Consider the following 45,263-nt stretch of genomic DNA (forward strand, 5'->3'; position numbering starts at 1 on the left):
TAACAAGGATTTATCATAAATGTTTTTTATTTTATTCAGTTGTAAAATTATTCAAGCATTTTTGCACTATTATAGTTTATTTTAGATTGTTACAGTATTTTGTATAAATGTAATAATAATTTTTACAAATAAAGAAAAATAAATATAATCAGCACTTAAATGGTATAATATTGTTAAAATGTATATTTAATGTATACATTATGAAGTTATACTTTTGGAGGCAGGGATTTGAAAAGATTTATTTTAAGAGTAGAAGGTATTGTACAAGGTATAGGATTTCGACCTTTTGTTTATAATATAGCCATTCACAATGATATAAAAGGATGGATTAATAATAATTCAGAAGGAGTTTTTATAGACATAGAGGGAGAAGATGAAAAGGTGCATATTTTTTTACAAGAACTAAAAAATGAAGCACCTTCTCTAGCCAAAATAGAAAAATTGATTATTAAGGAAGAAAAATTAAAATATTATACTAGGTTTGAAATAAAAAAAAGCCAAATTTATAAAGGAAAAATCACATTAGTTTCTCCAGATATAGCAACTTGTGAAGAATGTATTCAAGAAATAAAAAATCCAACAAATAAGAGATATAAATATCCATTTACAAACTGTACAAACTGTGGTCCAAGGTTTTCAATAATAAAGGATATTCCATATGATAGAGATAAAACCACCATGGAAGAATTTAAAATGTGTATGGAATGTGAAGAAGAATATAAAAATCCTTTGAATAGAAGGTTTCATGCACAACCAAATGCTTGTAAAGAGTGTGGACCTAAACTTTGGATAGAAGATACTAATGGAGTAAAAGTAAGTGTTTATGATGAAATAGAGTGGACTAGAAAAAAATTAAAGGAAGGAAAAATTTTTGCTATAAAAGGGTTAGGTGGGTTTCATTTGGTTTGTGATGCAGCAGATGAAAATGCAATTCGAATATTAAGAGATAGAAAAAAGAGGCCTCATAAACCTTTTGCTGTTATGATGAAAAACATAGAGGCAACTAAAAAATATTGTAAAGTGAGTTTTAAAGAAGAAGAGGTGCTCACAGGAAGTAAAAGGCCAATTGTTATATTAGAACAATTAGCAAATAATAATTTATCAGAATTAATAGCACCACATCAAAAAACTTTAGGGGTTATGTTGCCATATACTCCATTACATCACTTACTATTTGAAGATAATGTTGAAGCATTAATTATGACAAGTGCAAATGTTTATGGATTGCCATTAGAATATAAAAATAAGGATGCTATAAAGAATTTGGGAAGTATTGCAGATTATTTTTTACAGCATGATAGAGATATATATGTTCCAATAGATGATTCTGTTGTAAAAATAGTAAATGATGATATTTATATGATAAGAAGAGCACGAGGATATGTTCCAGAACCAATATTGATAGAGAATATGAAGAGTATTTTTGCTTGTGGATCTAATATGAAAAATACTTTTTGCATTTCAAAGGAAAATTTTTTATTCTTAAGTCAACATAATGGTGATTTAGAAAATGTAGAAACTATTGAGCATTATGAAAATAATATTGAACACTTTAAAAATATATTTTCCTTTAAGCCAGATTATATAGCTATTGATATGCATCCAAACTATACTTCAAATAAATTTGCACAAAAATATAATCTTCCTGTAATAGAAGTACAACATCATCATGCACATATTGTAAGCTCTTTAGCAGAAAGTGGTGTAAATAGAAAAGTAATTGGGATTGCTTTTGATGGAACTGGTTATGGAACTGATGGTAAGCTGTGGGGAGGAGAATTTTTACTATGTGATAATAAGGAATTTGAGAGGTTGGGTCATTTGGAATACATAAAAATGCCTGGAGGAGAAAAGGCTATTAAAGAACCTTGGAGAATGGGAGTTTCTTATATTTATGAAACGTTCAAATCTGGAAAATGGAATTCATGCAACAATTTAGAACAGTTACAAAAGGTTTTAGTCAACATATATGGCAAACAATCTATAAATCTATTACCTATCATAGATGCACAAATTAATTGCCCAGAAACTTCAAGCATGGGGAGGCTTTTTGATGGAGTATCTAGCATAATAGGATTAAATCATGTTATTACATATGAAGGACAGGCAGCTATCGAACTAGAATCTCTGATAAAAAATGAAGGCTATAAAAAAAGTTATAATTATAATATAAATATTGATAAAGGATATGTGGTAGAGCCTTATGAAATTATACTTGGAATAATGAAGGATAAAGTTCGAAATATTTCAGATGGAGTTATTGCTACAAAATTTCATAATACAATAATAAAATTTGCAAAGGAGATATGTAATTTAATTAGGAAGGATAGAGGAATTAATGAAGTAGCATTAAGTGGAGGAGTTTTTCAAAATAAATATCTACTTAACGGGTTAATAGAAGAATTAAAAAGCAGCCAATTTATTGTATATACAAATAAGTTAATTCCTTCAAATGATGGGGGAATAGCTTTAGGACAAATTATAATAGCAAATGAAATTCTGAATGATACTAAAAATAGATAAGATACAAATATTATATAGAATATCTATGAGTGTTGAATGAAGAATATATTGTTTTGATTGACAATATTATATAAAAATTAACAAAAATGGTATTGAAAAAATTAACAGTAAGATATAATATATTTATAAATACATTATCAAAGAGTGAAAAAAATATAAAAAAAACAATTATTTATCAGTATTAATAATATTTTGGTATTTATATTGATGACATTATTCTTTTTACAGAAATCTATTAACAAAGAAGCATAACTAGAATTGACATAATTTTTAAATAATAAAATTTTACTATTTTTGTATCACAATAAGAGTGGTGAGAGGGAGGGTTTTTATGAAAATAAGTAGAAGGGAATTTCTAAAATGGTCACTAGCAGCTGCAGTTGCGCTAAATCTAGATTTAGATATGGACAAAGTGAATACAGTGCTAGCAGCAGAAACAGATCCACCTGTAATTTGGCTAAATGGGGCAGGATGTTCAGGATGTACAATATCAACATTAAATGTTACAGAACCAACAACTATTGATAATGTACTTACTAATAAGATAAGCCTAAAATTTAGTACTACACTTATGACTGCTTCAGGAGAAAATGCTATGAAAACTTTAGAAGAAGTAGCTGATAAGTATAAAAGTAACTTCATTCTTGTCATAGAAGGAGCAGTGCCTACAGCAGAAGGTGGTGCTTATTGTATAATTGGAGAGCAAAATGGAGTACCTTTAACAATGGAACAAGCTGTATTAAAATATGCTTCTATGGCTAACTATGTAGTTTCTGTTGGAACTTGTGCTTCATTTGGTGGCGTTTCAGGGGCAGCAACAAGTACTTCATGTAAATCAGTTCAATCACTTACAGGAGGACAAACTGTTAATCCTGTGATAAATCTTCCAGGATGTCCTGTAAATCCAACTGTGTTAGTTCAAACATTACTAGATTTAATTTTAATTGGAATGCCAACATTAGATACCAACAATAGACCGACTAATTTCTATGGAAAAACAGTTCATGCAGCTTGCCCAAGAAGAGGACAAACTAAAGTACAACCAGGAATAGCTGGATGTTATGGTGGTGCATCAGGATGTAAGGGACCAAGATGTAATAATGTATGTCCATCTACTAAATGGAATAATGGGACAAGCTTTTGCGTATTATCAAACTATCCATGTATAGGTTGTGCAGCACCAACATTCCCATCCAATCCATTAACAACAGTTTAGAGAAATATAGGGGGAATAATTATGGGGAAAATAGTATTAGATCCAATTACTAGGTTAGAAGGTCACTTAAAAATTAATGTAACATTAGACTACAATACTGTAACTTCAGTACAAGTAGTAGGAGGCTTATATAGAGATTTTGAAAATATGCTTTTAAATAGAGTTCCAAAAGATGCAGCTTTTTTAACACAAAGAATATGTGGATTATGTCCTATATCACATGCCATAGCATCTGCAAAGGCGATAGAACAAGTAAGTAATTTTACACCAACATTGCAAGGGGTGTTTTTAAGAAATCTAATTGAAGGAGCAAATTATATATCAGATAATATTCTTCATTTCTATCATTTATCTTTAATGGACTATGTAAAGGGTTCACAAATAAGTCCTTGGGTTCCGGCTTATGAAATTGATTATAGATTTAGTGTAGCAGATAATGAATCATTAATGAATCATTATATCAGTGCGCTTTCAGCAAGAAGACAAGCTCATGAAATGGGGGCTATATTTGCTGGAAAGTTGCCACATGCTGCTAGTATTGTTCCAGGGGGAGTAACAGCTATACCAACAGCTGATGATATAAGCAAGTTTAGGGAACATTTAAATAATATTATTTCATTTATTGAAAGTACATATCAAAGTGATGTTAATAAATTAACTGAAATGTATAAAGACTATTATGATATAGGTAAAGGTTATGGAAACTTAATAACTTATGGAGTATTTGATACAGATACATCAGGAGGATTGTTATTCCCAGGTGGAATAGTTTCAAATGGTGATATATCTGGAATAAATCAAAAAAATATTGAAGAACATGTTAAATATTCATGGTATTCATCAGCATCTAGAGAAAATCCAGCAAATGAAACAACAACGCCAAGCTATGGTAAGGCAGATGCCTATACATGGCTTAAGGCACCAAGATATAACGGACAACCTTTTGAAGCAGGTTCTATAGCTAGAACTTGGGTTAGTGGTGATTATAGAGAAGGAGTTTCAGTAATGGATAGACATATGGCAAAGCAAATTGAAACATTAAAAGTAGCAAAAAATATGCTTATATGGCTGGATCAACTAGTAATTGGACAAACAGGGTATACAAATATAGGAACACCAACTGTGGGTAGTGGAGTAGGCTTAACAGAAGCACCAAGAGGAGCACTAGGACATTGGATATCAGTTGATAACTCTACTATATCAAAATATCAAATTGTTACACCAACTTGTTGGAATGCTTCACCTAAGGATGATAATGAAAATTATGGACCAATAGAAAAAGCCCTAATTGGAACATTTGTAACTGATGTGGATAAACCTATTGAACTTCTAAGAATTGTCCATTCATTTGATCCATGTACTGGGTGTTCGGTTCATGTGCTATCTCCAGAAGGTGTTGAAATGTCTAAGTTTATAGTACAACCTATAGGGGTGTAAATATGAAACATACTGTCATCATTGGAATTGGAAATATACTTTTGAGGGATGATGGTGTAGGGGTTCATACAATAAATTACTTAAGAAATGAAAATATATCATCTACTATTGAATTGGTAGATGGAGGAACTTCTACATTAAATATATTAAGTTATTTTTTAGATTATAGTAGAGTAATTGTAATTGACTGTTTAAGGGCTGGATATGAGCCAGGCACTATATATAAGATTAATCCTGATGAGATAATTAATTACAAAAGTGAAAACTTATCTTTACATGATGTTCAAATTTTAGATGTTATAAAAATGGCAAATATGATAGGTAAATTTCCTAAGGTCACCATTATAGGAATTGAACCTGAAGAAATAAGTCTAAATACAGAATTAACAGAAACAATTAAAAATAAGGTTCATGAGATTATAAAACATATTAAATATGAAATAGAAAAGAATTTGTTTTAAGTTAGGTGATAAAATGCATGAAGTTTCCATTATGGAAAGTGTTATAAAGATTGTTTTAGAAAACGCAGAAGAAAACAACATAAAGAAAGTATCTAAAGTTACACTTAAAATAGGAGAATTATCAGGAGTAATGTCAGATGCATTGAATTTTGCCTTTAGTTGTTTATCAAAAGATACAATAACAGAAGGAGCAGAATTTATTATTGAAAAAGTAGAAGCTATAGCTATTTGCGATGAGTGCAACATAGAGTTTAAGATAGATCATTTTAATAAGTTGTGTCCAAATTGCAAGAAATTTAGTTCACATATTATAAGTGGATATGAGCTTTATGTAAATACTATTGAAGGAGATTAGAAAATGAATGAGATAAAGTTAGTAAAAAATATTTTGCAAACAAATGATGAAATAACAGCACAAAACAGAAAAAAGTTAGATGAAAAAGGAATATATGTAGTTAACTTAATGAGTTCTCCAGGTTCAGGGAAGACATCTATTTTGGAAAAACTTATTTCTAAATTAGGGAAAGAGATAAAAATAGCTGTAATTGAGGGCGATATTTATACAACAAAAGATGCAGAGAGAATTAAAGCGCAAGGGGTACCGGTAGTACAAATCAATACAGGGGGAGCATGTCATTTAGATGGAGAAATGATAAGAAATTCAATTAATTCTTTGACCCTAGATAATATTGATGTGCTTGTAATTGAAAATGTAGGAAACCTAGTATGTCCAGCTGAATTTGAAATAGGTGAAGATATAAAAATATGTGTTCTTAGCACTCCTGAAGGAAATGATAAACCACTTAAATATCCATTGATGTTTGAAAAAAGTAGTGCAGTTATTTTGAATAAAACAGACCTGATTCCATATACAAATTTTAACAAAGAAGAATTTTATGAAGATATTAAATCAATAAATGCAAATGCTATTATATTTGAGACAAGCTGTGTTAAGGATGAAGGTATAGATGAAATTTATATTTGGTTAAAAAATAAGATTAATGAAAAGAAAGGTTTATAAAGGGGGACAATAATATGCCAAGAATAGGATTTCCAGAGTTAATAGTTATATTGGTTATTGCATTGGTGATTTTTGGGCCAGGAAAGCTTCCATCAGTGGGTAAATCTATAGGAGAAGCTATTAATGAATTCAAGAAAGCATCAAATGAAATTACAAAAGAGCCAAATAAGGAAGAGATTAAAGAAGAAAAATAATAAATGAGGTAATTACATAATGAAAAGTGAGCAAATTGTTCAATTTGTAAATTGGTTAGAGAAATTTAGAAAGGCAATAATAGCAATATTCTTTATTGTTATAATTTCAACACTAATTATGTATTCTCAAGTTGATATAATTATAAAATTTTTAGTAGAGCCACTAGGAAGTACTCAACTATATTTTTTGACTCCAACAGAAGGATTTATCACTAAAATGAAAGTTGCATTTTTAAGTGGGATAATAATAACTTTTCCAATAATAGCTTATTTGATTTTGTTAATAGTAATTTCAAAGATAAGTAAAAAAAATATAATAATAGTAGGGTTGGTTTTAATTCCTTTTTCAATGGTTTTGTTTGCTGGAGGTATTATATTTGGATATAAGTTACTAGTTCCATCTACTATTAAATTTCTATTAGAATGTGGTAATGACTTTATGAAAGCAACTATATCAGGAAGTAATTATATGTCTTTTATAGAAACATTGATCCTGTTAGTAGGGTTTCTTTTTGAATTACCATTAATACTAATAGGCTTATCAAGAATAAAAATTATTACTTCAAAAATGTTAAAAGGTAAAAGAAAGTTTGCAATAATGAGTTCACTTATAATTGTTGCCTGTATAGCACCATCATTAGATGCTATGACTTTTATTTTAGTAACATTACCTATAATAATTTTATATGAAATTAGCATTTGGTGCATTTTTTTATTAGAAAAGAATGATAAACGAAAAGAAAATATAAGAGAAATTTAGTGTTTGAGGTGATGAGATGGATAAGGATATTGTAGAAGAAATGTCTGTGGTAGATCACCTCAGAGAACTAAGGAAGAGAATAATGATAATAATTTTTTTTATAGCTGTAGTATCTATAATCATATATAGCAAAGTTCATTATTTAATAGATTTTTTTATGATTCCTATAAATAAATTTAATTTAGAATTAGTTTACTTTTCTTTAACTGATGGATTCATTGCAAGGATGGAATTATCTTTAGTAACAGGAACTATAATTGTGATTCCTGTGATATTATATCAAATAGCAAAGTTTATAAATCCGGGATTAACAAAAAAAGAGAAAAGATTTTTGTATAGAAACTTATTTTTTATATCTATTTTATTAATATTAGGAATGGCTTTTGGATATATATTGTTAATACCATATGTTTTAAAATTTTTAATATTATATGGAGAGGAATATATGAATCCATTACTTTCAGGAATTACATATTTCAATTTTGTAGGTTTATTTTGTTTTTTTATAGGACTAGTGTTTTTAATTCCATATGTGATTGTTTTATTAGGAAAGTTATCATTATTAACAGCTAAAAGACTTAAAAAGTTTAGAAAGTATGTAATAATATTTACTTTAACCTTAGAAGGGCTTTTTATTTCAAGTGCAGGAATTATTCCATGGTTGCTTTTAGCTTTACCTATAATAATTCTGTATGAAATTGGCATATGGATAGTCAAATTTATGGAGAAAAAAAGAAATAAGAATTAGACTAGGAAAGGAGAATCAGTATGTGCTTAGCAGTACCAGGGAAGATTTTATCTATAGATAATTTTAGAGGGGTAATTGAGATTGGAAATATGAAAAGAGATGTTTTCATGCAGCTCATCCCAGATGCAAAGGTTGGAGAATATGTATTGGTTCATGCAGGATGTGCAATAGAGACTATTGATGAGGAAGAAGCTTTAAAAACCTTGGAAATACTAAAGGAGCTATCAGAAAATGAAATTTGTTGATGAATTTAGAAATGGAGAATATGCAAAAAGTTTAGTTAAATCTATACAAAATGTTACTAATAAAAAAATAAATATTATGGAGGTATGTGGTACTCATACTATGTCAATATTTAGATATGGTGTTCGAGACATACTTCCAGAAAATATAAAATTAATATCAGGGCCAGGATGTCCTGTATGTGTTACGCCTCAAAATTACATAGATACTGCTTTAGAGTTAACACTAAATAATGATGTTATAATTGCAACTTTTGGAGATATGATAAGGGTTCCGGGGAGAAAAAGTTCTTTGATGAAAAGAAGAGCTGAAGGAGCAGATATTAGAATTGTATATTCTCCAATGGATACATTGATAATAGCAAAGGAGAATCCAGACAAAAAAGTAGTATTTCTCTCTGTAGGATTTGAGACAACAGCTCCTATGACTGCTATAACAGCAATTGAGGCTAAAAAACTTAATATAAAGAATTTATTGTTCTTAACAGCTCATAAAATTGTGCCACCAGTTATGAAATCCCTTGTAGAAGATGGAGAGGTTCAAATTGATGGTTTTTTACTTCCTGGGCATGTAAGTGCTATTATTGGAGAAAAGCCATATAAATTTTTAGCAAAAGATTATAATATCCCTGGAGTTGTAACAGGTTTTGAGCCTTTAGATATATTAAAAGGCATAGATAAATTAATTCATATGATAACTCTCAAAGATTACAAAATAGTAAATGAATATAAAAGAATTGTAAGAGAAGATGGAAATATTCATGCCATGGAATACTTAAATAAAGTTTTTGAGCTAACAGATAGTACATGGAGAGGGATTGGACTAGTTTCAAATAGTGGATATAGATTTAGAAAAGAGTATAAAGAGTTTGATGCTATGAAGCATTTTAATATAGAATATAAAGATTATGATGAAGTTTCAGGATGTAGATGTGGTGACATTCTGAAAGGTAAAATAACCCCTTTTGAATGTCCTTTGTTTAAAAAGATATGTACGCCAGAAAATCCTATTGGATCTTGTATGGTATCTTCAGAAGGAACTTGTGCAGCTTACTATAGATACAACAGTTAATATTAAGGTTAGGAGGACATGTTTTATGGAAGAAAAGGTACTATTAAGCCATGGTAGTGGAGGAAAGCAAACAAACAATCTAATTAACAATCTTTTTTTAAAGTATTTTGATAATGAAATTATTAATGAACTTAATGATTCTGCACAGTTAAATTTAAATAGTACAAAAATAGCTTTTACAACAGATTCTTTTGTTGTTAATCCTATAATATTTAGTGGAGGAGATATAGGGAAATTAGCAGTCTGTGGTACAGTAAATGATTTAGCTATGAGTGGAGCAAAGCCACTTTATTTAACTAGTGCATTTATTATAGAAGAGGGATTCACATTAGAAAGCCTTGAAAAGATTGTGAGATCTATGTCTATTGCAGCAAAGGAAGCTGGTGTTTCAATTATAGCTGGTGATACAAAGGTAGTAGAAAAAGGTGGAGTAGATGGTGTGTTTATAAATACTTCAGGGATAGGCACAATATATGAAAATGTAAATTGTAAGGCAAATAATGCAAAACCAGGAGATTTAGTAATTGTTAATGGTACATTAGGAGACCATGGAATGACTATTATGTGTGAAAGAAGTGGAATAAATATAACTGGAGATTTAAAAAGTGATTGTGCACCATTAAATTCTTTAGTAGATTGTATATTAAAAGTTTGTCCAAAAGTGCATGTATTCAGAGATGCTACTAGAGGGGGAGTGGCTGCAGTTTTAAATGAAATTGCAGATATGAGTGAGGTTAGTATTGAATTAGATGAAGACAAAATTCCATTAAGTGAAGAAGTTAAAGGTGCTTGTGAGTTATTAGGATTGGATCCATTATATATAGCAAATGAAGGAAAGTTATGTGCATTTGTCCCAGAGGAGTATGGTGATAAAGTATTAACAGAAATGAAGAAACATCCATTAGGAAAGAAGGCTTCTATTATAGGGAGAGTAGTAAAATCAGAAAATAAAAATGTATATTTAAGAACTATAATAGGAGGAAAAAGAATCGTAGATATGCCATCAGGAGAGCAATTGCCAAGGATATGTTAGTATTTGATAAAAAATACTGAAAATTATGACAAAATAATTGCATTTAACGATAAACTATTCTACAGTTTGAAATATTAATGTAAAATAACAATAAGCAAAGTAATTTTTTAAATCTAAATATTAATAATTTTTAAACTGGGGGAAATAAAATGTTAAAAAGAAAAGTTATTTTTTCTATTTCATTATCATTAGCAGTTGCAAGTTCTTTAATGATGGTTGGAAATAATGTATTTGCAAAAACTTTAAGTTCTACAGGAAGTACTTCTTTTGCAACAACAACTTTAAATGCTTCAAAAACTAGTTTGACACTGTCAGATATGCCATCTAATCTTAAAAGTTCTATAGAATGGGTTTGGAACAATAGAATGATTAAAGAAGGATCAACAACACGTAAAAATTTGATATTTGATCAAATTTATGCTGGTAAGGGGACCCTTAACTATGTCGTACGTTGGCAGTCAAATAAGAATTTAACTCTTGAACAACGTAAGAAATTTGAAACAATGCTTAATCGTCAAGTTAATAACTGGGTTAAAAAACTTAAAGGTTATGATGGTTGGGCATATGACAGTGTTACAGTAAAGGTAGTGGGTTGGGCATGTGCTAATGCTTCACAAATATTGGACAAGCAACCTAATGAAACGGTATATACAAATTGTATTAATGATGATTTGAATAAAACAAATCCAAGTATACCAGCAAAATTACCAAGTGCTCCTACTAATTTATCTAGAGCAGATCATTTTGAAGATAAAAATTATTCTTATCCAGGTGGATATGATAAGAGATTCGACATGTATCTATGGGGAACCACTAACTTTGAAGGAGGAGCAGGTGGAGACTGGGGACAACGTATATCAGATGATTACATATTAAGCATGCTAGACACAAATGAAGCTCATATAATTGAACACGAAATGGGTCATGGATTTGGAATGCCAGATTTCTATGAGGATAATGATCGTCCACCAGGAGGATTTCCTACACCTACAATTATGTGGGCCGGAAATTCAGCAACTATAACAGATTGGGATAGCTGGTTATTGCGTTATACATGGAGTCAATTAAAGAAAGATACTTCACGCTTTCCAGCAACATCAACAACACCAACTAATTCAAATATTGCACTAAAAGCATCTGCAACAACATCATATTGTTCATCTTGGGAAAATATTAGTGCATTAAATGATGGAGTTGATCCATCAAATTCAAATGATAGAAATCATGCGGTTTATGGAAATTGGCCACAAACTGGAACTCAATGGGTTCAATATGACTTTGACAAGAATTATAATATATCATCATGTGATTTATATTGGTTTAAAGATAATCAGGGAGTAGATGTTCCAAAGTCTTATAAAATTAAGTATTGGAATGGGTCAGCATGGATTGAAGTAAGTAAACCAGTTGGACTTGGAACTGCTATAAATAAATATAATACTACAACATTTACTACTGTGAATACAAAATCAATAAGAGTTGAGATGGTATCTAAGGGCACAGCATCAACAGGACTTCTTGAATGGAAAGTAAGTGGGGCCAATTAAGAGATAATTGTAAAGAGAGGGACTTAATCATTAAGATGAATAAGTTTCTCTCTTTTTATACTAATGGAAAAGGTAGAGTATTATATATTTAAATCTTTTTTATTATAAAAAGCATAAGTTATAGTTGAGCATGCAAAAATTATTATAAAGGACAAGAATAAAAAATTAGGTTCAAGTTCACCTCCATACATTAAATCTTTAGCTTGAAAATATTTAAAAGGGGTAAAATACTTCAAGTAATCAAGTTTATCATTTATATCAATAATTATAGATAATATGAACATAACAAGTAAAATTCCAGTAGAAATTGAAGTGGAGTTTCTTGGCTTTTTGATTATAGAAGATATAGCTGTTCCAAGAAATAAAAATATTAGTTGGATTAAAAATAAACCAATCATTAATCTAAAGATATCAGAGTTAACATTTTCACCATTACCAAAATATTGAATAACTCCTATTGAACATATGAATGTAAATAAGGTAAAGAAAACTACGTTCAAAAAGCCTGAAAAAATCTTAGCAGTAATTATATAATTTCTGGATACAGGTTTTGCATATATAAATTCGGCAGTTTTATCTCGTTCTTCTTTTGATATAATAGTTGAACCAATTATTGCTGCAAAAATTCCAGCCATCAATGCCAAGTAAAAAAATATAACACCATAATAGCCACTAGCTTTTGATAAATTTAATGAACCTACACCAATAATATTTTGCAAAGATTTTGGCATTTTTGATAAAATTTCATTTGTAGATTGGATAGAATCAGAAGCAGCACTAAATTTAGCAATACCAGAGGTAATCAAAATAAATGAACTAATGCACCATAAAATAAGTGATTTTGTATGAACTTTCATTTCTCTTAAAAATATATTCATAAATATTACCTCCTTATACAGAATGAATATCTTTAGTTGAATAAATATAATAACTAATTAAAATACATATGAATATAAAAACTATTTCTAAAATTATAGATGATGTTTGATAAGATGCATTTTTTATAATAGTTGATGGATCATAAAATTTGAATGGTGTTACATATTTTAATAAATCGTTATCAATAACTGATTGAATCATACCTATAATATAAAAACCAAAAACTGTGCTTAAAGATATTGAAATTACTGATTTTATTTTAGTTATTGTAGTTGAAATAATTATTCCTAAAGATAAAAATATAAGTTGCATAAAAAACATAGTAATAGAAATCATTAAAAATAGTTTAGTATCAAAAGATGTATTAGAAACAACGTTTGCTATTATGATAGCAGCTAAGATGAAAATTACATTTGTTATAATTATGCATGTCAATGTAGCAAGCAATTTTGCTGTTAATATTTCTTTTCTAGTAACAGGTTTTGTTAAGAGAAAGTCTGCTGTTTTATCACTAGTTTCTTTTGATACTACAGAAAGACCAAGGTTCATAGCTTGAATACATCCACATATTGATATATATATAAATGAATATGAATAAAAGCCTAAAATAGATGAAAAAGAATTTAATGTAATACCAAAAGCTTTTCTAATTTCTGCTGGATAACTTTTCAATAAATCATTTACTGATTCTATATCATTTGAAAAGCTAGGATACATGGATAAAAATAATACAACAATTGCAACTATAGAAAAGGACCATATAATTGTAGATTTTCTATATGATTTTAATTCATGAAAAAACATATTCATAAGCTACTCCTCCTTTTCATAGTAATGCATAAATATTTCTTCAAGGTCTGGCTCTTCTATCCATATGTTAGAAATATTAATCTGGCTTAATTTTTGTGTAATTAAGTTAATATTTCCTTTAAATAAGAAGTTTGCTGTATTATCTTTAATTTCAAGATTACTTATACCATTAATGTCAAAAAAGTCATCAGTAATAGTAGATCTTGAGTGAATCTTGATTTTTTTATAATTATTCTCTTTAAGAGTACTAATCTTTTCAACTTTTATAATTTCTCCTTCTTTAATTATGGCAACACGGTTACATAATCTCTGAATTTCATTAAGAATATGGGAAGAGAATAGTATTGTTGTACCTTTTTTGTTTTCTTCCTCTAATAAATTAAAAAATTTCTGTTGCATAAGTGGATCAAGACCACTTGTTGGTTCGTCTAAAATAATTAATTTGGGTTCATGAAGTAGACCTTGAACAATTCCAACCTTCTTTTTATTTCCAAAGGATAAATCATCAATTTTTCTATTAAGATCAAGGCTTAATATTTCTGATAGTTCTTTAATTCTTTTACGACAATCCTTTTTATAGAAACTTGCTGAATATTTTAATAAGTCTATAACTTTCATGTTGTTGTAGTAAAAGACTTCTGAAGGTAAGTAACCTATGTCTTTTGCAATTTCTGGAGCACATTTAATACAGTCCTTTCCAAATATTGTTGCATTTCCACTGGTTGGGTGAATAAGTGCAAGTAGTGTTCTGATAGTAGTGGATTTTCCAGCTCCATTTGGGCCAATGAATCCAAATATTTCACCTTCTTCAACATTAAAGCTTATATTTGAAATTCCCCTGTGATTTCCATAGTTTTTTGTAAGATTACTAATCTCAATAATATTCATAATATCCCTCCAATCATAGTAAAGGTTGCTACTTTAAGTTAATGCACACCTTACTAAACAAGTTATTTCTTTTAGGAATTTTTCATAATCATTAAACTCCATATCCCAGAAATTTTTATGATTTTTCTCAGCATATTCTCTCATATGTTCTTTGATTTTAGCAGATATACCTTCAATAAAAACTAGAATACTTTCAGTAGAAATATCCTTTCTAATAATGCCTTTTGCTTTATTAATTTCTATAAGGTTCATCATAAATTCTCTGCTTTGGTCAAGGATATAGGATAAAGCTTCATCTTTGATACTATGTTTATTGTCATAGTATAGGTTTAATAAGAAAATATATATGTCTCTCTCTTCTTTCAAAAAGATCCATGAATCTTTAAAACCTTCATAAAATAGGTCTATAATATTAGCTTCTTGAAAGTTTTGTATTTTGGAAAAACCATACTTCATGGAAATATTAAAAGATTCTTTTACACAATGAATATATAATTCTTTTTTATCTTCAAAGTATTGATACATGCTACCTTTAGAGACACCAGCCTCTTTAGCTATTTTGCCTATATTTCCTTTTTCAAAACCTTGTTTTCCAAATTCTTTTATAGATTTTTTTATTATTTTTTCTCTTTTTTCTTCAGACAAGTTGAAGAACGTTTCTTTTGGCAAGTATTTTACCTCCTTATTGTGACCAATAAGTCATGTGACTTATTGGTCATAGTATAGTACTTTTAAAAAATTAAAGCAATACCTATTTGAAAAAATTGTATTTAAATATAAACACGTTTAATCAATATATTTACCAATAGAATTGTAAGAGTATAACAACATGCTCAATAGCGGAAATGACAACATAGAAAGCCATATTATGAATTAATGAGAATGATAAAAGTATGGTTTATACTGTATTAGAGAAGATCATTAATAATCTAATAGAGGGGCAAGAGGATAATTATATGGAAGCAAGAAAGCAACAGCAAGAATTGCCTGAAAATGTTTCAGACAATATGATGAATATAAATGTTATACAAAAGATTTTACATTGTAATTATTAGGAAGATGGCTTGTGTCATTTATTGATACTATTACAGGCTTTAAATCATCATTAAAAGATAATTTACATATAGAAGTATTGCCAAGAATAATTTGATGGTACATAGTCATTTTCCAATTAAAAAGACCTATTAATCCAGCCTTAATTATACCTCCATGGGCAACTATCATTATTCTTTTTCCTTTATGAGCCTCCACTATTTTTAAAATAGCTTCTTTAGCACGTATAGATGCCATCTTTATACTTAAGTCTCCACCACAGATTGGGGCTGTTAATTCATCAGTTCTCCATACTTTAAAGTTTTCTGGGTAGAGTGCTACTATCTCTTTTAAGGTTAAACCTTCCCATTCACCAAAGTTAATTTCTCTAATAGCTGGTTCTATTACAGGTTTTGGTTCTGTATTTGAACAGATAATATTAGCAGTATCATTAGCTCGTTTTAAGGGACTAGAATAAATAAAATCAAAAGAATTTTCAACTCTTTCCTTCAAAAAATTAGCTTGAATTATACCTTCATCAGATAGATCAATATCGGTACACCCTTGAAATTTACCTAAAGCATTCCATTTTGTTTCGCCATGTCGAACTAGAAATAGTGTGGTTTTCATAGTGAATCTCCTATTCGTCTTTAAATTACTTAACAATAGTTATATATAAATTATATTAGAGAATTTGAAATTTAAAGTCAATAAAAGTTAATATTTAAAATTTAGCAGCAAATATTCAATATATATTGAATGAGGAATGGGATTGTTGTATAATATAGCTAATTAAAAGATAATTATTATTAATTAATTAGATTAAAAGTTTATAATAGAATAATGTTGAGGGGGATATTGAGATGAAAGGTACTGTAGTATCAACTTGGATGAAGACAAATAAGAAACTATTTGGAAATTCTTTAGTTGATGAAGCGATGAATTATGTTGGGTGGGGAAGCTCAAAAATATTTTCACCAATTGAAAATGTTGATGATGAAGAAGTAAAAAAGATAATAGATTATATAGCTAAGAAGGAGAACATTGAGGTTAGTACTCTGTGGAGAAAAATAGGACAAGATAATATAAAATCTTTTAGTAAGGATTATCCAGCCTTTTTTAAACATGAAAATGTTTATTCATTTTTAAAATCTATGTTTGATGTACATGTGGTAATGACAAAGAAGTTTGCTGGAGCAAAGCCACCTTTAGTTCTAATTGAACCAATCTCAAGCAGGGAAGCTTATTTTAGTTATAATTCTAAAAGAGGAATGTTTGACTATTTTCTTGGGATGCTTGAAGGGTCTTGTGAATATTTTAATGAGAAAGTAGCTGTAGAAGAGGTTTTTAGAAATGAGCATGAGTTAAAATTAAAGCTTATCTTTGATAAAGATATATATTATAAGAAAAGTTATAAATTCAATAAATTATTTTCTTTAGGGTTTATAAAAGATTTTGGATTAAAAGCAGGTTTGGGTACATTCTTAATTACTCTAATTGTAATGTTGCCTATGCTTGGAATGGAGAATGCTATTAAGTCTATTTTGGGAAGTATTGTATCTGGAATTGGAGCATTTGTTTCAGTTAATTTAATGATGGGACCTATTAATCAAATAAGAGGAGAACTTGAAAGAATCAATAAGCATGAATATAATATTGATGGAAAAATTGAGACAAATGATTTTTTTGAGGAAATTTATGAATTAATCAATAAACATAAAAAGGTTATACAAGCTGACTTTGTTGGATTTAAAGGTGTTACAGATGAAATGAACACTTTTGTAAACTCTATAAGTAAAATATCTGATTCTATGAATTATACTTCAGGAGAGATAGGTGGAGTTGTAGAACAAGTAGCTGAAGGAGCGTATACACAAGCTCAAAATACAGATACTGCAGTAAGTTCACTTAGTGAGAATATAACCTCATTAAAAGTTATAGTTGGAAATGAAAATGCCAATAAATCAGAACTTGAAGAAGCTATGAAAAAAATAAATAATAGTTATGAAAATGTTGATAATGCAAGTAGTAATATTTTAAAAACCTTAGAGAAGTTTAACGAAGTTAAGGTTAAGGGGACAAATCTTGAAGTAAAAGCAAATGACATTACTAATATTGTTTCTATAGTTTCTGGAATTGCAGAACAGACAAATTTATTAGCATTAAATGCATCTATTGAAGCAGCTAGGGCAGGAGAGCAAGGAAGAGGTTTTGCAGTAGTTGCTGAATCTATAAGAAAGTTAGCTGAGCAATCTAAAGATGCTGTACAAGAGATTAATTCAAATTTAGTACAGTTTGTTAATGAAATTGAATCTTTAGTAGGAGATATAGAAGGTCAATATGATGTGTTAGAAAAAGAGACTGATAGTTTAGGTGTTGTAAGAGATATAAGTTTTGAGGCAAATAAGTCCGTTCAAGGGGTGGCAGTATCTATGATTGATACAATAAATAAACTAAATGAACAAGCAGAAGCAATATCTCATGTTTATGATAGCATAGAATCTTTAGCAGCTATTGCAGAAGAGAATTCAGCATCTTCTCAAGAGGTAAGTGCTAATGTGTTAAATTATACTAATGAAATAAAACATCTTACAGATAATATACATGATTTTAAGGGTATCACTGAAACATTTAAAGTAGACTTGGATAAATATAAGATTTAGTATTGAAAAGTGAGTGTTATTTTTATAGCACTTGCTTTTTATTTAATGAAAGTTATTTGAATGTATTGAAAATTCATGATAATATTAGAAAGAATTGATTTGTTTAGGGAAGTAATTTATTCATATGTCCATATACAGGAAAAGTAAGAAAATTGTTGAAAGTAAATTTGATAATTGTTGTATATATAATTTATAAAACAGTTTATAATTATAATATGATGATAAAAAAAGATGAATGAATATAGCGTTTATTATAAAAGATATAAGTATGTATTTATTCACGTTTTTTTATAGTAATATAGAAAACTTTTGAGACAATATTAAGGTGCAGAAATACTAAGTTTATTTTCAATCTATTCAAAATTAACGATTGTTAGTATTTGATAGACAAAATAACTTTTTAGTTAGTAGGATAATACTGCTCTTCGGAATTTATATAATTTTAATAATAAAAAATTAAGTAGTAAAAATTTAGTGGTAACTAAGTTCTAATTTTTATGCATTTAGTTACAAGTTAGGAGATAATATGGCTAATAAAGTAAAAAACAAAAGTAAAGTAAAGGTTATACCTTTAGGTGGACTGGGAGAAATAGGGAAGAATATAACAGCATTTGAATATGAAGATGAAATAGTAATTGTAGATTGCGGGTTAGCATTTCCAGATGAAGAGCTTTATGGAATAGATCTTATAGTACCAGATGTAACATATTTATTGAAAAATAGAAATAAGGTTAAGGGTTTTCTAATTACACATGGACATGAAGATCATATTGGTGGATTGCCATATGTATTAAAACAAATTAATGCACCTATATATGGAACAAAATTAACTTTAGGGTTGATTGAAAGTAAGCTTCAAGAGCACGGAATTCTTAATGATTGTACATTAAATATGGTTAAAGCAGGAGATACATTTGAAGTAGGGGAGTTCAAAATTGAATATATAAGAACAAATCATAGTATAGCAGATAGTTGTGCTATTGCATTACATACACCAGTTGGAGTAATTGTTCATAGTGGAGATTTTAAAGTTGACTTTACACCAATAGATGGAGAGACTATAGATTTACAAAGATTTGCGCAGCTTGGAAAAAGAGGCGTAGTGCTTTTATTAGCAGAGAGTACAAATGCATATCATAAAGGATATACAATGTCAGAAAAAACTGTTGGTGAAAAATTAGAAAATCTTTTTGATAAGGCAAAAGGTAGGGTTATAGTTGCTACATTTGCATCTAATATCCATAGAATACAACAGATTGCTAATGCATCTATAAAAAATGGTAGAAAAATTGCTTTTAGTGGAAGAAGTATGGAAAAGATAAGTGAAGTTGCTATAGATTTAGGATATTTATTTATACCAGAAGGAACAATTATAGAATTGAATGAAGTGAAAAAATATCCAAATGAAAGAGTTACAATAATTACAACTGGAAGCCAAGGAGAGCCTATGGCGGCACTTACAAGGATAGCTTCAGGAAATCATAAGAGCATTCAAATAGAAAAAGGTGATACTGTAATTATTTCTGCAACTCCAATACCAGGAAATCAAAGAGCTGTTTCTAATGTGATTAATGAATTAACTGAGAGAGGCGCTTATGTAATATATAAATCTATAGAAGAGATACACGTTTCGGGGCATGCTTGTGAAGAAGAACTTAGATTAATTCATGCGTTATTAAAACCTAAATTTTTCATACCTATACATGGTGAGTATAAGCATTTGATGAGTCATGGGAAGATTGCAGAAAGTATGGGAATGGATAAATCAAAAATATTTCTTTTAGAAACTGGAAATGTTTTTGAGCTTTCTAGAAATAAGGCACAAGTAGTGGGAAGTGTTACATCAGGAAGAGTGCTTATTGATGGTGCAGGTGTAGGAGATGTTGGAAATGTTGTGTTAAGAGATAGAAAAAATTTAGCGCAAAACGGAATTATAACAGTTGTTATAGCTATAGATAGACAAAATAAAGTCATAATTTCTGGTCCAGACATTATTACAAGAGGATTTGTATATGTTAGAGAGTCTGAAAAATTAATTAAAGATATTAGAGTTATAGTTACCAAAAGTGTAGAAAGATGCCTTGATAACAATATAACTCAATGGTCAGAAATAAAGAATACTATTAGAAGAGAAATAGATAGTTTTGTATATGCAAAAATGAAAAGAAAGCCTATGGTTTTAACTGTGATTACAGAAATATAATTTAGAAAAAACTATACTTTTTACAAGTTTGTTAAAAGTATAGTTTTTTTATTTAATCTATTGAAGTTTTATCTATAATTTTAAAAACTATAGACCCAAGTATTGCTGAGAGTAATGAAGCAATAATGATACTTATTTTTGCTATAGATAATATTGTGTCATCTGAAAATGATAAAGAAGAAACAAAGAGAGACATTGTAAATCCGATACCACCTAAAATACTTGCACCATATATATGTCTTTTTGTTACTCCAGAAGGAAGTGTAGCAAAATTTAGTTTTAATAGAATATATGAAGAAACAAATATTCCAAGTTGTTTCCCTACAAATAAACCTAATATAATACCTAGACTAACAGGAGAAAATATACTTGTTGATATACTACTAGTATCAATAGTTATCCCTGAGTTCGCTAAGGCAAAAATAGGCATTACAAGGAATGTTGACCAAGGAACAAGAGTATATTCAATTTTATATAACATAGAATTTTTAAATTCATCAGCAGTTTTACCAACTGGTAAAGTCAATCCAAGTAATACACCAGCAATAGTTGCATGTATACCTGATTTTAAAAGACAAATCCATAATAATATCCCTAAGGTAACAAAAAGGGGAATTGATTTAAAATTAAACTTATTAGCAAGTATAAGACCTATTAGTACAATTAATCCTAGCAAGAGTGAAATTAAAGAAAGTTGATTAGTATAAAATATAGCAATAACTATAATAGCTCCTAAGTCATCAACTATGGCTAAAGCTGTAAGAAATACTACAATACCTTTTGGAGCTTTTTTGCTAACTAAAGATAGTATTCCTAAAGCAAAAGCAATGTCTGTTGCCATTGGGATTCCCCATCCTGTAATAGTTGGTTCATTAAAGTTCAATAGAGAAAAAATAATTGCTGGAAATATCATTCCGCCTATAGCAGCAGAAATAGGTAATATAGTTGTTTTAAATGATTTAAGTTCACCAATAATCAACTCACGTTTAATTTCTATTCCTACTACCAAAAAGAAAATAGTCATCAATCCATCATTAATCCAATGAAGAATAGACATAGATAGTGATGCATTTTTATAACCAATAGTTATATAGGTATGCAATATATTATTATAAGTAGTAGATAAATTAGAGTTTGCTATTATAAGAGCAACGATAGTGCAAAGTAAAAGTAATATACCTCCAAAAGATTCTTTTTTAGTAAAATATAAAAATTGCTCAATAATTTTTTTGTGAATTTTCTTTTTCATATTTTCCTCCATAAAAATAATTTTTAAAACAAAAAAGGTGGGAAACTCAAAAATGAGTTTCCCACCCCAGAAACAGCAATTGCTTGAAAACAAATTATAAATTTGTCCAACCGAACTTAAGTATTTATTTTATAATCTTATTATATTATAACTAAATAAAATCTTCAATATACATAAGGTGGATAACAAATAAAATGAATTTACATTTATTATAAATTCAAATATAATATAATTAATTAAATTAATAGGTGATGGAGTTCACCATAAATTGCAATATGCTAATGACTCCTGCTTTTAAGAGCAGGAGTTTTTTTATTTTTTATGGAGGTGAGTAAATTTGTTAGAAATAATTTTTGTTGGAACTGGAGGCTGTATTGGAGCAGTATTAAGATACATAATTACTAAGCAGTCTTCAAATTTAATTAATTCAAATTTTCCTTTAGGAACATTGTTAGTAAATGTTATTGGAGGGTTTCTTATCGGTCTTATAATGGAATTAAGTAATTCTACAGAACTTATATCCCCAAATTTGAGGCTATTTTTAACTACAGGTATTATGGGGGGGCTTACTACTTTTTCTACATTTAGTTATGAAACTATAACGCTAATGAGTAATGGAAGTTTTGTGTTAGGAACTGTAAATGTATTGCTTAATGTAACATTAAGTCTTGGTGGTGTTTTATTCGCTAAGTTATTATGTAAAGTTATAGTTTAATAAAATAAAAACATTGGTTTGTTTTAAATATACAAATCAATGTTTCTATTTTAAAATATGTACAATATAGATTCAATTCATAATTTGCATAAAAGTTTAATTATTCAAGTATAGATAAATCGATCAAAGTATAATATATATGTGTGACTAAGTCACATAAAAATAACCAAATTTATCTATAATGATTTTATGGAGGAGATTTGATGAATGAATACAAAGAAAATTTAAATATTAGGAATAGTAATTTAGAAAATTTATTTAATATATATCCAGTATTAAAGATTATAGATGAAAAATATAATGAAATAATAAGTAATCAAGCTCTATTTAAGACAATATATACGGATGAATATGTGGAATCATCTGATGGTACTTGTGTTGGAATTTTATTTGTATTGAAAGGAACTATAAAAGTTCATAGGATAAATATGAATGGAGAGGAAACTAATTTATATAACATTAAAAAAGGAGAACTTTGTCATGAAGCATTAAGTTGTATAGCTAATTTTGAATCATTAAATGTAACTGGTAAAGCAATTCAAGATTCAGAGGTATGTATAATTCCTATGGAGGTAGTTAAAAGATATTTTATTCAAGATGAAGAATTTTTGTTATATATGTATAGAGATTTATATAAAAAATTTAGCACTATTATAGAAAATAAAGAGGAAATAATACACGAAACATTAGAAACAAGACTTGTTAGATTACTTATTAGCAAAAACAATAAGATAATTTATGCAACTCATAGTGAATTAGCATTTGAAATTGATTCAGTTAGAGAAGTTGTAAGTAGAAAGTTAAAGAGTATTGAAAAAAGAGGATATATAAAACTGGAACGAGGAAAAATAATAATAAACAAAGATTTATCAGAATTAATAAAGTAAAATTTTAAAAGATAAGGCTATATTTAAATTAGTTAAAATGATGAACTTGTTATATAGAGTAAGTAGAGTTAATTGTGAAATATTACAAATATAATAGTGTGAATTTGAAAGTTACAAAAAATATTTTTATAAGAGGACTATTAAGTATCCTAGAAATGTGTTTAAATAAAGATAAAAAATATATTACATGTCAATCTAAAGGGAGCAATGCTATAACTTGTAGAAGTTTGACAAAAGAAGTATTTGATGTTATAAATGTTGCAGGTGACATGGATTGTGTATGTAGGAATTAAAAAATAAACAAGGAGGCGTGGAATCATGAGGAAAAAAATATTAATAGTTGGTGGTGTTGCAGGTGGAGCATCAGCAGCTACAAGACTTAGAAGAAATAGTGAACAAGATCAAATAATAATGTTTGAGAAAGGGCCTCATGTATCATTTTCAAACTGTTCACTTCCATATAATTTAAGTGGAGTAGTAGATGAAACTAGCAAGTTAATTTTAATGAGTCCGGAAAAGTTTATGGCTCAGTATAATATAGAAGCTAGAGTTAATCAAGAAGTTTTAGTAATAGATAGATTAAATAAATCTATAACAGTAAAAAACAATATAACCCAAGATATTTATAAAGAGAGTTATGATAAACTCATATTATCACCAGGAGCTAAGCCAATAGTCCCAAATATTCCAGGAATAGAAAACGTAAACTTATTTACTATTAGAAATGTAGTTGATATAGATGAGCTTAATAGATTTTTAAAAGAAATTGAGACAAAGGATGTTGCTGTAATTGGTGGTGGATATATAGGAGTTGAAGCAGCTGAGAATTTAAATAAAGCTGGATATAATGTATCTCTTATAGAAGCTACAAATCAAATATTAAAACCATTTGATTATGATATGGTTCAAATATTTCACAAAGAAATTTATGATAAAGGTATAAATTTAATTGTTGAAGATAAAGTAGAAAGATTTGAAGAAGACACAGTGGTTTTAAGTTCAGGCAAAGAGATAAAAGCTAATGTAGTTGTTATGGCTATAGGAGTTACTCCAGAAATTGGTTTGGCAAAAGAAGCTGATTTAGAAGTGGGGGAAACTGGAGCTATCAAAGTAGATAAAGACTATAAAACAGTTGATGAAAATATATATGCAGTTGGAGATGTAATAGAAGTTTATAATGCATTAACACATTCTGCAACTAAGTTGTCATTAGCGGGACCAGCTCAAAAAGCAGCCAGGGCAGTAGCAGATCATATTAATGGAAAGAGCACATTAAACAAAGGATACATAGGCTCATCAGCTATAAAAGTATTTGATTATAATGGAGCAGCTACAGGGGTAAATGAATCACTTATAAATTCTCTTAATATGAGTATTAATTATGATATAGTTAGAGTCATACTTACAGATAAGGTAGGTATAATGCCAGGCTCATCACCAATTCATCTTAAATTATTATATGAAGTACCAACAGGAAAACTTTTAGGAGCACAAGCTATAGGAAAAGGCGATGTAATCAAGAGAATAGATGTAATTGCAACAGCTATAAAATTTGGTGGAACGGTAGAAGATCTTAAAGATTTAGAACTTTGTTATGCACCACCATTTTCAACAGCAAAAGATGTTGTTAATTACGTTGGATATGTAGGTTCTAATCTTTTAAATAGAGATTTCAAGCAAGTTAATGTGGATAAAGTAAGAGAGCTTGTGGAAAATAAGCAATTTATAATAGATGTTAGAGAAAGAAATGAATATGAAAGTGGTCATATAAAAAATGCTATAAATATACCACTAAGTGAATTAAGGGAAAGATCAAATGAAATACCAAGACATATACCTGTATACCTTCATTGTAGAACAGGTCAAAGAAGTTATAATGCAACACTAGCACTTCAAAATCTAGGTTTTGAGAATGTTTATAACATAACGGGAAGCTTTTTGGGGTTGTCATTTTATGAGTATTTTAATGATATAACTAAGGAAAGAGAGAGCATAGTTACTGAATATAATTTTAGGTAGAAATAGATGCTTTAAAATCATTTTAATGTGGTTTTAAAGTGTCTATTTTTTTGTTTTGCATAAGGTTGATTATAAAAGTTTTGAGATGTATAATGTGGATTATTGCATAAATATAGAAAATATTTAATAAATTACATAATTAAATATTAATAGGAAAAAGGAATAGGGGATGGAGTAAATGATATCAATGGAAAATGTATCAAAAAAATATAAAGATTTTAAAGCTGTAGATAATTTGGATATTAAGATAGAGGATGGCAATATAGTAGCATTAGTTGGACCTAATGGAGCAGGAAAATCTACAACCATAAATATGCTTATAGGTACAATTGATATGACTGAAGGAAGTATTAATATCAATGGACTTTCAGTAGAGGAAAATTCCATTGATATTAAAAAGCAAATAGGATATGTATCAGATGATGAGAATAAATTTTTGAAATTAAAGGCTATAGAGTATTTGAATTTTGTAGCTGATATGTATGGGATATCAGAGGAGGAAAGGAAGGAAAGAATATTAAGTCTTAGTGTGAGGTTTAATATTCAAAATGATTTAAATACTGTGATGGACAAGTTCTCGAAAGGAATGAAACAAAAGATAATGATAATAAGTTCTTTAATTCATAAACCAAAGGTTTGGATTTTAGATGAACCGTTTACAGGATTAGATCCCACAACATCATATGAATTAAAAACTTTTATGAGAGAATATGCAAATAAAGGGAATATAGTGATTTTATCATCACATATTTTAGAAATTGTTGAAAATCTCTGTGATAAAGTTTTGTTAATTAAGAAAGGTAAAACTTTATATTATGGGGATATGCAAGAATTGAAAGAAAAATATAGTAGTAAGCATACTTTAGAAGAAATTTATATGGAGGTGTTTAGAGATGAAAAAGAAGTTATTAGCTTTAGTAGGAATTAATTTTCAAACACGAAAAAATATATTTCTTGATGGGGAAAGAGATAAAGTAGCAAAAAAAATCATAGGTATGATGTTTTTAACATTCATGATAATTGCTTCAATGATATTTTATGTTATAATGGCACTACGCATGATTAGAATCAATAATATGGAGGAAATAGTAATCTTTAATTCAATATTAGGTATTGAAATATTAGTGATAACTTTAATGAGTGGATTTAGGATAATTACTAATTTTTACTTAACAAGTGATTGGAGAGAGATGTTTATTTATCCTATAAAAAATGGAGTTTTATTATTATCAAAGTGTTTTATAGCTATTTATCAGAGCTTTCCTATATCAGTAATTTTTATGATTCCGCTAATAACATTTGGAATTTTAACTAATTCAAGTATATATTACTTTTTAGAGATATTATTAATTCAAGCTATAGCAGTGGTTATTCCAACCATATATGTAGCTTTAATAACATTAACATTATTATGGATTATATCATTGTTCTCAACAAGGAAAAGTGAAAATAGAAATAATAAGCTAATTATCTTAACTGATATTTTAGTGGGAATACTAACTTATTTTATGCTTGCAAATATATCAAATCATAGTATTAGATTAGTGTATGCTTTTGGAATAATAATGTTGGGTGTTTTTGGGATTTATTTTATTGGTGGAAATGTGTATTTAACTATAATGAAAAGTAATATATTTACTTCTAGAAATGATAAAAAAATAGAAATAGATACAAGCGAATATGAATTTAAAGCTAGAAGTTCAATTAAATCTAATATTATTAGAGATACTAAATTGATAATTAGGACACCTATTCTTAAATCATCGTATTTATATCTTAACATAATATTTAATATAATTTTTTTGATTTTTTTTATTATAATTAATCATAAAACAGGTAGTGGAGTTAATAAGTCATCATTAGCAATTTTGAGTATATATATTGGTGTATGTGTTTGGATTTTTTCTATTCCAAATACTACAGCAATCACATCGTTTTCGAGAGAGGGGTCGGGGCTAAAATTATTCAGTATATTTCCTATGGAGGGAAATAAGTATATATTATCAAAGGTATATATAGGATTATTTAGTTATGTATTAACATTAATTACTTTTAGCTTTTTTATACTTATTACATCAAATGAATTATATGATTTCATTTTACTTGAGCTAGTGTTAATTAGTTATATTATATGTATGGTTATGGTTTGTATTAAAATTGATTCAGAAAACTATAATTTGCAATGGAAGGATATTAAAGAGTTATTTGAGTTTGAATCAACAATTAAAATTACAAAACCTGTTAATATAGCACTTTTATTGCTTGGGGGTTACATGATTGTTGGTAATTTTGTAATTAGGTTTAAGAGAGATACATTGGTAGATTATTTAGGCATGATTTTTATTATAGCAATTAATGTGATTTTATCTACATTAAGCTTAAAAAGAATAAAATCAAATATGAATATTAAATAGACATTTAATTTGTAAGTAATTAGCTTAAGAATTTTGAATTATTAATTTTTGAAAAACCTTAAGCTAATTTTCTATTTTAATAGAAAATCTATAGCTAATTGCATTAATTTTCGTAAAATAGAAATTAAAATTAATGCAATAGTCATGAAAATTATAAAATTTTATGCGTATAGCATAAGAAATAATAGATTATGCTTATTGCATTTAATTTGGTGCCTTTTGCCCTATAAAATATGACTTGTCGAAATTATAATAAAAAGGCAAACATAAAAAATAAAATGATTAAAGGGGTAGGCACAATGAATTCAAGCAGTGGGAAGAAAATGGGTAAAGTAAGTTTCAACAGTATTAGAACAAAGTTAATTACTAGTTTAGTTGCAATTTGCATGATTCCGCTAACAATAGCAGGTTTTTCATCATACATAAAAGCAAAAACAACTCTTAATGAAAAATTAAAAGTTACAAGTGAACAAACTCTTTCAGAAGCAAATGATGGATTAGACAAATATTTTAATGGCTTTATTAGTTTGATTAAAATGACATCAGAGAGTCATTCTATTGTTAATTTTGATAATAACATTAATGAATCATTTGTTGAAGCTGAGTTAAAGTCTTTAAAAGAAAGTAATAGTGATATATCGAATGTATTTTTTGGAAGAACTGATGGTAAATATAATGTTTATCCAGATGAAAAGATGGCTGATGATTTTAAAGTAACTGAAAGACCTTGGTACAAGGAGGCTATGGAGAGTAAAGGGAATGTAATAGTAACATTACCATTTAAGAACACACAAAATAAAATGGTTGTATCTGTAGCAAAGACGGTTATAAAGGATAATAAAGTTATTGGTGTTGTAGGCATGAATATTTCACTAAGTTCATTTTCAGAGAAAGTTTCTAAAAAGAAGATAGGATCTTCAGGTTATGTTTATATATCAGATGTAGATGGAAAGAATATGATATCACATCCAAAAGCGGAACTAATAGGTACAGATGAAGCCTCAAAGTTACCAATATGGAATACAATTAGATCAGGAGATAGTGGTTTCACTGAATATACATATAATGGAGCAAAGAAGTTTGGAGCATATACAACCAACAGAATTACAGGTTGGAAATTAGTAGCTTCAATGAATGAAACTGAGTTAACTGATGATACTAAACCAATACTTACAACTACATTACTACTTACAGGAGTAATGGGGCTAGTAGCAATATTTTTATCAGTTATATTAAGTAATGGTATAGCAAAGAATATTAGAAATTTAAAAGAAGTATTTGCTAAAGCTTCAAAGGGAGATTTAACTGCACATATGAATGCAACAACAAAAGATGAGTTTAAAGATTTAGCTGAATCATTTAATTATATGGTTGGAAATATATCGAATCTTATGGATAGTGTCAAGAAATCTTCTAGAGAAGTGTTAGAAACATCAACTAATCTTGCAAGTATGTCAGAAGAAGTAACTGCATCTGTTGAAGAGGTTTCAAAAGCGATAGGAGAAGTTTCAACAGGAGCAACAAATCAGGCACAAAGCACACAAAAAAGTGCTGAGGAAATGAGTGAATTGTCTATTAGATTAGATAAAATGGCTGTAAGTTCAAATGAAGTGGATAAGCTTTCTGTAGGTACAAAGGAATTAGGATCTAAAGGATTGACTATGATAGATACTTTAATAGAAAAATCAAACAAAACAAAACTTGTTACAGCTGAAGTTAATGAAATAGTGCAAGATATGAATGAAAGCACTAAAAAAATAAACAGCATATCAGAAACAATTTCACAAATAACAGAACAAACAAATCTTTTATCATTAAATGCAAGCATAGAATCTGCACGTGCAGGAGACGCTGGAAAAGGATTTGCTGTTGTTGCAGATGAAATAAGAAAGCTTGCAGAACAATCAAAGCATTCAACAGAAGAAATAAAGGTAATAATAGCAAATATTCAACAAAAATCAGATACAGCTGTAAATGCTATAAAGTTTACAAATGATGTGGTAAATGAGCAAGATTTAGCAGTAGGAGAAACTAAAGAAATATTTAGTGATATTCTTAAATCCATAGAAACAGTAATAGATAAAGTGGAAGAAATAAAGTCATCTATTATTGAAATAGATAGCAAGAAGAAGAATGTGGCGGAAGAGATAGAAGATATATCTTCTATTTCTCAAGAAACAGCTTCAGCAACGGAGGAAGTTACTGCATCTACAGAAGAAATATCATCTGCAATGAATAATTTTACAGGTTTTGCAGAAAGTCTTCAAGTATTAGCAGAAAAATTAGAATCAGAAATGCAAAAGTTTAATATAAGATAGATAAGTATAATTATTTCCATTAGGTATAGTTATACACAAATTACAAAAACGGGCGTAAAGCCCGTTTTGTTTATTTGCAACCATAAAATACCCTTATAAAGATATGTTATTTCTAAATCGATATTATAAATGTATTAATAAAAATATGAAGCTTTATGTTGAAAAATGTAAACATGCAGCAAGAAGTATTGATGTTATGTACTTAGAAATAATATTTATAAAAAATAGGGGTGAGAAAAATGAAGCTGAACAAAAAAGAAAATGTTAAATTTAAGTTGAATAGTATTAGAGTTAAAATGATTATTAGTTTAGTAGCAATTTGCATAATTCCATTGGTTATACTTGGAGTTACTTCATATTCAAAATCTAAAGCAATTTTGCATGATAAATTAACAACTACAAGTAGTCAAACCCTTGAAGAAATAGATAGTGGATTAGCAGATTATTTAAATAGTTTTTCTAATATGACTTCTGCTTTAGTAAATAATTTCGCTAATGGTGGGAATGTTGAAGATTTCAAAAGTATAACTAATAACCTTAAATCTATACAACAAAGTAATAAAGATATTCTTTTTGCATACTATGGTACAACATCAGCTAAATTCATTAATTATCCAGAAGATACCATACCAGCTGATTTTAATCCAACAGTACGACCATGGTATAAGCAAGCTGTAGAGAAAAAAGGTCAAGTTATAGTAACTGATCCGTATAAGGATGCTATAACTGGAAATTATGTTATTACTGTTGCAAAGGCGGTAGAGAAAAATGGAGAAGTTGTTGGTGTTGTAGGGATGGATTGTTCTCTAAAAACACTTTCTGAGAAAATGTCTAAGAAGGCAGTAGGTAAAGCGGGATATGTATTTATTGCTGATTCTAGTGGGGTTATATTAGCACATCCTAACAAAGATATAATTGGAACAGATGAAGCAAGTAAATTATCTATATGGAACAATGTAAAAACAGAGGAAAAAGGCTTTATTGAGTATGAATATAAAGGTAAAGATAAGTTCGGTGGATTTATAACTAATAAATTTACAGGGTGGAAGTTAGTAGCAAGCTTAGAGAGCACAGAATTAACAAATGATACAAAACCAATATTGAATATGACGTATTTATTTATAGTTATTATAGGAGTTATTTCAGTAGTATTAGCCTTATTAATAAGTAGTGGAATAGCTGGAAATATAAAAAAATTAAAAGAAGTATTTACTAAGGCTTCAGATGGAGATTTAACAGTATCAATGGATGCAACAACAAAAGATGAATTTAATGATTTAGCTGAAGCATTTAATCATATGATAAGAAATATATCTAATCTTATGAAAAATGTTACAGCTTCTTCTAAAGAGGTGTTAGAAACTTCATCAAATCTTGCAAGTATGTCAGAAGAAGTTACAGCTTCTGTAGAAGAAGTTTCAAAGGCTATTGGAGAAGTTGCAACAGGAGCAACAACCCAAGCACAAAATGCACAAAGTGGTGCTGAAGAAATGAATGGATTATCTGATAGATTAGATAAAATGGGGGTAAGTTCAAATGAGGTAGACAAACTTTCCGCTGGAACTAGAGAATTAGGATCTAAAGGATTATCGATGATAGATACATTAATAGATAAGTCTAATAAAACTAAAATGGTAACAGCTGAAGTTAGTAGCATAGTAGAAGATATGAATGAAAGTACTAAGAAGATAAATAGTATATCTGAAACAATTTCCCAAATAACAGAGCAAACAAATCTTTTATCACTAAATGCTAGTATTGAATCTGCACGTGCAGGGGAAGCTGGGAAAGGATTTGCGGTTGTTGCAGAGGAAATTAGAAAACTTGCAGAACAATCCAAAGGTTCAACAGAAGAGATAAAGTTAATTATAGCAAATATTCAAGAAAAATCAGACACAGCTGTAAATGCTATAAAGGTTACTAATGATGTTGTGACAGAGCAGGATTTAGCAGTAGGAGAAACAAAGGAAATATTTAATGAAATTCTTAAATCTATAGGTATGGTAATAGATAAGGTTGAAGAAATAAAGAAAGCTATTTTAGAGATAGATAGTAAGAAAAGGAATGTAGTAGAAGAGATAGAAGGGATATCATCTATTTCTCAAGAGACTGCTTCAGCAACAGAAGAAGTTACTGCATCTACAGAAGAAATAACTTCAGCAATGAATAAATTTACAAACTTTGCGGAAGGACTTCAAGTATTAGCAGAGAAATTAGAGTCAGAAATACATAAGTTCACCATAGAATAACAAAAAAGAAGTTGAGGGTATAAGTAAAATAATCCTCAACTTCTTTTTTTATAATAAAATATTGGAATAATTAGCTAAAGATTTTTATTATTAGTACGATAAAAAAGTGTATAAAAATGTTGGGATTTTAGCAAAAATATATCAATATAGTGAAATTTGTTTAAATCATGTACTAAAATGTAAAAGTTAGAGATCGGGAGTGATAAAATGGATTTAATTAATGAGAAGTCAACTCAGAAAAAAGCTTCTAAATTTAGATTTAATAGTATTAGAGTTAAATTAATTGTAAGTTTAGTAGCTATTTGTGTAATTCCTTTATTAGTTGAAGGGGTTAATTCATACATAAAATCTAAATCAATACTTAATGAAAAGTTGACAATTACAAGTGAACAAACACTTGCAGAAGTAAATAGTGGATTGACAGACTATTTAAAAGGTTTTTCAAATATGGTTTCTGCATTAGCTAATAGTGCAGCAGAAAAAGATAATAATGAAATTTCACAAGACATTATTGATATGATTAAAAATATGCAAATGACTGATAAAGATATATTGTCAGCATATTATGGAACGGCATCAAAGAAACTAGCTACATATCCTAGTGTAGAGCTTGCGGATGGTTTTGATCCAACTACAAGACCTTGGTACGGACAAGCTTTAGAGAAAAAAGGTGAAGTTACAATATCACAACCATATAAAGATGCTACAAATGGGAAATTAGTTGTTACAATTGCAAAAGCAGTAGAAAAGGATGGGAAAATTATTGGTGTTGCAGGAATGGATTGTTCATTAAATACTCTTTCGGAAAAAATTGCAGAAAAGACAATAGGCTCAACAGGAAATGTATTTATTTCAGATGCAGATGGAAAAAGTATGATAGCACATTCTAATAAAGAACTAATAGGTACAGATGAAGCATCAAAGTTACCAATTTGGAATAAAGTAAAGTCATCTAAAAATGATTTCTTATCTTATACATACAATGGAATGCACAAATTTGGAGCTTATAATACCAATGAAGTTACTGGATGGAAGTTGGTAGCATCTATGGATGAAAAGGAGATAACTAAAGATACAAATGCAATATTATTTAATACTATACTTGTTGCTATTATAATAATAATTATAGCAATATTTTTATCATTACTATTAAGTAAAGGAATATCAGATAATATTAAGAGGTTAAAAGAAGTATTTGCAAAAGCATCTGATGGGGATTTGACTGTATCTATAAAAGCTACAACAAAAGATGAATTTAAAGATTTATCTGAATCCTTTAATCATATGATAGAAAACATATCAAAACTTATGAAAAATGTGACGGATTCTTCAAAAGAGGTATTAGAAACATCTTCAAATCTAGCAAGTATGTCTGAAGAGGTAACAGCTTCTGTGGAAGAAGTATCAAAAGCTATAGAAGAGGTTTCTGCAGGAGCAACAAATCAGGCCCAAAGTACTCAGACTGGAGCAGATGAAATGAATGAGTTATCTATGAAATTGGATAAGATGACTTTTAGCTCAAATGAGGTAGATAAACTTTCTATGAATACTAAAGAACTAGGTTCTAAAGGATTATCTATGATAGAAACATTAATAGAAAAATCAAATAAAACAAAGATGGTAACTACTGAAGTTAATGAGATAGTACAAGATATGAATGAAAGTACTAAGAAAATAAATACTATATCAGAAACAATTTCTCAAATAACAGAGCAAACAAATCTTTTGTCGTTAAATGCAAGTATCGAATCTGCACGTGCAGGTGAAGCAGGAAGAGGATTTGCAGTCGTTGCAGAAGAAATAAGAAAACTTGCAGAACAATCCAAAGATTCTACAGAAGAAATAAAAGAAATTATAGCTAATATTCAAGAGAAATCAGATACAGCTGTAAATGCTATAAAATTTACTAATGAGGTGGTTAATGAGCAAGATACAGCAGTAGGTGAAACTAAGGGAATATTTGCAGAAATTCTTAATTCTATAGATATAATGATAAACAAAGTTGAAGAAATAAAACTAGCTATTATAGAAATTGATAATAAGAAGAAAAATGTAGTAGAGGAAATAGAAGAAATATCTTCAGTTTCTCAAGAAACAGCTTCAGCTACAGAGGAAGTAACAGCATCAACAGAAGAAATAGCTGCAGCTATGGCAAAGGTTACTGATTTTGCAGAAGGTCTTCAATCATTATCAGAGAAACTAGAATTAGAAGTTAAAAAATTTATTGTTGAATAATCTAGAAAAAGTTAAGGGCTTGTTAAAGGTCCTTAACTTTTTTCTTTATTTAGTACTACTGATAGAGATATTAGAACCATTAGACTCCATAATTATAGTTCCATTTTCATCAGTTCTATATACTTGAATTCCTTTATTAGTTAATTTATTGATTGTAGAATCAGCAGGATGTCCATAAGAGTTGTTTAACCCAACACTTATTACAGCATATTTAGGATTCACAGCGTTTAGAAAATTAGTAGATGTGGAAGTGTTGCTTCCATGATGACCAATTTTTAATACATCTGATTTTAATGTAAGTCCATTTTTTAATATTTCACTTTCTGATACGGCTTGGGCATCTCCAGTAAATAAGAAAGAGTTATTTTTATATTCAACTCTAATAACTATAGAATAATTATTTGCATTGTCATAACTATTACTATTAGGAGCTAATATAGTGCACTTTGCTTGACCTAGCATAAATGTAGAACCAACCTTAGGTGATGTTAACTTTAAACCTTTATTTTTTAATGCTGTTACAAAGTTTGAAAAGGTCTTTGTGGTTGAAGTTATATTAGGAAAATATACATTGCCTATCTTGAAAGAATTTATTATATAAGCCAAGTTGCCTATATGATCTTCATGTGGATGGGTACCAACTACGTAATCAAAATTTGTTATTCCTTGATTAGATAAATAACTTGAGAGTGAGTTTTTACTTTCTCCAGGACCAGCATCTATAAGCATGTTGTGAGAACCTTGTTGCAATAATATAGAATCACCTTGTCCAACATCTATAAAATGTATTTTTAATATATCTTCAGAGGTTTTAGTATTTAAAGTGATTGATGTAGATTCTAATTTGTAATTTTTTATATCTGAAGCTTTAGCATTAGTGAAAAGTGTTAAACATAATATTGTAAAAACAGTTAATATGCTTAAAAATGATTTGCTTAATAGTTTTTTCATTTTTTTCACTTCTTTCCATATAAAATAAATTTTATTGTTCAGTATACTGATATGAAAAAATAGTACCATATTTATCTATAAAAAGTAATGATTTTACATATAATTAATGAAAAAGAAACAAAAATAGTAATATATTATTGTTTTTTAACAAAAATAAGGTGGGAAGTAATTAAAAAATCTTCATATTATCTTTAAATAAGTTTGATATGATAAGTTATTAATATTGTGTGAAAAAGATTATGAGGTGAAAATAAGTGGATGATATTCTAATAATTGAGGATGAAGAAAAAGTATCAGAGGTGTTAAAGGCATACTTAGAGAAAGATGGATATAATGTTTATAATACAATATCAGGGATAGAAGGGATTGAATTATTTAAAAATAATGATTTTAAGTTAATAATTCTTGATTTAATGCTGCCAGATATAAGTGGGGAAGAAGTTTGTAAGATAATAAGAAAAACATCAAATGTTTACATATTTATGCTTACAGCAAAGGGGGAATTGAGTGAAAAAATTGATGGATTAAATATTGGAGCTGATGAATATTTGGTTAAACCATTTAGTCCAAGAGAATTAACAGCTAGAGTTAATGCATTATTTAGAAGAATAAATTCTGATGATGAAAAACAAAGTTATTTATATGATGATGGAAAATTAATAATTGATTATGAAAAAAGAAGTGTTATATTAAACGAGGAAGAAGTTCAATTTACTCCTAATGAATTTAATATATTACATGCATTAGTAATAAATAGAGGGAAGGTTTTATCAAGGGAGCAACTTATAGATAAAATAGGTGGAATGGATTTTGAAGGATATGATAGAACTATTGATGTACATATAAAAAACATACGAAAGAAAATAGAAGAAGATACTAAAAAACCTAAATACATTATAACAGTAATGAAAGTAGGATATAAATTTGGTGGTGAGAACTAAGTGCATTCTATGAGAAGAAAATTAAGCATTTTATTTGTAATATGCTCAATGACAGCTATTTTTCTAATTATATTATTTGTTAATCTAACTATAAATGATAAATTTAATAATTACATGAAAGATATTCAAGAGAAGCGATATGATAGGATAGTATCCTACTTTGAAGAAGTGTATAAAAGGGATGGTAAATGGGATAAAACTTCTGGGGCAGAATTAATGCATGAAGCTTATATGGGTAATTATTGTTTGACTTTATTAGATAGAAATGAAAAGCTTGTATGGGGAATGGATGCAAACGATGTTAAAAACAACATGACTAATATGGTGACTAAAGATAGTGGGGTTTATAATTCTAAAAGATTTGAGATAAATGTTGATGAAAATATAGTTGGATATATAGATATTGGGCAATATTCATCTGTATTATTATCAGAAGAAGATATAAATTTTAAAATATCTATAAATAAGAGTATTTTATTAAGTGGAATAATAACCTTAGTAATTATAGTTGTAATAAGTCTTTATTTCTCTAATCAATTGTCCAGTTCAATTAAGGAAGTATCTAATATGTCTGTAAATCTAGCAAAAGGTAATTTTGAAGAAAGATCTGGAACAAAAAGTAATATTAAAGAATTGGAAAATTTAAGAGTAAGTATAAATACATTAGCTGAAAAATTAAAGTATCAAGATATGCTGAGAAAGAGACTTGTATCAGATATATCTCACGAAATTAGAACTCCTTTAAATGTATTGCAAAATAATATAGAAGCAATGATTGATGGGATTTTTCCTGTAACTTCAGAAAGGTTGAATAATCTTAATGATGAGATAATAAGATTTGGAAAATTATTAAACAACTTGAATCTGTTAAAGGAATTTGAGAATGAAAGTATAAGGCTTAATTTTGAAGTGGTAAAGTTAGATGAATTATTGAAAGTTATGTATGAAGATTTTTATCTAATGTCAAAAGAGAAAAATATAAATATTAAGTATAATGTAGAATCAAGTGGGAGTTATGAAATAGCTTGTGATAAAGATAAACTTAAGCAAGTGTTTATTAATATAATATCAAATGCCATAAAATTTAATAATAGCAATGGGGAAGTATTAATTAATGTGTTTCAAAGTAATGAAAGGATTGTTGTAGAAATTGAAGATAATGGTATAGGGATAAAAAAAGAAGATTTACCATTCATTTTTGAAAGGCTTTATAGAGGGGATAGGAGTAGACATTTGGTTGAAGGTAGTGGAATAGGGTTAACTATTGTGAAAAATATATTGGATCTTCATTCTGCTAATATAGAAGTAGTAAGTGATGAAGAAAAGGGAACTAAGATAAAGATTTTCTTCAATAGATTTAAGTGATGTGGATTTTAACTAAAAAGTATAAGGGTATATCAGTTTTTATGATATACCCTTATAATCTGTGAATTTGTGAATTTTTACATGCTTGGCATATTAGTCATGTTTGACATGTTGCTTATTATTTCAGGATTTACCATTCCAAAGATCATTGCAATATGAGCAACCACTAAAAAGCCACTTACAAGAACAAAGTGAATTCTCATTTTTTCCTCAACTGTTTTATTTCTGAATATTAATCCAAGCTCCATTAAAGCGATTGGAAGGAGGAATACAACTCCACTTAAATAAGCTCCAACGGCTAACACATCTACCCAAGTATGCCATCCACCTGAAGTAGTTAGTGGAATAACTGCTGTAAGAAATAAATAAATGAAAATTCCTGTAAAGTAGAATCCAGCAAATATTCCTACCCATTTGTTAAGGGATTTTAGACTTCCTGATTTAGTTCGATTAAATATTATGGAAAACTCTGTTATAGTAAGAGTTTCTGCGCATATTACCGGAATTACCATGAAAATAATTAAATTCCAAGGTTGATTGTCTGCTAATAAAGCCATGTAATGAGTCATATTCATAATTAGTACCTCCTGTTGTTTATAGATATAGATTACGAAATTTTTATGTAGATATTATGAAGATTTTTTTATTGGGAAACAAAGTGGATATTTTTAATAAAATATTAATAAAATGATTAAATAATTTTGTGAGGTAAATGTGTATAAGAAAGGTGATTTTCATATTCACTCTAGTGATTCAGATGGAGAATTAAAACCTGGAGAAATAGTGTTGTTAGCTAAAGAGAGGCATGTGGATATAATAGCACTAACAGATCATAATACAGTGAAAGGGAATAAACAAGCAATAGTTGTAGGGGGTATACATGGGGTAAAGGTAATACCAGGAATAGAATTATCTACAAGGTATAAAGGTAATCAAGTACATATACTTGGGTATTTTTATAATGATCTATATATGGGGGAGGAATTTAAAACTTTATTAGAACTTATTAATAAAGGCAAATTTAAGGGATGTCAAATAAAAAATAAATGGTCTATAAGTTTTAAATCAGAAGGAGGAAAATTAATAACTAAAGCAGGGATAGAATTTTTAAAACATTATGGGGCAAAAGTTGTGCTAGCACATCCAACGGTATTGAAAAAAGATGTGTTTGAAAAGTTAATGGATTTGGACTTTGATGGTTTGGAAGCTAAGTACTATAGAAATAAAGAATATGAAACGGAATATTATATAAAGGTTGCAAAGAAAAAGGGAATTATATATACAGCTGGCTCTGATTTTCATTCTTTGAATAAAAGTGATTTAAAACATGGTACATTAGGTCAGGTTTTTCTTGAAGAATGGGAGATAGGTAATTTTTTAAGTATAATGAAATAATAAATAATTTTTTATAATAAAAGTGCTATTTGGAAAAATATTTCTAGATAGCACTTTTAAATTTTAGTTATTTATTTTCAAATCCAAATAATTGTTTTTTATTATTAAGTAATATAGCCATTATTATTGGTAATATTAAATCTATAATTAATGAAAATCTAAAGCCATTCATAACTATAGAGTTGATTAAGCTTGCAAGAATACCAATATAATATATTGCTATTCCTAATTTTTGTTTTTTTAGTATAAGAATAGCACCAATACAAGTGATGACTAAAATAATTATTGAAATATAAAGTGTAATAGGAGATATGGTAACTCCTTGTTTGGCTAAGAAATCTTTCATAGCTATAGTTAGTATAGCGCCTAATATAGTTAGAACTAATCCAATAAAATACAAAACACAAATAGTAATAATACCTCCACCAATTCTTTCGTTTTGATAATTATAATCCATAAATGAACTCTCCTTTCATAAATCTTTAACAATATACATTATAATACAATGATTACAAATTTAACATAAAAATAAACTTAAATTTCACATAAATGGAACATTACTTAGGATGCAAAAGAGAATGTTGAGAATGAGAAATGTGGAATTGGTCTCATAAATATATTTTATATTTCTTAAGTTATGTAAGTGCTGATTTTTGCTATAAATATGGAGATATTTTTGGAATATAATACAAAAAAACTTTTATTGACATTTAATATATGGAACTGGTATTATAAGAGTGTAAACAATTTAAGTAAACGTTATACAAAAGGAGAGGGGATAAGTATGAGTAAAGAGCAAAACGTGGCTAGAGAAATATTAAAAAATATTGGTGGAAAAGAAAATATCAAGTCAATGGAACACTGTGCTACTAGATTAAGACTTATTTTAAAGGATAAAGAACAGATTAATGAAAAGGCTATAGAAAATATTGATGGTGTTAAAGGACAATATTTTGCAGCAGCTCAGTATCAAATTATTTTAGGAACAGGTTTTGTAAATAAAGTATTTGCAGAAATGAGCAAAGAAGGTGTTGAATCAGGAAATGCAAAGGAAGAGGCATATAAAAATATGACTCCACTTCAAAAGATTTCTCGTACATTAGGAGATATATTTGTTCCAATAATACCAGTTCTAGTTGCAACAGGATTATTTATGGGGATTCGTGGACTTATAACTAGTTTAGGTGTAGAGTTAAATCCAACATTTTTAGCATTAACACAAGTTTTAACTGATACAGCATTTGCATTTTTACCAGCTTTAGTTGCATGGTCAACAGTTAAAAAGTTTGGAGGAACACCTGTTATAGGAATGGTATTAGGACTTATGTTGGTTGCTCCACAGTTACCAAATGCTTATAGTGTAGCAGGTGGAACAGCAGAGCCAATGTATATTGGATTATTAGGATTAAGTATTCCAATAGTAGGATATCAAGGATCGGTTTTACCAGCTTTAATTTTAGGTATTATAGCCTCAAAGCTTGAAAAAAGCTTTAGAAAGGTTATACCAGATGTTATCGATTTAATAGTTACACCATTTTTAACTTTAACTATTTCAATGTTACTAGGATTATTGATAGTTGGACCAATTATGCATACTTTAGAACAATTTATACTTGGAGGCTGTAAAACATTTATTGCATTACCATTTGGAATTGGTGGATTAATTATTGGGGGATTACATCAAGTTATAGTTGTATCAGGAATACATCATGTATTTAATGCATTAGAAGTTGAGTTATTATCTTCTACAGGTATAAATCCATTTAATGCAATAATTACAGGAGGGATCGTAGGTCAAGGTGCAGCAGCACTTGCAGTAGCTTTTAAAACAAAAGACAAGAAGAAACGTTCATTATATATATCATCAGCAGTTCCAGCATTTTTAGGAATTACTGAACCGGCTATATTCGGAGTTAATTTGAAATTTATTAAACCATTTGTATTTGGTTGTGTAGGTGGAGCGTCAGCAGGATTATTTTCAGGAATTATACATTTAGCAGGAACAGGAATGGGAGTAACTGCACTTCCAGGGGTATTATTATACTTAAATACTAATATAGTAGGCTATTTAGTAGCATGTTTAATAGCTATAGCAGTTGCTTTTGCATTAACTTTCATATTCTTCAAGTCTGAAGAATAATAAAAAGTAGAGAGTTCTAATAATCTCAAAAGAACTCTCTATTTAAGTATCTGCATATATTTTTAATCTCCACTTATGCTATAATATCTTTACGTAAAATAAGGTCAAGTTCCTTTAATATATAGGAGGATTATTATGAAAGTTACTATTCAAGATATTGCTAATATGGTTGGAGTTTCTAAAAGTACTGTGTCTAGATATTTAAATGGGGGATATGTAAGTGATGAAAATGTGAGAAAGATTAGTGAAGCTATAGATAAAACAGGGTTCAAATCTAATTTTTTTGCTAAGAGGTTAAAATCTCAAAATAGTGGATTAATAGGTATTGTAACTCCTAGAATTGACTCATTTACAGCTGGTAAAGTTTTAAAGAGTATCAATAAGGAATTAGATGAAAAAGGCTATCAGATGATATTTTTGTCTAGTGAACTGGATAAAAATAAAGAACTTAGATGTATTGAAAAGTTACATGAACAAGGTGTTGATGGAATAATAGTTATGGCATCTAATATAATAAAAGATAATATTGCATTAGCAAATAGATTAACAATTCCTATAATTTTTACTGGTCAAGAAAATAGTTTGGTCAAGTGTATAAAGATAGATGATAAAAAAGCAGGTAGAATTTTAGGAGATTATATAAAAGAACAAGGACATAGAGAAATTGTGTTTTTAGGAGTTTCAGAAGAAGATAAAGCAGTTGGAGTTGAGAGAAAACAAGGGTTTTATGAAGCTTTCAAAGATGTAGAGTGTAATATAAATTTTGTTGAAGCAGATTTTTCTTTTAATAAAGCTTATGAAGTATCAGAAAAGGTTATTTCATATAAACCAACAGCTGTAATAGGTGCTACAGACAATATTGTTCTTGGATTTATAAGATATGCTTTTGAAAAAGGATATGAAATACCTAAGGATTTTTCAGTAGCAGGCTTTGGTGGATATGATGTAGGGTTAGCGGTTCATCCAACTATAACAACTATTGATATAAACTATGAAGCTTTAGGAAAAAAAGTAGCAGCTTCTATAGTAGCAGCAATAGAATTAGAAGAAATACAGGATGAGATTGAGATTAATTTAAGGTTAATTGAAAGAGAGAGTGTAAGAAAAATAGAATAGTGAGGTAAGTAATGGAAAGTTATAAGTCTTTAGAAGATATAAATTTAGATGCATTAAATAGTTATAAAAATAGTGAAAATAGTGATCTTTGGACGTTAGGCTACCATATAGAAGCTCCCTTTGGATTAGTTAATGATCCAAATGGTCTATGTTATTATAATGGAGAATACAACATATTTTTCCAATGGAATCCATTTGGGTGTGAACATAAGTATAAACATTGGGGATTGATTAGAAGTAAAGATTTTATTAATTTTACTATTCCTAAAGCTGTACTTGCTCCTGATGATTGGTATGATAAAGATGGATGCTATTCAGGTAGTGGTATAGTGGTAGATAATAAACTGCATCTTCTTTATACAGGTAATGTTAAGGATGATGAAGGAAATAGAGAGTCTTATCAATGTATGGCTATTTGTGATGATAATGGTAATGTTAGTAAGATTGGACCTGTTATATCTGAAATTCCAAAAGGATATACAGCTCACTTTAGAGATCCTAAGGTTTATAAAAAAAATGGAAAGTTTTATTGTGTTATAGGAACGCAAACAAAAGAACTTAAAGGGAGAATAGTACTATACAGTTCAACAGATTTTAATTCATGGAATTTTGAAGGAGAAGTGCAAACTAATTATAAAGAGTTTGGATACATGTGGGAATGTCCGGGATTATTTGAACTTAATGGTAATGATATACTTATATTTTCACCACAAGGATTAGAAAAGGAAGAGTTTAAGTATCAAAACATATATCAATCAGGATATATTGTTGGTAATTTAGATTATGATACATTAAAATTTAGTCATGGTGATTTTAAAGAACTAGATATGGGGTTTGATTTTTATGCACCTCAAAGTTTTAAGGATGATAGAGGAAGAAATATAATGATAGGTTGGATGGGATTGCCTGAAGAGGAAGATAATCATCCAAATCAAAAGTATGGAAGGATTCATTGTTTAACAATGGCTAGAGAACTTTCGTTAAAAAATGGTATATTATATCAAAATCCAATAGAAGAATATAAGAATTTAAGAAAAGATTGTATTGTTAATGTTAGTGACATTGAATGTAGTGAGTATAAATTTGATACTATAAAGAATAATAATTATGAATTGTTTTTAGATTTAAATAAAAAGGATTCAAATGAAATTGAATTAAGATTTGTAATAGGAAAAGATGAATATATGTCTTTTAAATATGATTTTGAATCTCAAATTGCTATACTAGATAGAAGTAATATGCAAAATGGGAATAAGGGCTTAAGAAAATTTAAATTGATATCAAAAGATAATTTAAAAATACAAATGTTTATGGATTCGTCTGCATGTGAAATATATCTTCAAGGTGGATTAGAAGTTGTTTCAAGTAGGATTTATCCTAATGAAGATAGTTTCGGTGTTGATATAGTATCAAATAGTGGAAACTTTAAAATTAATAATGCAAAGTTATGGAACTTAAAAGGAGTAAGTTATAATGAATAAGGTATTTTGTATTGGTGAGTTATTAATAGATTTTATAGGAAAAGATATTAATAAAGGACTAAAAGAAGGAGTTAACTTTGAAAAGAAAGCAGGAGGAGCACCAGCTAATGTTGCAGCTTCTGTTTGTAAACTTGGTGGAGAAGCAGCTTTTTTGGGACAAGTTGGGAATGATTCTTTTGGAAGATTTTTAGTTGATATTTTAAAATCTGTTAATATTGATTCTGAAATGACTAAGATGGAAGGTTGCACTACATTAGCATTTGTAGCTATAGATGAAAATGGAGAAAGAGATTTTGAATTTAATAGAGGGAGTGATGGTGAATACTCTTTTAATAGTATAGATTTAAATAAAATAAATAAAGAAGATATAATTCATTTTGGGTCTGCTACAGGATTTTTAGAAGGAGAATTAAAATGTACTTATTTTAAATTGTTAGAATATGCAAAAGAAAATAATATGTTTATTTCTTTTGATCCAAATTACAGAGATGCTTTAATTACAGAAAGCAAGTTAGAAGAATTTATAAATGATTCAAAAACTTTTGTTAAAGATGCTGATTTTGTTAAGTTAAGTGATGAAGAAGTTAAACTTATAACAAAAGAGAAAGAATTAGAAAGAGGTGTAAAGTTACTTCATGAGATAGGAGCTAAAGTTGTTGCTATAACTTTAGGAGCTGAAGGAACTTTAATTAGTAATGGTGAAGAAATGACAGTAGTACCATCAATTAAAATTAAACAAATTGATTCAACAGGAGCTGGAGATTCTTTTGTTGGAGCGGTGTTAAAGCAAATAGCAGATCTTAAAGAAAAGAAAAATATTGATTTTGAAAATTGGAAGAAAATAATTTCTTATGCCAATAAGGTTGGAGCTATAACCTGCACAAATTATGGAGCTATAGATTCAATGCCATATGATAAAGATGTTAAATAATTTTTTCCTATTAAAAGTGCAACTTAGAAAATAGATTTCTAAGTTGCACTTTTCAGACCGTTGACAAAAGAGATATTTTCATTCCTGAAAATATCTCTTTTGTCTTTACTTTATAAAAACATATAAAT

General features: G+C 28.5%; 40 protein-coding genes, 1 riboswitch and 1 other annotated feature. Of the genes, 31 read left to right on the forward strand and 9 right to left on the reverse strand.

Annotated features, from left to right (window positions below):
• Positions 1 to 228 precede the first annotated feature (228 nt).
• The 13 genes from hypF to NNC19_RS17835 all read left to right on the forward strand — a co-directional run bounded on the left by hypF (position 229) and on the right by NNC19_RS17835 (position 12,254).
• Positions 229 to 2,523, forward strand: a complete 2,295-nt coding sequence (hypF, locus tag NNC19_RS17775) for a carbamoyltransferase HypF (RefSeq protein ID WP_310940026.1) — start codon at positions 229 to 231, stop codon at positions 2,521 to 2,523.
• A gap of 331 nt (positions 2,524 to 2,854) precedes the next feature.
• A complete protein-coding gene (locus NNC19_RS17780; RefSeq protein WP_310940027.1) occupies positions 2,855 to 3,739 on the forward strand; it encodes a hydrogenase small subunit in 885 nt (294 codons plus the stop codon).
• 21 nt (positions 3,740 to 3,760) lie between these two features.
• The gene (locus NNC19_RS17785) at positions 3,761 to 5,176 is read left to right on the forward strand and encodes a nickel-dependent hydrogenase large subunit (protein ID WP_310940028.1); all 1,416 of its coding nucleotides are present in this window, start codon (positions 3,761 to 3,763) and stop codon (positions 5,174 to 5,176) included.
• A 2-nt stretch (positions 5,177 to 5,178) separates the two neighbouring features.
• Complete coding sequence (locus NNC19_RS17790) at positions 5,179 to 5,637, forward strand: HyaD/HybD family hydrogenase maturation endopeptidase (RefSeq protein WP_310940029.1); 459 nt, start codon at positions 5,179 to 5,181, stop codon at positions 5,635 to 5,637.
• Between the two features lie 13 nt (positions 5,638 to 5,650).
• A complete protein-coding gene (hypA, locus tag NNC19_RS17795) occupies positions 5,651 to 5,992 on the forward strand; it encodes a hydrogenase maturation nickel metallochaperone HypA (RefSeq protein ID WP_310940030.1) in 342 nt (113 codons plus the stop codon).
• A gap of 3 nt (positions 5,993 to 5,995) precedes the next feature.
• A complete protein-coding gene (gene hypB / locus NNC19_RS17800) occupies positions 5,996 to 6,658 on the forward strand; it encodes a hydrogenase nickel incorporation protein HypB (RefSeq protein ID WP_310940031.1) in 663 nt (220 codons plus the stop codon).
• Positions 6,659 to 6,672: 14 nt separating this feature from the next.
• Positions 6,673 to 6,852, forward strand: coding sequence for a twin-arginine translocase TatA/TatE family subunit (locus tag NNC19_RS17805; RefSeq protein WP_310940032.1), 180 nt, complete (start codon positions 6,673 to 6,675; stop codon positions 6,850 to 6,852).
• A gap of 19 nt (positions 6,853 to 6,871) precedes the next feature.
• A complete protein-coding gene (locus NNC19_RS17810) occupies positions 6,872 to 7,612 on the forward strand; it encodes a twin-arginine translocase subunit TatC (RefSeq protein WP_310940033.1) in 741 nt (246 codons plus the stop codon).
• Positions 7,613 to 7,628: 16 nt separating this feature from the next.
• Positions 7,629 to 8,360: a twin-arginine translocase subunit TatC gene (tatC, locus tag NNC19_RS17815; protein ID WP_310940034.1), complete on the forward strand. Its 732-nt coding sequence runs from the start codon at positions 7,629 to 7,631 to the stop codon at positions 8,358 to 8,360.
• Positions 8,361 to 8,380: 20 nt separating this feature from the next.
• Positions 8,381 to 8,605, forward strand: a complete 225-nt coding sequence (locus NNC19_RS17820; RefSeq protein WP_310940035.1) for a HypC/HybG/HupF family hydrogenase formation chaperone — start codon at positions 8,381 to 8,383, stop codon at positions 8,603 to 8,605.
• Positions 8,592 to 9,674, forward strand: a complete 1,083-nt coding sequence (gene hypD, locus NNC19_RS17825; RefSeq protein ID WP_310940036.1) for a hydrogenase formation protein HypD — start codon at positions 8,592 to 8,594, stop codon at positions 9,672 to 9,674. The genes NNC19_RS17820 and hypD overlap by 14 nt, the downstream gene beginning before the upstream one ends.
• Before the next feature lie 25 nt (positions 9,675 to 9,699).
• Positions 9,700 to 10,707 carry a hydrogenase expression/formation protein HypE gene (gene hypE, locus NNC19_RS17830; protein ID WP_310940037.1) on the forward strand — a complete coding sequence of 336 codons (1,008 nt, stop codon included), beginning with the start codon at positions 9,700 to 9,702 and terminating at the stop codon, positions 10,705 to 10,707.
• Positions 10,708 to 10,856: 149 nt separating this feature from the next.
• Positions 10,857 to 12,254, forward strand: coding sequence for a discoidin domain-containing protein (locus NNC19_RS17835; protein ID WP_310940038.1), 1,398 nt, complete (start codon positions 10,857 to 10,859; stop codon positions 12,252 to 12,254).
• Positions 12,255 to 12,334: 80 nt separating this feature from the next.
• Here the strand turns inward: NNC19_RS17835 and NNC19_RS17840 are convergent, their stop codons facing one another.
• From NNC19_RS17840 to NNC19_RS17860, 5 genes are all read right to left on the reverse strand, one after another.
• Positions 12,335 to 13,132 carry an ABC transporter permease subunit gene (locus tag NNC19_RS17840; RefSeq protein WP_310940039.1) on the reverse strand — a complete coding sequence of 266 codons (798 nt, stop codon included), beginning with the start codon at positions 13,130 to 13,132 and terminating at the stop codon, positions 12,335 to 12,337.
• A 13-nt stretch (positions 13,133 to 13,145) separates the two neighbouring features.
• The gene (locus tag NNC19_RS17845; protein WP_310940040.1) at positions 13,146 to 13,943 is read right to left on the reverse strand and encodes an ABC transporter permease subunit; all 798 of its coding nucleotides are present in this window, start codon (positions 13,941 to 13,943) and stop codon (positions 13,146 to 13,148) included.
• 3 nt (positions 13,944 to 13,946) lie between these two features.
• The gene (locus tag NNC19_RS17850; protein WP_310940041.1) at positions 13,947 to 14,831 is read right to left on the reverse strand and encodes an ABC transporter ATP-binding protein; all 885 of its coding nucleotides are present in this window, start codon (positions 14,829 to 14,831) and stop codon (positions 13,947 to 13,949) included.
• Between the two features lie 33 nt (positions 14,832 to 14,864).
• Positions 14,865 to 15,500 carry a TetR/AcrR family transcriptional regulator gene (locus NNC19_RS17855; protein WP_310940042.1) on the reverse strand — a complete coding sequence of 212 codons (636 nt, stop codon included), beginning with the start codon at positions 15,498 to 15,500 and terminating at the stop codon, positions 14,865 to 14,867.
• Positions 15,501 to 15,854: 354 nt separating this feature from the next.
• A complete protein-coding gene (locus NNC19_RS17860) occupies positions 15,855 to 16,493 on the reverse strand; it encodes a histidine phosphatase family protein (protein ID WP_310940043.1) in 639 nt (212 codons plus the stop codon).
• A 233-nt stretch (positions 16,494 to 16,726) separates the two neighbouring features.
• Here NNC19_RS17860 and NNC19_RS17865 point away from each other — a divergent pair, with 233 nt between their 5' ends.
• Together NNC19_RS17865 and NNC19_RS17870 are read left to right on the forward strand one after the other, a co-directional pair.
• Positions 16,727 to 18,526: a heme NO-binding domain-containing protein gene (locus tag NNC19_RS17865; protein WP_310940044.1), complete on the forward strand. Its 1,800-nt coding sequence runs from the start codon at positions 16,727 to 16,729 to the stop codon at positions 18,524 to 18,526.
• Between the two features lie 526 nt (positions 18,527 to 19,052).
• A complete protein-coding gene (locus NNC19_RS17870; protein ID WP_310940045.1) occupies positions 19,053 to 20,729 on the forward strand; it encodes a ribonuclease J in 1,677 nt (558 codons plus the stop codon).
• A gap of 52 nt (positions 20,730 to 20,781) precedes the next feature.
• Here the strand turns inward: NNC19_RS17870 and nhaA are convergent, their stop codons facing one another.
• Positions 20,782 to 21,978, reverse strand: coding sequence for a Na+/H+ antiporter NhaA (gene nhaA / locus NNC19_RS17875; RefSeq protein ID WP_310940046.1), 1,197 nt, complete (start codon positions 21,976 to 21,978; stop codon positions 20,782 to 20,784).
• A 55-nt stretch (positions 21,979 to 22,033) separates the two neighbouring features.
• Positions 22,034 to 22,090: a sequence feature (sodium ion sensor (DUF1646 type); this cis-regulatory element may regulate processes involved in with the transportation of sodium ions), on the reverse strand.
• Positions 22,091 to 22,216: 126 nt separating this feature from the next.
• Positions 22,217 to 22,276: riboswitch (Fluoride riboswitch) on the forward strand.
• A 39-nt stretch (positions 22,277 to 22,315) separates the two neighbouring features.
• Here nhaA and crcB point away from each other — a divergent pair.
• From crcB to NNC19_RS17920, 9 genes are all read left to right on the forward strand, one after another.
• Positions 22,316 to 22,693 carry a fluoride efflux transporter CrcB gene (gene crcB, locus NNC19_RS17880; protein ID WP_310940047.1) on the forward strand — a complete coding sequence of 126 codons (378 nt, stop codon included), beginning with the start codon at positions 22,316 to 22,318 and terminating at the stop codon, positions 22,691 to 22,693.
• Between the two features lie 203 nt (positions 22,694 to 22,896).
• Positions 22,897 to 23,580, forward strand: coding sequence for a Crp/Fnr family transcriptional regulator (locus tag NNC19_RS17885; protein WP_310940048.1), 684 nt, complete (start codon positions 22,897 to 22,899; stop codon positions 23,578 to 23,580).
• A gap of 74 nt (positions 23,581 to 23,654) precedes the next feature.
• The gene (locus tag NNC19_RS17890; RefSeq protein ID WP_310940049.1) at positions 23,655 to 23,873 is read left to right on the forward strand and encodes a hypothetical protein; all 219 of its coding nucleotides are present in this window, start codon (positions 23,655 to 23,657) and stop codon (positions 23,871 to 23,873) included.
• A 25-nt stretch (positions 23,874 to 23,898) separates the two neighbouring features.
• On the forward strand, positions 23,899 to 25,599 hold the full coding sequence (locus NNC19_RS17895; RefSeq protein ID WP_310940050.1) for an FAD-dependent oxidoreductase: 1,701 nt from the start codon (positions 23,899 to 23,901) through the stop codon (positions 25,597 to 25,599).
• Between the two features lie 178 nt (positions 25,600 to 25,777).
• Positions 25,778 to 26,527, forward strand: a complete 750-nt coding sequence (locus NNC19_RS17900) for an ABC transporter ATP-binding protein (RefSeq protein ID WP_310940051.1) — start codon at positions 25,778 to 25,780, stop codon at positions 26,525 to 26,527.
• Entirely contained in the window at positions 26,493 to 28,013 is a 1,521-nt protein-coding gene (locus NNC19_RS17905) for a hypothetical protein (RefSeq protein WP_310940052.1), read from the forward strand. Before NNC19_RS17900 ends, NNC19_RS17905 begins: the two co-directional genes overlap by 35 nt.
• A gap of 299 nt (positions 28,014 to 28,312) precedes the next feature.
• Positions 28,313 to 30,331, forward strand: coding sequence for a methyl-accepting chemotaxis protein (locus tag NNC19_RS17910; RefSeq protein ID WP_310940053.1), 2,019 nt, complete (start codon positions 28,313 to 28,315; stop codon positions 30,329 to 30,331).
• A 239-nt stretch (positions 30,332 to 30,570) separates the two neighbouring features.
• Positions 30,571 to 32,580 carry a methyl-accepting chemotaxis protein gene (locus NNC19_RS17915; RefSeq protein WP_310940054.1) on the forward strand — a complete coding sequence of 670 codons (2,010 nt, stop codon included), beginning with the start codon at positions 30,571 to 30,573 and terminating at the stop codon, positions 32,578 to 32,580.
• A gap of 207 nt (positions 32,581 to 32,787) precedes the next feature.
• Positions 32,788 to 34,815 carry a methyl-accepting chemotaxis protein gene (locus NNC19_RS17920; RefSeq protein ID WP_310940055.1) on the forward strand — a complete coding sequence of 676 codons (2,028 nt, stop codon included), beginning with the start codon at positions 32,788 to 32,790 and terminating at the stop codon, positions 34,813 to 34,815.
• 45 nt (positions 34,816 to 34,860) lie between these two features.
• Here the strand turns inward: NNC19_RS17920 and NNC19_RS17925 are convergent, their stop codons facing one another.
• Entirely contained in the window at positions 34,861 to 35,766 is a 906-nt protein-coding gene (locus NNC19_RS17925) for a ComEC/Rec2 family competence protein (protein WP_310940056.1), read from the reverse strand.
• A gap of 254 nt (positions 35,767 to 36,020) precedes the next feature.
• Here NNC19_RS17925 and NNC19_RS17930 point away from each other — a divergent pair, with 254 nt between their 5' ends.
• Both NNC19_RS17930 and NNC19_RS17935 read left to right on the forward strand, forming a co-directional pair.
• The gene (locus NNC19_RS17930; RefSeq protein ID WP_310940057.1) at positions 36,021 to 36,707 is read left to right on the forward strand and encodes a response regulator transcription factor; all 687 of its coding nucleotides are present in this window, start codon (positions 36,021 to 36,023) and stop codon (positions 36,705 to 36,707) included.
• Positions 36,708 to 38,072, forward strand: coding sequence for a HAMP domain-containing sensor histidine kinase (locus NNC19_RS17935; protein WP_310940058.1), 1,365 nt, complete (start codon positions 36,708 to 36,710; stop codon positions 38,070 to 38,072). It abuts the gene before it with no gap.
• A gap of 77 nt (positions 38,073 to 38,149) precedes the next feature.
• Here NNC19_RS17935 and NNC19_RS17940 read toward each other — a convergent pair whose 3' ends face one another.
• Positions 38,150 to 38,647, reverse strand: coding sequence for a DUF6803 family protein (locus NNC19_RS17940; protein ID WP_310940059.1), 498 nt, complete (start codon positions 38,645 to 38,647; stop codon positions 38,150 to 38,152).
• 139 nt (positions 38,648 to 38,786) lie between these two features.
• On the opposite strand from NNC19_RS17940, the gene NNC19_RS17945 reads away from it, so the two are divergent.
• Positions 38,787 to 39,467, forward strand: coding sequence for a PHP domain-containing protein (locus NNC19_RS17945; protein WP_310940060.1), 681 nt, complete (start codon positions 38,787 to 38,789; stop codon positions 39,465 to 39,467).
• A gap of 67 nt (positions 39,468 to 39,534) precedes the next feature.
• On the opposite strand, the gene NNC19_RS17950 is transcribed toward NNC19_RS17945, so the two are convergent.
• The gene (locus tag NNC19_RS17950; RefSeq protein ID WP_310940061.1) at positions 39,535 to 39,924 is read right to left on the reverse strand and encodes a hypothetical protein; all 390 of its coding nucleotides are present in this window, start codon (positions 39,922 to 39,924) and stop codon (positions 39,535 to 39,537) included.
• Between the two features lie 327 nt (positions 39,925 to 40,251).
• On the opposite strand from NNC19_RS17950, the gene NNC19_RS17955 reads away from it, so the two are divergent.
• The 4 genes from NNC19_RS17955 to NNC19_RS17970 all read left to right on the forward strand — a co-directional run bounded on the left by NNC19_RS17955 (position 40,252) and on the right by NNC19_RS17970 (position 45,135).
• Positions 40,252 to 41,607 carry a sucrose-specific PTS transporter subunit IIBC gene (locus NNC19_RS17955; RefSeq protein WP_310940062.1) on the forward strand — a complete coding sequence of 452 codons (1,356 nt, stop codon included), beginning with the start codon at positions 40,252 to 40,254 and terminating at the stop codon, positions 41,605 to 41,607.
• A 135-nt stretch (positions 41,608 to 41,742) separates the two neighbouring features.
• Entirely contained in the window at positions 41,743 to 42,723 is a 981-nt protein-coding gene (locus NNC19_RS17960) for a LacI family DNA-binding transcriptional regulator (RefSeq protein ID WP_310940063.1), read from the forward strand.
• Positions 42,724 to 42,734: 11 nt separating this feature from the next.
• Entirely contained in the window at positions 42,735 to 44,204 is a 1,470-nt protein-coding gene (locus NNC19_RS17965; protein WP_310940064.1) for a sucrose-6-phosphate hydrolase, read from the forward strand.
• Complete coding sequence (locus NNC19_RS17970) at positions 44,197 to 45,135, forward strand: carbohydrate kinase (RefSeq protein WP_310940065.1); 939 nt, start codon at positions 44,197 to 44,199, stop codon at positions 45,133 to 45,135. Before NNC19_RS17965 ends, NNC19_RS17970 begins: the two co-directional genes overlap by 8 nt.
• The last annotated feature ends 128 nt before the right edge of the window (positions 45,136 to 45,263 follow it).

Origin of the sequence: Clostridium sp. SHJSY1 (assembly GCF_031626875.1) — a bacterium.
Lineage (GTDB): Bacteria > Bacillota > Clostridia > Clostridiales > Clostridiaceae > Clostridium.

Coding starts and splice junctions, on each gene's coding strand:
- NNC19_RS17970 (WP_310940065.1), top strand. CDS start 44,197: ATGAATAAGGTATTTTGTATTGGTGAGTTATTAATAGATTTTATAGGA.
- NNC19_RS17845 (WP_310940040.1), bottom strand. CDS start 13,943: ATGAATATGTTTTTTCATGAATTAAAATCATATAGAAAATCTACAATT.
- NNC19_RS17885 (WP_310940048.1), top strand. CDS start 22,897: ATGAATGAATACAAAGAAAATTTAAATATTAGGAATAGTAATTTAGAA.
- hypE (WP_310940037.1), top strand. CDS start 9,700: ATGGAAGAAAAGGTACTATTAAGCCATGGTAGTGGAGGAAAGCAAACA.
- NNC19_RS17835 (WP_310940038.1), top strand. CDS start 10,857: ATGTTAAAAAGAAAAGTTATTTTTTCTATTTCATTATCATTAGCAGTT.
- hypB (WP_310940031.1), top strand. CDS start 5,996: ATGAATGAGATAAAGTTAGTAAAAAATATTTTGCAAACAAATGATGAA.
- NNC19_RS17910 (WP_310940053.1), top strand. CDS start 28,313: ATGAATTCAAGCAGTGGGAAGAAAATGGGTAAAGTAAGTTTCAACAGT.
- NNC19_RS17780 (WP_310940027.1), top strand. CDS start 2,855: ATGAAAATAAGTAGAAGGGAATTTCTAAAATGGTCACTAGCAGCTGCA.
- nhaA (WP_310940046.1), bottom strand. CDS start 21,978: ATGAAAAAGAAAATTCACAAAAAAATTATTGAGCAATTTTTATATTTT.
- NNC19_RS17965 (WP_310940064.1), top strand. CDS start 42,735: ATGGAAAGTTATAAGTCTTTAGAAGATATAAATTTAGATGCATTAAAT.
- NNC19_RS17920 (WP_310940055.1), top strand. CDS start 32,788: ATGGATTTAATTAATGAGAAGTCAACTCAGAAAAAAGCTTCTAAATTT.
- NNC19_RS17850 (WP_310940041.1), bottom strand. CDS start 14,831: ATGAATATTATTGAGATTAGTAATCTTACAAAAAACTATGGAAATCAC.
- NNC19_RS17955 (WP_310940062.1), top strand. CDS start 40,252: ATGAGTAAAGAGCAAAACGTGGCTAGAGAAATATTAAAAAATATTGGT.
- NNC19_RS17900 (WP_310940051.1), top strand. CDS start 25,778: ATGATATCAATGGAAAATGTATCAAAAAAATATAAAGATTTTAAAGCT.
- NNC19_RS17940 (WP_310940059.1), bottom strand. CDS start 38,647: ATGAATATGACTCATTACATGGCTTTATTAGCAGACAATCAACCTTGG.
- tatC (WP_310940034.1), top strand. CDS start 7,629: ATGGATAAGGATATTGTAGAAGAAATGTCTGTGGTAGATCACCTCAGA.
- NNC19_RS17810 (WP_310940033.1), top strand. CDS start 6,872: ATGAAAAGTGAGCAAATTGTTCAATTTGTAAATTGGTTAGAGAAATTT.
- hypD (WP_310940036.1), top strand. CDS start 8,592: ATGAAATTTGTTGATGAATTTAGAAATGGAGAATATGCAAAAAGTTTA.
- NNC19_RS17820 (WP_310940035.1), top strand. CDS start 8,381: ATGTGCTTAGCAGTACCAGGGAAGATTTTATCTATAGATAATTTTAGA.
- NNC19_RS17915 (WP_310940054.1), top strand. CDS start 30,571: ATGAAGCTGAACAAAAAAGAAAATGTTAAATTTAAGTTGAATAGTATT.
- NNC19_RS17865 (WP_310940044.1), top strand. CDS start 16,727: ATGAAAGGTACTGTAGTATCAACTTGGATGAAGACAAATAAGAAACTA.
- NNC19_RS17960 (WP_310940063.1), top strand. CDS start 41,743: ATGAAAGTTACTATTCAAGATATTGCTAATATGGTTGGAGTTTCTAAA.
- NNC19_RS17805 (WP_310940032.1), top strand. CDS start 6,673: ATGCCAAGAATAGGATTTCCAGAGTTAATAGTTATATTGGTTATTGCA.
- NNC19_RS17860 (WP_310940043.1), bottom strand. CDS start 16,493: ATGAAAACCACACTATTTCTAGTTCGACATGGCGAAACAAAATGGAAT.
- NNC19_RS17905 (WP_310940052.1), top strand. CDS start 26,493: ATGAAAAAGAAGTTATTAGCTTTAGTAGGAATTAATTTTCAAACACGA.
- NNC19_RS17925 (WP_310940056.1), bottom strand. CDS start 35,766: ATGAAAAAACTATTAAGCAAATCATTTTTAAGCATATTAACTGTTTTT.
- NNC19_RS17840 (WP_310940039.1), bottom strand. CDS start 13,132: ATGAATATATTTTTAAGAGAAATGAAAGTTCATACAAAATCACTTATT.
- NNC19_RS17950 (WP_310940061.1), bottom strand. CDS start 39,924: ATGGATTATAATTATCAAAACGAAAGAATTGGTGGAGGTATTATTACT.
- NNC19_RS17870 (WP_310940045.1), top strand. CDS start 19,053: ATGGCTAATAAAGTAAAAAACAAAAGTAAAGTAAAGGTTATACCTTTA.
- NNC19_RS17785 (WP_310940028.1), top strand. CDS start 3,761: ATGGGGAAAATAGTATTAGATCCAATTACTAGGTTAGAAGGTCACTTA.
- hypA (WP_310940030.1), top strand. CDS start 5,651: ATGCATGAAGTTTCCATTATGGAAAGTGTTATAAAGATTGTTTTAGAA.
- NNC19_RS17790 (WP_310940029.1), top strand. CDS start 5,179: ATGAAACATACTGTCATCATTGGAATTGGAAATATACTTTTGAGGGAT.
- NNC19_RS17895 (WP_310940050.1), top strand. CDS start 23,899: ATGAGGAAAAAAATATTAATAGTTGGTGGTGTTGCAGGTGGAGCATCA.